Source organism: Bradyrhizobium sp. 132 (assembly GCF_023074185.1).
Lineage (GTDB): Bacteria > Pseudomonadota > Alphaproteobacteria > Rhizobiales > Xanthobacteraceae > Bradyrhizobium.
Map to the genome: position 1 here is coordinate 1 of NZ_JADPKY010000112.1, position 55,989 is coordinate 55,989.

A 55,989-nucleotide genomic window follows, 5' to 3' on the forward strand; every position below is an offset into this window, starting at 1 on the left:
GGTGGGGGTACCTCCGCGGAGGGGGCACTCGTTATCACAGGCAGTGTCCCCAAGAGGAGAAAACCCTCACCCGCGCTTCGCGCGACCTCTCCCGCAAGCGGGAGAGGTACTGGAGCCCGGAGCAATCCCCCGATCACCAAAACGGCAGTGTTTCAAGCGCTTTACCATCACATAAAGGGCGTATTCGCACCCGAAGAGTTCAGTGGAGTTCGGAAGCGGACATGCCCGGACACATTGCTTGCCGTGGTATTTGGCTTAAGTAACAACCGTTCGCGCTCCGATTGGATTGTTTCGTGTTCACAACGCCTCATCATGCGCCCGGCCTGCGCTCAACGGAGCGGCGCGCAAGCGATCCGCGCTCCGCCGGCCGGCTGGCCATGGCGGCCCTGTGCGGGCTGGTTTTGGCGTGGGCGGCGGAGCCCGCGGCGGCGCAGGGCAAGCTCGAGGCGCAATATGAGGCCTCGCTGGCCGGCATTCCCGTCGGGCGAGGCGCCTGGAACATCGATATCGGAGACGACGTGTTCGCCGCAGCCGCCTCGGGCGGCACCACGGGGCTGCTGAAGTCGTTCGCGGGCGGGTCCGGCACCGGCGCCAGCCAAGGGCGGGTGATCAACGGCGCTCTGGTCGCGACCGGCTACCAAGCCTCCACCACCACCTCGAAAAAGACCGAGGAAATCCGCATCACGCTCGACAAGGGCAATGTGAAGGATTTTGCCATCGTACCGGAGCCCCCGGTCGATGCAGACCGCATCGTCGTCACCGATGCGCATCGCCGTGGCGTCTGGGATCCGATGACGGCCTCGCTGGTGCGCGTGCCCGGCACCGGCGACGTGCTGTCGCCGGACGCCTGCCACGGCAGCGCCGCCGTGTTCGACGGCCGCATGCGCTACGAACTCAAGCTGGATTTCAAGCGCATGGAGACCGTGAAGGCGGAGAAGGGCTATCACGGCCCGGTCGTGGTCTGCTCGCTGTTCTTCGTGCCTGTGGCGGGCTACATCCCCGACCGCCCCGTGATCAAATACCTCGCCGCCCAGCGCAACATCGAGATCGCCTTCGCGCCGGTGGCGGGCACGCGCGTCCTGGTCCCGTTCTGGCTGAAAGTGCCGACGCCGCTCGGCCCCGCGATGCTGGAAGCCACCAGCTTCATCACATCAGCCCAGCCGCCGCGGGTCGCGAAGACGCAGTAGGCCTGGCGCCTCGCCCTTTTTTGCGAAAGCAGACACGAGCGATTTCAACGACTTACCTACTGTGCATGGGGTTGTTTTCGCGGTTTTGTTTTGGAGGGGGCCTTGAGCAGGGAATCCATTTGACTCCTCGCCGATTCTGATTCGACTCCGCGCCATCCCCAATTTTAAGGAACGCGCCACCGAAACGTCGCTTGTGCGGCAGCCCGAAACTCCATCTAGTGCACAACCAGTAAGTCTCCCGCGACATGTTGCGTGAACGGAACAGGACTCATGGGGAGTCTGCGATTCGGCCGCGATTCGTTCTCAACTCGTTCCGAAGCTTAAAGACACAGGGAAAAGCGTCGCAAAGTGAGACAGTTGCGCGGGGTTTGGGGAGCGTCACCATATTCTCCGCTGCTTGATCCCCTCACCCTGAGGAGGCCGCGTAAGCGGCCGTCTCGAAGGGCGAGGGGCCCGGCACCATCCGGGGCCTTCGTCCTTCGAGACGCGCTGACGCGCTCCTCAGGATGAGGAGCAAGGCCCAGCCTCCGGCCCGCCCCAAAACAGCACTGACATTCGCCCCAATCGCCATTACCTAATCTCTGAGATGCCCTTTTCCTCCTCCCCCTTCGCTTCCGAGCGGCTTCCCGGCGCCGGCGTCACTGCGGTGCTCGGGCCGACCAACACCGGCAAGACCCATCTCGCCATCGAGCGGATGCTCGCGCATCCCTCGGGCATGATCGGGCTGCCGCTGCGCCTGCTCGCACGCGAGGTCTATAACAAGATCGCCGCGCGGGTCGGCCCCGATGCCGTCGCGCTTGTGACAGGCGAGGAGAAGATCAAGCCGAAATCGCCGCGCTACTGGGTCTCCACCGTTGAGGCGATGCCGCGGGATCTCGACGTCTCCTTCCTCGCCGTCGACGAGGTGCAGATCGCCTCTGATCTCGAGCGCGGCCACGTCTTCACCGACCGCATCCTCAACCGCCGCGGCCGCGACGAGACGCTGCTGCTGGGCGCGGCGACGATGCGCCCGATCATCGAGCGGCTGCTGCCGGGCGTCTCCATGATCACGCGGCCGCGCCTGTCGCAGCTGGAATTCGCCGGCGACCGCAAGATCACGCGCCAGCCGCGCCGCACCGCCATCGTCGCCTTCTCGGCCGACGAGGTCTACGCCATCGCCGAGCTGATCCGCCGCCAGCATGGCGGCGCCGCCGTGGTGCTGGGATCGCTGTCCCCGCGCACCCGCAACGCGCAGGTGGCGATGTTCCAGAACGGCGAGGTCGATTATCTCGTCGCCACCGACGCCGTCGGCATGGGCCTCAATCTCGACGTCGACCACGTCGCCTTCGCCTCCGACCGCAAGTTCGACGGCTACCAGTTCCGCCGCCTGACGCCGTCCGAATTCGCCCAGATCGCCGGCCGTGCCGGCCGCGCCACCCGCAACGGCACTTTCGGCACCACCGGCCGCTGCGGGCCGTTCGAGCCCGAGCTGGTGAACGCGCTGCAGAACCACACCTTCGACCCGGTCAAGGTTTTGCAATGGCGCAATTCGAAGCTGGATTTCGCCTCGCTCGGCGCGCTCCAGGTGTCCCTGAACCTGGGCCCCGGCCATGAGGCGCTGACGCGCGCGCCGATCGCCGAGGACATGCGCGTGCTCGACCATGCCGCCCGCGACGCCGAGGTGCGCGATGTCGCGCATGGCAAGGAGGCCGTGGAACGGCTGTGGGAGGCCTGCCAGATCCCGGACTACCGAAAATTGTCGCCGGCCGCCCATGCCGAGCTGGTCACCACGCTGTACGGCTTCCTGATGCAGAAGGGCTGCATCCCCGATTCCTGGTTCAGGACCCAGATCGACCAGGCCGACCGCGTCGACGGTGATATCGACACCCTCTCGGCCCGGATTGCGCAGATTCGCACCTGGACCTTCGTCGCCAACCGCCCGGACTGGCTGAAAGACCCCGAACGCTGGCAGGGAATCGCCCGCGAGGTCGAAAATAAATTATCGGATGCGCTCCATGAACGCTTGACTGAGCGTTTCGTTGATCGCCGGACCAGTGTATTGATGCGCCGCCTGCGGGAGAACACGAGCTTGAATACTGAAATCGGCAAGACCGGCGAAGTCATCGTCGAAGGCCATGTCATCGGCCGCCTCGATGGCTTCACCTTTGCACCGGATGCGGCGGAAGCCGGCTCCGATGCGAAAGCGTTGCAGGCGGCAGCGCAGGCCGTGCTCGCCGGCGAGATCAACGCGCGCGCCGAAAAACTGGGCAACGCGCCGGACGAGCAGTTCGTGCTGACCTCGGAAGGCATGATCCGCTGGACCGGCGACGCTGTGGCGCGGCTGTCTGCCGCAGAGGACGCGCTGCATCCGCGCATCCGCATCATCTCCGACGAACGCCTGACCGGCGGCCCCCGCGACAAGGTGCAGGCCCGGCTCGACCTCTGGCTCAAGACGCACATCGAAAAGCTGCTCGGGCCGATGTTCGAGCTGTCGAAGGCCGAGGACGTCACCGGCATCGCCCGCGGCATCGCCTACCAGCTCGTCGAGGCGCTCGGCGTGCTGGAGCGCCAGAAGATCGCCAACGAGCTGAAGGACCTCGACCAGCCCTCGCGCGCCGTCCTGCGCAAATATGGCGTCCGCTTCGGCGCCTATCACATCTATTTCCCCGGCCTGCTGAAGCCGGCCGGGCGTGCGCTGGCCGCCCTGCTCTGGGCGCTGAAGCAGGACAACGTCGATCCCTCCGCGCTGTCGGGCGCGCAGCATCTGGCAAGTTCGGGCCGCACCTCGTTCCCGGTCGACAAGCAGCTGCCGCGCGATGCCTATCGCGTGCTCGGCTACAAGCAGGCCGGCGAGCGTGCCGTGCGCGTCGATATCCTGGAGCGCCTTGCCGATCTGATCCGCCCGGCGCTGGCCTGGCGCGAGAACGCGTCGGGCGAGAAGCCCGCCGGCGCGTTCGACGGCCGCAGTTTTGTCGTGACGCAGGCGATGACGTCGCTCACCGGCTCGGCCGGCGAGGACTTTGCGTCCGTGCTGCGCGCGCTCGGCTACCGCATGGATAAGCGCCCACCGCTGCCGGCAAAGCCGGTTGTCGTGGAGACGCCGGCTGCTGAAGCAAGCACCGAAGCTCCGGCCGAGACGCCCGAGACGGAAACGCCGGTCGAAGACGCTGCCGTGTCTGCGGATGCCGCAATCGAAGCCGCCGCCGAGCCTGTGACCGTCGAAGACGCGCCCGGCATGGAGCAGCACGACGAGCCCGTGCACGAAGAACCGGCTCTCGAAGCTTCCCCTGAAGCCCCCGTCACGCCGGAAGACGCTCCCGGCATCGCGCCGCCTGTGGAAGAGGTTGCTGCACCCATCGAGGCTGCCGAAGCTGCTCCCGCCGAAACCGCTCCCGCAGAGACCGCTGCAGCCGAAGCCGCTGCGTCGGCCGATGCCGCTGCGCCTGTGGAGGCCGCGGCCACGCCCGCCGAGCCCGAGCTCATCGAGGTCTGGCGTCCGAGCGGCCGTCACGACGATCGCAAGCCGCGCCACGAGCGCCATCGTAACCAGCGCCACCACAACCAGCCGCGCCCGCAGGCGGGTGCTGAAGCAGGCGCCGCGCCTGCCGAAGGCGAAGCAGCGCAGGCCGCCGACGGCGAGAAGCGCGGCGAGCGTCATCGCCATGGCGGTGGTCATCGCAGAGATTCCGGTCGCGATGGCGGCAGAGACTTCCGCAAGCCGCGCGAAGGCGGTGGCGAAGCTGCGCCGCGTCCGGAGGGACAGGGGCGCGGCGACAAGAACCGCAGCCTCCAAGGTCGAGATCAAGGCAAGGACCGCGACAACAAGGATCGCGATCGCAACAAGGGCAAGTTCGGCGGCGATCGCGACAAGGGCCGCGACAACCGTGGCCGCGACCGCGACAAGGGCCGCGACCGCCAGGGCGGCCCGTCGCTGCGTCCCTACGCCTCGAGCGCCACCCCGCGCGAGCGCGATCGTCCTGCCGATCCGAACTCGCCGTTCGCAAAGCTCGCCGCGCTGAAAGAGCAGCTGTCCGGGCGTAAGGAGTAGCACAGCGTTTTCAAGCGAAGTGCGGAGCGGTTCGCGTGAAGAAAACGCGTCAGAAGGAATAGAGTCACGACCGAGCGGCAGCGCATCGACAAATGGCTGTGGCATGCGCGGGTGGTGAAGGCGCGGACCTCGGCTGCTGAACTCGTCGAGTCCGGCCATGTCCGCGTCAACGGCGTGCGCGAAAAATCGCCGGGGCATGCGGTCAAGATCGGCGACGTGCTCACCGTCGCGCTCGATCGCACCGTGCGCGTCTTGAAAGTCGCAGCCTTCAACGAGCGCCGCGGCGATGCCGCATCGGCCCGTGTGCTCTACGAAGAGGTCAGTGAAGGCCCTCCAAATTCTCAGCGCAATTAATTGCGCTTTGAATTCATTTCTTGGTCGATCGGACACATAAAGCCGTCATGATCGGCCGTTGCCGACCTTGCAGCGCCGGGCCATCCGCGCTACGCAAGCCGCGAGTTTTAAAAGAGCTTTTCGGAGCGTTGGATGACTTACGTCGTCACTGAAGACTGCATCAAGTGCAAGTACACCGACTGCGTCGAGGTCTGCCCGGTCGACTGTTTCTACGAGGGCGAGAACATGCTCGTCATCCATCCTGACGAGTGCATAGACTGCGGCGTGTGCGAGCCGGAATGCCCCGCCGACGCCATCAAGCCGGACACGGAACCGGGCCTGGAAAAGTGGCTCACCGTCAACGCCGACTACGCCAAGAGCTGGCCGAACATCACCCAGAAGAAAGAATCACCTGCCGACGCCAAGGAATTCGACGGCGTGGAGGGCAAGTTCGACAAGTATTTTTCTCCGAACCCAGGCTCCGGCGACTAATTCGGGCCCAAACTTAACCCTAATAGCGGCGCTACCGCCGAAAACCAGCCCTCAAGACCCCTAAATCATTGATTTTTGCGGGAAATGTGCTATATTGGGCACATTAAACCGAACCCTTCGTCAGCCCCGTCGGCCCGTTGGGTTCCCGTGAAACCAGATGTCGAACAGGGGCGTGGCAGTTTCCGCGCACAGGCTGTGTCACAGAAAACGCGTAAAAAGAGTACTTCTGCGAAGGCTTCCCACAAGGTGGCCAAGAAAGTCGCCGCGGCCAGCCGTAGCGCATCCAAGGGTCGGACCGCGACGAAGGCGCCGGCTGCAAAGTCCTCGAAGAACAAAAGAAGCGCAATGCCTAACAAGACTGCCAAGCCGGCCGCGAAAGCGACCGTGGCCAAGCCTGTTGCTGCCAAGCCCCCTGTTGCCAAGCCTGCTACCAAACCTGCTGTTGCCAAGGCTCCCGCTGCCAAGCCGGCCGCGGCGAAGGTTGCTGCTGCTCCTGCCAAGGCCGCCCCTGTCGCTGCCGCCAAGCCGGTCGTGAAGCCCGCGGCTGTTGCGCCGAAGGTCGAGGAAAAGAAGGTCGTGACCCAGCGTCAGGGTTTCAAGGCCAACGAATTCGTCGTCTATCCCGCTCACGGCGTCGGCCAGATCCTGGCCATCGAGGAGCAGGAGATCGCCGGCGCGAAGCTCGAGCTGTTCGTCATCAACTTCATCAAGGACAAGATGACGCTGCGCGTGCCGACCGCCAAGGTCGCCAATGTCGGCATGCGCAAGCTGTCCGATCCTGCGCTGGTGAAGCGTGCGCTCGAGACACTCAAGGGCCGCGCCCGCGTCAAGCGCACCATGTGGTCGCGCCGCGCCCAGGAATACGAAGCCAAGATCAATTCGGGCGACATCGTCGCGATCGCGGAAGTCGTGCGCGACCTCTACCGTTCCGAGTCGCAGCCCGAGCAGTCCTACAGCGAACGCCAGCTCTATGAAGCAGCGCTCGACCGTCTGTCCCGCGAGATCGCGGTGGTGCAGCACTCGACCGAGACCGAAGCGGTCAAGGAGATCGAGGCCCAGCTCGCCAAGAGCCCGCGCCGCACCGGCGCCAAGTCGGAAGCCGCCGAAGGCGAGGCCGATACGGACGCCGAGGGCGAAAGCGACGAGACCGAGGGCGGCGGCGGCACCACGGTCGCCGACGAGGCGGCGTAGCGTCTCGCGTTCATCGCAACAGTTCAAAAGCCCGGCCGTTTGGCCGGGCTTTTTGTTCGGAGTTCGTGGTTTCGTAGGGTGGGTTATCCTCGCGGCTGCGCGTTGCGCAGTCCGCTAGGCGTAACCGACCGCTTCTCTTTCCACGCGAAAAACAAAGAGGTGGGTTACGCGACGCTAACCCACCCTAGGTTCGCACTGGTCGGGGCGCTGGCTCACTTCACCGGCCGCTTCTCTAGCTTTCGTGCCAGCGTGCGCCGGTGCATCCCCAGCCTTCTCGCCGCTTCCGAAATATTAAAGTCGGTCTCGATCAGGGTCTGGTGGATGCGCTCCCATTCGAGTGTCTTGATCGATGTCGGCCGCGCGTCGAGCGCGACCTCGGCATTGCCTTCGGCCTTGCTGAAGGCGGCTTCGATGTCGTCGGTGTTCGACGGCTTTGCCAGATAGTGGCATGCGCCGAGCTTGATGGCCTCGACGGCGGTGGAGATGCTGGCAAAGCCTGTCAGCACCACGATCAGCATCTCCGGGTCGTGCGTATGCAAAAGCTCGACGCAGGCGAGGCCCGAGGCACCGCCGAGCTTGAGGTCGACGACGGCATAGCCGAACGATCGTTGCTCCAGAGCTTTCCGCACGTCCTCGATCGAGGCGGCGAGCACGACCTCGTAGCCGCGGCGCTCGAACGAACGCTTCAGCGTGCGCGCGAACCCGGCATCGTCCTCGACGACGATGAGCGAGCGGTCAGGCGTCAAAGCTGCCTCCGATCGCGAGCGTTGCGAGCGGCAGCGTGAGGCGGACGGTGGCGCCGCGCTTCCTGTGGTTCTCGGCGGTCACGCTGCCGCCGAGCTTGCGCACGACGTTCACAACCAGGAACAGGCCGAGCCCGCCGCCGGCGCGGCCCTTGCTCGATTGATAGGGCTTTCCGAGCTGTGCCAGCATCTCCGGCGCAAAGCCCGCGCCGCGGTCGCTGATAGACAGCACGAGATTATCGCCCTCGCGCTCGGCCACGAGCTCGACCCAGTCGCGCGAGACCTCGTAGGCGTTGTCGAGCACATTGAAGATGACTTGCTTCAGCGCGATGTCGGACACGATCGCGACGTCCTCGCCGAAGGTGTTGACGAAATACAGCGTGTGCGCCGAGCGCGCGTCGCGCCACTCTTCCACCAGCGCCGTGACGAAGGCCGTCACCGTCGTCGGAGACGAGCCTTCGCCGCGGGCCTCGCCGGCCGACACCAGGATGCCGGTCACGATGGTCTTGCAACGTTGCAGCGAAGTCTCCATCTCCGCGAGATCCTCGGCCAGCTCCTGATCGGCGGCGAGGTCGGGCATGCGCCGCCAGTCGCTGAGGATGACCGAGAGCGAGGCGAGCGGCGTGCCGAGCTCGTGCGCCGCGCCGGAGGCGAGCAGGCCCATGCGCACGATGTGATCCTGCTCGGCGGCATGCTGGCGCAGCGCCGCCAGATGTGCGTCGCGCTGGCGCAAATTCCTGTTGATGCGGGTGACGAACACCACGAGCAGCACGGCGTTGAGCACGAAGCCCAGCAGCATGCCGGCGACGGTGAGCGTGTAGGTCTCGCTCAGCGGGTTCGGTGGCAAGTCGAGCGGCCGGTACGCGACCGTCAGCCAGACGAAGCTCGCGCAGGTCAACGCGACCAGCGACCATGTCGAGCGGCCATCGAGCAGCACCGCGCCCAGCGTCACCTGGAGCAGGAACAGCGAGGTGAAGGGATTGGTGGCGCCGCCGCTGAGATAAAGCTGCGCGGTCAGCGCGGCGACGTCCAGCATCAAGGCGACCAGCAGCTCGTTGTTGGTGATCGCGGCGCGATGGCGCACCCAGACGAGGCTGGAGACGTTGAGAAACACCAGCGCGCCGATCACCGCGCCCATGCGGGTGAGGGGCAGGGGAATGCCAAGCCAGACATGCACGCCGCCGATGGTCACGATCTGGCCGACCACCGCAGTCCAGCGCAGCTGGATCAGCAGCGCCATGTTCTTGCGGTTGGTCTCGTCGTCGGTCGGCGCAGCCCCGATCAGCTCGCTGCGCGCGTCCGCCTGCGATTGCAGCGTGACAGCGCCATGCGTTCTTCCGTCGTCAGGTTGGCTCGACGATCGTTCCAGCATCTGATCCCGTCCTGCGGGCGACGGCATCGGAGCCGCCGGCCGCTTCGTGGACGAAGCCGCTCCAGGGCTTCTTGCGGCGGAACAGCCCGCCGCCGAATGTGACAAAAAGTCTGCCGGCCAGCATGAAAGCCAGGGCAAACCACGTCAGCGCATAGATCAGGTGGTTATTGGGAAAGCGGACCACGGTCAATCCGCCGATCGGACCGCTGCTGGATTGTGATCCGGCGTCGGCATCGACGAAGAACGGCGCGACCTCGCCGAGCCCGCGTGCCGCCGCAATCGCGGCGACATCCCGTGAATACCAGCGATTGTGTTGGGGCACGTTGTTCCTGAGGAATCCGCCCTTCGGCTCCGTGATGCGCAACAAGCCGGTGATTTCGACTTGGCCGTCCGGATTGCCGTCCCGGCGCATCGACGCGTCGCGCCGCTCGGACCGCACGAAGCCGCGGTTGACCAGGACCATCGTGCCGTCGCTGCGCTGAAGCGGCGTCAGCACCCAATAGCCCGGGCCTTCTTCGGTGACGGCCTGAACCAGCGTCTCGCGGTCATGCAGGAAGCGGCCGGTGACGCTAACATGCCTGTATTCGTCATTTGCGGTGGACACCGCGGGCCATGACGCGATCGAGGGGATCGGCTGGGCCGGGGCATGAACGCGCTGCTCGACGCGATCGATCAGCGCCAGCTTCCAGGCGCGGCGCTCGATCTGCCAGACGCCGAGCGCGATCAGAAGTGCAAAGGCCGTGAGCGAGAGGACCGTGAGCCACAAGGACGGACGCGCAGCTTTTCCGCGAGCCCCGTCTGCTTTGCTTATCACAGTCCCAGTCTCGTTCATTTCATTCCAGTCATCTGGTGGATCGGCATCATGTTGCTGTTGAGGTGGTTCATCACCCACAGCGAACCCGACAGCGCGATCGCCACCATGACGATGGTGAAGATCAGCGCCATCATGCTCCAGCCGTTCTCGGATTTGGGGCTCATGTGCAGGAAGTAGATCATGTGCACGACGATCTGCACGACCGCGAAGGCCATGATCACCAGCGCGGTGATCTGCTTGCTCGGAAGCGCGCCGCTCATCACCAGCCAGAACGGGGTCGCGGTGAGCACGACCGAGAGCACGAAGCCGAGCATGTAAGTCGAGAACGAGCCGTGGGCGTGGCTGTCGCCCTGGTGATGATCGTCCGCGTGGGCAGCGTGAGTATCGGTGTTCATCGCAGAACTCCCAGGAGATAGACGAAGGTGAAGACGCCGATCCAGACCACGTCGAGGAAGTGCCAGAACATCGACAGGCACATCAGGCGGCGGCGGTTGGCCTCGATCAGGCCGAACTTCCAGACCTGCACCATCAGGGTCACCAGCCAGATCAGGCCGCAGGTGACGTGCAGGCCGTGGGTACCGACCAGGGTGAAGAAGGCGGACAGGAAGGCGCTGCGCTGCGGCGTCGCGCCTTCATGGATCATGTGGGCGAACTCGGAGAGCTCGATGCCGATGAAGGCGGCGCCGAACAGGCCGGTGATGGCCAGCCACATCTGGGTCTGGCCGATCTTGTTCTGCTGCATGGTCAGCATGGCAAAGCCATACGTGATCGACGACAGCAGCAGCATCGAGGTGTTGACCGCGACCAAAGGCAGCTCGAACAGGTCCTTCGGCGCGGGACCGGCGGCGTAATTGCCGCCGAGCACGCCGAAGGTGGCGAACAGGATCGCGAAGATGAGGCAGTCGCTCATCAGATAGATCCAGAAGCCCAGCGAGGTGCTGTAGCCTTCTGGATGCGGGTGTTCGTCGGCGAGGTAGAAGACCGGTTCGCCGGTTTGCGCGGGATTGACAGTGACAGTCATTACTTGGCTCCGGCGAGTAGTTTGGTGCGCGCGTCCTCGGCCCGGATGACATCGTCAGCCGGAATGTCGAAGTCGCGGTGATAGTTGAAGGTGTGGCCGATCCCGACGACGAGCATCGCAGCGAAGCTCGCGGCGGCAAGCCACCAGATGTACCAGATCAGGCCGAAACCCATCGCGGTGGCAAGACCGGCGAGGATGATGCCGGTGCCGGTGCTGCTGGGCATGTGGATCGGCTTGAACCCGGTGAGCGGACGCTGGTAGCCGCGGCGCTTCATATCCCACCACGCGTCATTGTCGTGGACGACGGGGGTGAAGGCGAAGTTATAGGCCGGCGGCGGCGACGAGGTCGCCCATTCCAGCGTGCGCGCATCCCAGGGATCGCCGGTGACGTCCTTGAGCTGCTCGCGCCTGAGGAAGCTGACGGCGAACTGCATCAGCATCGAGAGGATGCCGAGGAAGACCAGGAAGGCGCCAATGCCGGCGATGATGAACCAGATCTGCAAGCTGGGATCGTCAAACACGCGCAAGCGCCGGGTCACGCCCATCAGGCCGAGCACATAGAGCGGCATGAAGGCGAGGTAGAAGCCGGTGACCCAGAACCAGAACGACAGCTTGCCCCAGAACGGATCGAGCTTGAAGCCGAACGCCTTCGGGAACCAGTAGCCGATACCGGCGAACGCGCCGAACACAACGCCGCCGATGATCACGTTGTGGAAATGCGCGATCAGGAACAGGCTGTTGTGCAGGACGAAGTCGGCCGGCGGCACCGCCAGCAGCACGCCGGTCATGCCGCCGAGCACGAAGGTCAGCATGAACGCGATCGTCCACATCATCGGCAGCTCGAAGCGGATGCGGCCGCGATACATCGTGAACAGCCAGTTGAACATCTTCGCGCCCGTCGGGATCGAGATGATCATCGTGGTGATGCCGAAGAACGAGTTGACGCTGGCGCCCGACCCCATCGTGAAGAAGTGGTGCAGCCAGACCAGGTACGACAGGATGGTGATGACGACAGTGGCGTAGACCATCGAGGTGTAGCCGAACAGCCGCTTGCCGGAGAAGGTCGAGGTCACCTCGGAGAAGATGCCGAAGGCGGGGAGAACCAGGATGTAGACCTCGGGATGACCCCAGATCCAGATCAGGTTCACGTACATCATCGGGCTGCCGCCGAAATCGTTCGTGAAGAAGTTGGTGCCGACGTAGCGGTCGAGCGAAAGCAGCGCGAGCACGACGGTCAGAACCGGGAAGGAAGCGACGATCAGGACGTTGGTGCAGAGCGCGGTCCAGGTGAACACCGGCATCCGCATCATGGTCATGCCGGGGCAGCGCAGCTTGACGATGGTGCAGATCAGGTTGATGCCGGACAGCGTCGTTCCGATGCCTGCAACCTGCAACCCCCATATATAATAATCGACGCCGACGTCCGGGCTGTAGCCGATGTTCGACAGCGGCGGATAAGCGAGCCAGCCGGTGCGGGCGAATTCGCCGATGAACAGCGAGGCCATCACCAGCACCGCGCCGCCGACCGTCATCCAGAAGCTGAAATTGTTCAGGAACGGAAACGACACGTCGCGCGCGCCGATCTGGAGCGGCACGACGAAGTTCATCAGGCCGGTGACCAGCGGCATCGCCACGAAGAAGATCATGATCACGCCGTGGGCGGTGAAGACCTGGTCGTAGTGATGGGAGTTGAGATAGCCCTCCGAGCCGCCAAAGGCGAGCGCCTGCTGCAACCGCATCATCAGCGCATCGGCGAAGCCGCGCAGCAGCATCACGATGCCGAGGATCATGTACATGATGCCGATGCGCTTGTGGTCGACGCTGGTGAACCACTCGCTCCAGAGATAGCCCCAGAGGCGGAAATAGGTCAGACCGGCGAACATGATGAGGCCGCCGGTCGCCACCACCGCAAAGGTGCCGACGACGATCGGCTCGTGCAGCGGCAGAGATTCAAAGGTGAGCCGGCCAAAGATGAGCTTGAGAAGATCAGGAGACATGCGGGATCTCTTTACGAATCTGACTTCGGACGTTGTCCGAGGAAGAAGGACGAGGACTTCAGCGGCGTGAAAGTCGGCCGCTTCAGGCCGGCGCCGAGTAGCGGCGCGGTGTCGAGCGGTGCCGTGATGGAGGCGGTGGTCCTGCCCTGCGGCGCATCGGGCGTGCAGGTGCCGGCGACGAAGCTGGGCTCCGGCCCAAGCGCGGTGCCGCGGCGCGCGTATTTGTCGTAGGCCAGCGGCAGCGTGTTGTTCAGACCCTCATGGCCGAGGCCGCCCTTGGCGTCGATCGCCATCATCTCGCTCTGGCACATCTTGCCGATCTCGACGCACATGTTGAGGATCAGGCGGTAGAGATCGGAATCGACGGTGCCGTAGCGCCGCACCGGCTCGTTCTGGCTGGGCTTCTCGAGCTGGAGATATTCGGCGCGGCCGAGCGAGCCGCCGCCGGATTTGGCGCTGGCGATCCAGGCGTCGAAGCCCTTGTCGTCGAACCCGTGGAAGTTGAAGTGCATGCCGGAGAAACCGGCGCCGCTATAGTTCGCTGAGAAACCCTTATACGTACCGGCGTGGTTGATCACGGCGTGGAGCGACGTCTCCATGCCCGGCATCGCATAGATCTGTCCGGCGAGCGCGGGGATGTAGAAAGAGTTCATCACCGAAGACGCGGTGATATGGAAATTGATCGGACGATCGACCGGCGCCGCGAGCTCATTGACGGTGGCGATGCCGTAGTCCGGATAGATGAAGAGCCACTTCCAGTCGAGCGCGACGACGTCGACCACGAGAGGGACCTTGCTTTGGTCCACGGAGCGCTCCGCGGAGATGCGGCCGATGTTGCGATAGGGATCGAGCAGATGCGTGCCCATCCAGGTCAGCGCGCCCAGGCAAACGATGATCAAAAGCGGCGCCGACCAGATCACCAGCTCAAGGCTGGTCGAGTGGTCCCATTCGGGCTCGTAGCGGGCGTCGGTGTTGGACTGGCGGTAGCGCCAGGCGAACAGCACCGTCAGCGCCATCACGGGAACGACGATCAGGAGCATCAGGACGGTGGACATGATGACGAGGTCGCGCTGTTGCGCTGCGATATCGCCGGCTGGTGCCAGCACGACGTAGTTGCAGCCGCTGAGTGCAACCGCCAGGGGTAGCAGCGCCAGGATCTTGAGACGGGACACGGGCCGACCTTATGAGAATGAGTTTCTTTCGTGAGACCAAGGGGTAGCTGCGACGCAGCAATCCGGACATTGGACAATTTGTCCAATGTTGCAGTGCGAAATGTTGCGCCAAACAGAACCGGATCGCCTGGCGCCCCGCCGGGCGGTCGGCTTTGGTTTTCAGGACGTTAAGGGCGCACCAATGGCGACGGCACAGACCCCCGCAATGGCAGACCTCCACTCGGGCGAGCACGGCCACGACCAGGCCCGTCCCGGCGAGATTGCCATCGGCGTCATCATCGGCCGCACCTCGGAATTCTTCGACTTCTTCGTCTTCGCGATCGCCTCGGTGATCGTCTTTCCGCGCCTGGTGTTCCCGTTCACGAGCGAACTGACCGGCACCCTCTATTCCTTCATGATCTTCGCGCTGGCCTTCGTGGCCCGGCCGATCGGCACCGTCATTTTCATGACGGTCGACCGCGAATACGGCAAGACGGCCAAGCTGATCTCGGCGCTGTTCCTGCTCGGCACCGCCACCGTCGCGATCGCGTTCCTGCCCGGCTATCACGAGATCGGCGTTGCGGCGATCTGGCTGCTGGCGCTGGCGCGCATCGCGCAGGGTCTGGCCTGGGGGGGCGCCTGGGACGGGATGGCCTCGCTGCTTGCGCTGAATGCGCCGCCGTCAAAGCGCGGCTGGTACGCGATGGTGCCGCAGCTTGGCGCGCCGCTCGGGCTGATCGTGGCGAGCGCGCTGTTCGCCTATTTCGCGGGGAATCTCTCGGCCGACGATTTCTTCGATTGGGGCTGGCGCTACCCGTTCTTCGTCGCCTTCGCCATCAACGTCGTGGCGCTGTTCGCGCGCCTGCGCATGGTGACGACGGAAGAATATGCCTCGCTGTTCGAGACCCGCGAATTGCAGCCCTCGCGCATCTCCGAGACTGTGGCGCGCGAAGGCCAGAACATCATGCTCGGCGCATTCGCGCCGCTGGCGAGCTTTGCGCTGTTCCACATGGTTACGGTGTTTCCGCTGTCCTGGGTGTTCCTGTTCACCCGCGAAAGCCCGGTGCGCTTCCTGATCATCGAGATCGTCGCCGCCGTGTTCGGCGTCGGCGCGATCGTGCTCTCCGGCGTCATCGCCGACCGCGTCGGCCGCAAGTCGCTGCTGATGGGATCGGCGATCGCGATCGCGATCTACAGCGGCTTTGCTCCGCAGCTGCTCGATGCCGGCGCGTTCGGCGAGACCATCTACATGGTGATCGGCTTCATCCTGCTCGGCCTGTCGTTCGGCCAGTCGTCGGGCGCGATCGCCTCGAACTTCAAGCAGGCGTATCGCTACACGGCCTCGGCACTGACCTCGGACATGGCCTGGCTGTTCGGCGCCGGCTTCGCGCCGCTGGTCGCTCTGTTGCTTGCGACCAATCTCGGCGTCATCGCCTCGGGAGCGTATCTGCTGTCAGGCGCGTTCTGGACCCTGCTCGCGCTCTGGCTCAGCGGCCAGCGCGAGGCCGGAGACATGGACGCGGGCGGTTAGGGCGCAAGCGGCTTGTAGGGCGGGCAAAGGCGCGTAGCGCCGTGTCCACCATCCGCAAACATCGCGTCGAGAATGGTGGGCACGCTTCGCTTTGCCCATCCTACTGCAGCCTCAATCCGCCACGACCTTCACGCGATCCCGCACCTTCACCTGAGCGTTGCGATCGAGGCCGTTGAGCACGCGGAAACGTTCGGCCGGGTGATCGACGCCGGCCATGCGGTGGGAGAGCGATTCCACGGTGTCGCCGGGCTGCACGGTGATGACCTTGATGCGCAGGGGGCGCGCGGCCTGGATCTCGTCGAGCGTCAGGCGGCGGAATGAACTGACGGTCTCGCGCGCATTGCGCTCGCTCTCGGTCGACTTCTGCCGTGCCGCAAAGATGAAGCGGTAGACGTCGCTGCCGAAGCGCAGCGCATAGACCTTGAACTGCCACTGGTCGCCCTTGGCGGTCGCGGACGCCGCCGGGAAACCGTTGATGGTGATGTCCTCCGTGGACGCCTTCTCGACGCCTTCCATCCAGCCGGAATTCAGGTAATCGCCGAGCGACTGCTCGGCCGGCACCCGGACGACGTCGAAACGCATCGCCTGCGAGCCGCCGTCGCGCACGCCGATCACGGCCTGCGCGGTGTTGTCGAGCGTAAAATTGTCCGGCGCCTGGAAGGTGAAGCCGAGCTTCGGATGCAGGAAGCGCCGGCCGCGGACAAAACCTTCGCTGGGGTCTTCGCCGTAGACAAGGTTATCGATCGCGGCGAGATAGGTTTCGCGGTCGCGCTCGGCGCCTTCTGGCGCTGAGTACTGCCGCGCGATAGTCTGCGCGTTCTGCACGCGCTCCGGCGTTGCCGGATGCGATGAGGTGAAATCCTGCGCGCGCGGATCGAGCGAAGTCTTTCCGACTTTCAACTCCGCATTGCGCTCCATCGCCGAGAGAAAACGTGCGGCACCATAAGGGTCGAAATGGGCCTTGGCGGAGAGGCCGACGCCGATGCCGTCGGCCTCGAACTCCTGATTACGCGAAAAGCTCGCCATGGTCAGCTTGGTCTTGGCGAGCGCGAGCGCGGTGAGATCGGGATCGTTGCTCATGTCGGTGACGACGCGGGTGACGATCGCGGCCTGGCGCGCCTGGTCCTCGCGCATCGCGGCGTGCTTGGACAGCACATGCGCCATCTCGTGGCTCAGCACGGAGGACAATTCCGAGGTGTCGCTGGCGAGCGCAAGCAGGCCGCGGGTGACATAGAGCTGGCCGTTCGGCAGCGCGAAGGCGTTCACCGCGCCGGAATTGAGGATCGTGACCCGGTACCCCTGGTCGGGGCGGTCGGACGCCGCGACCAGCCGGTCGACCGTTTTGGTCACGAGCGATTCGAGCCTGGGATCGTCGTAAGTGCCGCCATAGCTCGCCAGGATGCGCTCGTGCTCCTTCTCGGTGGCGGGGGTCTGCGCGACGGCCGGCTTCGGCTTGGGCATCGCCACGATCGGCGGTGCCGCGGCGGTCTGGAACCGGTTCATGTCACCGCAGCCGGCAAGGGCTGAACCCAGAACAAGGCATAGCACGGCCGGCGCTGCCCGCAGGCGGCGGCGTTCGCCTCGTCCGTGCCGTTCTAGCACCCCATTCACGTTGCTTAACCCGTGCCTGGCCCTTTTAGGGCCCTACCCCTGTCGGCTCGTTTGCGCCGAGCAACTCGACCTGTCCCGCGAGGCGTACATCGATACGCGGCCCCGTATTCCCCTCGACCCAGCCCCGGACGCGAATACGTCTATTCTCCAGAGACTTAAGAGCGGTCCCGGCGCTTTCGAATGCCGGTAGTGTCCGCTTTGAAATAGTCACGGCAAAGCCGCGCGTCCAGTTCCGTCCGAAGTTGAGGTAGGTTATTGCCCCAGCTTGCCGGACCGACAGGACTTTGCCCTCGACCACCACAAAACGCCCGATCTCCGCCAAAATATCGTCCGGACTTTCCGCGTTTTTTATGGCCGACGGGTCAGCCCAGTTGCCCTTTTTTTGGCGCCGCGCTTCGGCCTCCGATTCCATCAGGGCGGTCGCGCAATCCTTGTCGGTGATCTCGGCGGAGACGATGGCGTCGCCCTGAGCGAGCAGCACCGCCTGCACGGAGATGTCGCTCTCGCCGACAAAGACCAGCGCGCCTTGCCGGCCATAGCGGTCGGGCGTGTCGTCAGCGCTGCGCAGAATCACGTCGCGGCCGACGAGCAGCGCGGTCAGCGCCTGCTTCGTCGTCGCGGTCGGCTCAATGCCGTTCAGGCGGATGTCGCGGCCGTCGTCAAGACGGACGCTGCGCGCATCGATCGCGACGACGCGGCCTTCGCCTTGGGACTCGAACCGGCACGGGCTCGCGAATGCGCTGCGACCCGCGACGAGAAGGATTGCGACGATGAGGTGAAGCCGTTGCGTCACGTGACCCGGAGAGGTTGCGTTGCCCGCCAGTCTTAACTCAAGCGCGGCGTGTCGCGAAGAGGCTTCGTTACACTCCGTCATTGCGGGCGCAGCGAGACAAGGACGGCGTGGAAGCATCTTGCCGCACACGGCCATTCCGTTTTGCGGAAAACGTACGCGCCAATCGTGTCCCCGTAGCGCACCTTCGCTTGCTGCGCTCTCGTGCATGCGGCATGATTGCGGCAACAGCTTTAGCCAAGAGCAAGAACCAAGAGCAATAACCAAGCCGCCATCAGAGTACGGCGCGATAAGGGAGGTCTTTTTCGATGAAGCATGTTTTGTCGGGCATTTTTGCCGCCGCATTGGCGCTGAGTGCGAGCGCCGTGCAGGCGCAGGACAAGCCGCCGCTGAAGATCGGCGGCATCCTCGACATGTCGAGCCTGTATGCCGACATCACCGGCCCCGGCAGCGAGACCGCCGCCAAGATGGCCGTGGAGGACTTTGGCGGTGAGGTGCTCGGACGCAAGATCCAGGTGCTGGCCGCCGACCATCAGAACAAGGCCGATCTCTCCGCCAACATCGCCCGCGATATGCTCGACAACCAGGGCGTCGAGATGATCTACGACGTCGCGGCCTCCGCGACCGCGCTTGCCGCCGGCGAGATCGCGAAAGCGCGCAACAAGATCATCATGTTCAACGGCCCGGGCTCCATCCGCCTCAGCAACGAGGCCTGCGGTCCCTATACCATTCACTACGTGTTCGACACCTACGGCCAGGCCAACGTGACCGGCCTCGCGGCCGTGAGGTCGGGCCTCGACACCTGGTTCTTCCTGACCGCCGACTACGCCTTCGGTCAGGATCTGGAGAAGGACACCAGCGCCGTCGTGACCAAGACCGGCGGCAAGGTGCTTGGCAGCGTGCGCCATCCGCTCAACACGTCGGATTTTTCGTCGTTCCTGCTTCAGGCCCAGGCCTCCAAGGCCAAGGTGATTGGCCTTGCCAACGCCGGCGGCGACACCGTCAACGCCATCAAGCAGGCGGCCGAGTTCGGCATCACCAAGGGCGGTCAGAAAGTCTCGCCGCTGCTCGCCTTCGTGACCGATATCGACTCGATCGGGCTCGAGACCGCGCAGGGCCTGTTGCTTGCGGAAGCCTTCTACTGGGATCTCAACGACGACACCCGTGCGTTTTCGAAGCGCTTCCAGGAGCGCATGAAGCGGCCGCCGACCTCGGCGCAAGCCGGCGTCTACTCTTCCGTGACGCACTATCTGAAAGCGGTGAAGGCGGCCGGCACGACCGACGCTGCGACGGTGATCAAGGTGATGAAGGAGACACCGATCAACGACTTCTTCGCCAAAAATGGCAAGATCCGCGAGGACGGCCGCATGATCCACGACATGTACCTGTTCGAGGTCAAGAAGCCGTCGGAGTCCAAGGGCCGCTGGGACGACTACAAGCTGCTCGCCACCGTGCCCGGCAGCGAGGCGTTCCAGTCGCTGGAGCAGTCGCGCTGCCCGCTGGTGAAGAAATAAGGCTCGTCATTGCGAGCGAAGCAATCCAGAGATGTTTCCGCAGAGACGGTCTGGATTGCTTCGTCGCTTCGCTCCTCGCAATGACGGGTGTGGCCAAAGCTCTATCAAACAACAACAAGGGAGACGTCCCATGAGCAACGACATGGTCCTGCAGAAGCTCGAAGGCGGGCTGCTCACCATCACCATGAACCGGCCCGAACGGAAGAACGCGCTCAACCCGGACATGGTCGCCGGGCTGGTCGTGGCGGCGCGGCGCGCGGCGGACGATCCGGAGGTGCGTGCGGTGCTGTTCAAAGGCGCGGGCGGCAGCTTCTGCGTCGGCGGCGACGTCAAGTCGATGGCGGAGGGACGCGCGCCGCCGCCGTTCGAAGTGAAGATGGCGAACCTGCGCCGCGGCATGGAGGTGTCGCGCATCCTGCACCAGATGCCGAAACCCGTGGTGGCGCAGCTCGATGGCGCCGCGGCCGGCGCGGGTCTGTCGATGGCGCTGTCGTGTGACCTCCGCATCGTCTCCGAATCCTGCAAGATCACCACCGCCTTTGCAAAAGTCGGCTTCTCCGGCGATTACGGCGGTACCTATTTCCTCACCCAGCTGCTCGGCAGTGCGCGGGCGCGCGAGCTCTATTTGCTGTCGCCGGTCCTGACCGCGAGGGAGGCTCATGCGATCGGCATGGTGACGAAGGTCGTCCCCGATGCCGAGATCGACACGGCCGCGCACGAGCTGGCGCTGTCGCTGGCGCAGGGCCCTTCCATTGCGCTGGGCTTCATCAAGCGCAACATCAACAATGCCGAGCATCTCGCGCTCGAAGATTGCTTCGACGGCGAGGCGATCCATCACACCCGCTGCAGCGACACCGAGGACCACAAGGAGGCTGCAAAGGCGTTCGTCGAGAAGCGCAAGCCGACCTTCAAGGGCGCATGACGATGGCGCCCTATATGCGGCTGCGGCAGATTTGCCTGGTCGCGCCGCAGCTCGCGCCTGTCATCTCCGACATCGCGGAAATCATGGGCCTCGCCGTCTGCTATCGCGACGGCAATGTCGCAAAATACGGCCTGGAGAACGCGCTGCTTCCGGTCGACACGATTCTGCTGGAGGTCGTCGCACCGTTCAAGGACGGCACCACCGCCGGTCGCTTCATCGAAAAGAGCGGCGGGCGCGGCGGCTACATGGCGATCTTCTGCTGCAACGATCCCGACGAGCGCGGCTGTAACGCCAACGCGCTTGGCGTGCGCACGGCCAACGTCATAGACCACGCGCCCTATCACGGCGTGCAGCTCCATCCCCGCGACTGCCGCGCCGCCTTCATCGAGTTCAACCACACCGAGGGCAGCGACGACATTTTGGGGCCGTATCCGCCGGCGGGGCCGGACTGGCAGAAATTTATCCGCAAGGACGTGACGCAGACGTTGACGAGCGTGGAGATGCAGAGCCCGGATCCAACAGGGCTGGCCGAGCATTGGGGCAAGATCATCGGCGTTGCGCCGAGTGGCGATACCGAATTGAAGCTGCCCAATGCGACCTTCCGCTTCGTCAAAGGCGCCGGCGAGATCATGAGCGGGCTGGAGTTTCGGGTTGCGGACAAAGCACAGGTGCTGCATGCGGCCAAGGCAAAGGGGCTTGCGGTTGCAGGCGACGAGTTTTTGCTCGGCGGGGTGACGTTCCGCGTCAGTTGATCCCTTGATCGTTATCCGTCACCCCGAGGTGCTCGCCGCTTCGGTGAGCCTCGAAGGGCGACGGCTACCGGCGAGTAAGGAACGTCACATGCCGCATCCGCTCGACAGCTTCTTCGCACCAGCAAGCATCGCGTTGATCGGCGCCTCGCGCGATCACGAGAAGATTCCCGGCCGGCTGTTGTCGATGTTGCGCAAGAACGAGTATCCCGGAAAAATCTACCCGGTGAACCCGAACTACGCCGAGATCGACGGGCTCATTTGCTACAAATCGATCACGGAGATCCGCGCGCCGATCGATCTCGCCGTCATCATCATTCCCGCACGCGCCGTGCTTGCCGCGCTCGAACAATGCGCCGCCGCCGGCGTCAGGAACGCAGTGATCATCTCCTCCGGATTTGCCGAGGAAGGTGGCGACAGCGCGGCGATGCAGGACGCGATCGCGGCGCTGGCCGGGCGCACCGGCATGCGGATTTCCGGTCCGAACGCCGAGGGCTTTTTCAGCCAGATGCAGCGTGTGGCGGCAACGTTCAGTCCCGCCGTGGACGTCAAGCCGGGCGTGGCGCCGCTGGTCGCGACGACGAAACGGATCGGCATTGTCGCGCAGAGCGGCGGCATCGGCTTTGCCTATTATCACCGCGCCAAGGCGATCGGCATTGCCGTGAGCTATGTCGTCAGTGCGGGCAACGAATCCGATCTGGGGGCCGGTGAATTTTTGGATTACATGGTGCAGGACGCCGCGACCGACGTGATCCTGCTGTTCATCGAAGGCATTCGCGACGTCGACAAGTTTCTCGCGGCAGCGCGCCGGGCAGCCGAGCTGAAGAAGCCTGTCATCGTGACAAAAGTCGGCCGCTCCGGCGCCGGGATGCGCGCGGCCGCCTCGCACACCGCGAGCATGGCCGGGTGGTCGGCGGCCTACGACGCCGTGTTTGCCAAATATGGCTTCATCGTCTCCAACGATCTCGACGAGGCGCTGACGATCGCAGCAGTGCTTGCGAGCAATCCGTTGCCGAAAGGCGATCGCGTCGCCGTGGTCACCGTCTCCGGCGGTGCCGGCATCTGGGGCGCCGATGCCGTGGCGCGGCAAGGCTTGCAAGTGCCGGAGCTCTCCGGAAAAATCCAGGCGGAGATCAAGACGCTGATGCCGTCCTACGGCACCGCGCGCAATCCGATCGACGTCACAGCGCAAGGCGTGACGTCGGGGGGCTTGCAAAAGAGCGTTGATCTGCTGACTGCTTCGGACGAGGTCGATGCAATTCTGGTCTTGCTGTCGCTGTCGAGCGAGGTGCGCAAGCCCTTCAGGGAAGCGGAGCTGAAGCCGGTATTGGCCGCGCAGCACAAGCCCGTGGTGTTTTACTCCTATACGGTGCCGTCGGACTTCGCCCGGCACGAGCTTGCCAAATCCGGCGTCGTTGTGCTGTCCGGTCTGACTCATGTCGGTGTGGCGATGCGGCAGCTGGTCGACTACGCCAATTTCAAACTGCAGAAGCCGGCGGATGGGGCGGAGCTGCCCGCGCGCGATCTCTCGGCGCATCTGACTTCATCGGTTCTGTCCGAGGCCGACAGCAAGGAATTGCTTCGCGCCGCCGGCGTTGTGCTGCCGGCCGAAGTGCTGGTGAAAGAGAAGGACGAGTTGGACGCGGCCGTCGCGGGCGTCGGTTTCCCGCTGGTGATGAAAATCCAGTCGCCGGACATTGCGCACAAGAGCGAGGTCGGCGGCGTGCGCGTCAATATCACCACCAAGGGCGAGGTGTTTCTTGGGTTCGAAGCGCTGCTCAACAATGCGCGCAAGCACCGGCCGGATGCCGTAATTCAAGGCGTGCTGGTCGCGCCGATGGCGAAGAAAGGCGTCGAGATCATCATCGGCACGATGACGGACAAGACCTTCGGGCCGATGGTGATGGTCGGCCTCGGCGGTATCACCACGGAGCTGTTCCGCGACGTCGTCTACCGCCCGGCGCCCGTGAGCGCGAAAGAAGCCGGCGCGATGCTGGCGAGCCTGAAGGCCGCGCCGTTGTTGAATGGTTTTCGGGGAGCGGCGAAGGCGGATGTCGCGGCGGCGTCGCAACTGATTGCCGACATCTCCGTGCTTGCGTCACGGCATGCAGAGGAAATCGCGGAGATCGAGCTCAACCCGGTGCACGTGCACCCGGAGGGGCAGGGCGTCACGATCGTCGATGCGCTGGTGGTGGGGCGGGGTTAATCCCTCTCCCACAAGGGGAGAAGGAAGAGCGCAATCACCGCCCCTTGAAATTCGCCACACGCCGTTCTTCCGTGGCCTTCACGCCTTCCTTGAAATCCTCCGTCGCGCGCAGCCGGGTCTGCTCCTCGAGCTCGTGATTGGTCGCGGCCATGACGCGGTCGGCCAAGTCGGCGCGCATCGTCGCGCGGGTGGAGACGAGGCCGAGCGGGGAGCATTCGGCGATCTCGCCGGCGAGCTTCAGTGCGGCCGCCTTGACCTGGTCCTGCGGCACCAGCTCGTTGGCGAGGCCCCATTTGACCGCTTCCTGGCCGGTGACGCGGCGGCTGGTGTAGAACATCAGCTCGGCGTTGTTCTTGCCGATCAGCTCGGGCAGCGTCACGGTCAGGCCGAAGCCGGGATGGAAGCCGAGTTTTGTAAAGTTCGCGGAGAAGCGTGCTTCGGGGCAGGTGACGCGGAAGTCCGCGGACACCGCGAGCCCGAGCCCGCCGCCGATGGCGGCGCCCTGCACGGCTGCAACGATCGGTTTCTTGGCGCGGAAGATGCGCACCGCCTGGATGTAGAGATGGTTGATCGCGCCGAGGCTGTCGGCCGGATCGCCCTTGGCGGTTTTCTCGGCTTCGCGCGCCTCCTGCGCCTGTCGCGCCGGGTCCTTGAAATTGGCGCCGGCGCAGAACGCCTTGCCTTGCGCGGACAGCACCGAGCTGCGGATCTCGATGTCGCGATCGAATTCGTCGAGCGCATCCGCGATCTGGTTGATCAACGAGATGTCGAAGAAGTTCAGCGGCGGGCGACGAATCTCGATGGTGCCGACATGCCCGACCTTCTCGACGCCGATATCTTTATAGGTGCTCATGATGTCCTCGAAGAGTTAGCGCAAACCAGGTCCGCGCGCCTAGCGCAAACCAAGTCCGCGGGCGATGATGCCGCGCAGCACCTCGGTGGTGCCGCCCTGGATGGTGAGTTTCGGTGCGGTCTTGATGGCGAAGTCGAGCTGCCGCTCCAGCGTCTCGCGGTTGGTCGCGGTCTCCTCGACGAAGGCGGCGAGATCGCGCACGCGGTGCGGCAGCTGCTGCTCCCACACCGTGCCGATGTCCTTGACGATGGACGCTTCCACCACCGGCTCCTTGCCGGCCTGCAACATGCCGGCAACCGAGACCGACATCCGCCGCATGGTGTGGAGCTGCGCCACCAGCCGGCCGATGCCTTCGGCACTGCGCGTGTCCGGATTGGGGCCGACCGCGCGAACCAGCTCGGTCAGCACGTAATAGGTCTCCAGAAAACGCTCGGGGCCCGAGCGTTCATAGGCTAGCTCGCTCGTCGCCTGCTTCCAGGCGCCGTCGACTTCGCCGAGCACGTGATCGTCAGGCACGAAGAAATCGGTGAAGACGACCTCGTTGAACTCGTACTGGCCGGTGATCTGGCCGATCGGGTTCACCTGGATGCCCGGCTGCTTCATCTTGACCAGAAACTGCGTCAGGCCGTGACGGCGGTTTTCCTTGGTCGGTTGCGACGTCCGGAAGATCGCGATCATGTAGTCGGCGATGTGCGCCGACGAGGTCCAGATCTTGGTGCCGTTGATGAGATAGCCGCCGTCGGTCTTGGTCGCGCGCGTCTTCGCGGCGAACAGGTCCGAGCCGGAGTTCGGCTCGCTCATGCCGATCGCAAAGCAGATCTCGCCGCGGCAAATGCGCGGCAGGATGTCCATCTTGATATTTTCCGGGGCGTATTTCAGCAGCACCGGCCCGCTCTGGCGATCGGCGACGAAGAAGCGCCGTGTCGGCGCATTGGCCACGCGCATTTCCTCGGTCACCACGTAACGTTCGAGGAACGAGCGCTCCTGGCCGCCATATTTCTTCGGCCAGGTCATGCCCAGCCAGCCCTTGGCGCCGACCCGGCGGGAAAATTCCGGCGCGTCGGTGTCTTCGCGGTTCGGCTTATGCGGATCGAAAGTGCCGGCGGCGATTTCCTCCGCGAGGAAGGCGCGCACTTCCTTGCGCAATTGCTCGCATTTTTCAGGCAGGCGGATCGGATCGAAACGGAGGGCAGCGGTCATTGTTGTCTCGTCCCTGATCAGCGCGAAGCCACGAGCGGCCACAATTCATCGGCACCGCGGTTTGCGACCAGCTTGCCGAGCTCGACGGCCCAATGGCTCTCCGAACCGAAATCGTCGCGCCAGGCCAGCGCCCGCAGCGAATAGCGATGCAGGATGTGCTCCAGGGTGAAGCCGATCGCGCCATGCACCTGATGCGCGATGGCGCCGCCCTTTTCCGCAGCTTCCGCGCAGCGGATTTTTGCCGAGGCGGCTTCGAGGTAGACCGCGTCGTCGAACGACTTTGCATTGGCGATGGCGTCGGCCGCGGAGGTCGCAGCCGCAAGCGCAGCAGCCGACTCGCCGGCGAGGCGGGCGAGGTTGTGCTGCACCGCCTGGAATTTGGAGATCTTCTTCTCGAAGGCGACGCGCTCGTTGGAATAGCGCACCGAGATGTCGAGCATCGCTTCCAGCGCGCCCGCAATCTGAAGGCTGCGCGCGACGCCGCCCATCAGCATCAGGGTGGTTTGGTCAAAGCCCTTCGGGGCGGGCTTGATGGTGACGGGCTGCACCTTGTCGAGCGTGACGGTGTCGCTGTGGTCATAGCCGACATTGAGCCCGGTCTCGATCCGCCCCTTGCTGGCGTCGACCAGCGCGATCGCAGCGCCGTCCTTGCCGTGTGCCAGCACTGCGAAGTGCTTTGCCGCTTTCGCAAACGGAACGCCGCGGGCGCGGCCGGAGAGCGCGCCGTCGGCGTCGCGCGTGATCCGGTCCTTCGGCGAGGCCGGCAGCAGCGTCATCTCTCCCTCTGGGGAAGGAATCTTCGCCTGCGCCAGCAGCCAGCCGGCCAGCATGGTCTCGGCCAGGGGAACCGCGACTGCGAAACGGCCGGCGGCGTTCAGCAGCGCAAAGCCGTCGGCAAGGCTCGCGCCGGAGCCGCCGAGATCGTCGGGCACCCAGGACAGCGGCAGGCCGGCTTCGCTCAGCGCGTGCCACAGCGGCGCCTGCCACGAATCCTTCTTGTCGTTGTTGACGGTCTGCGGATCGGCGAGATCGGCGAAGATCTTCTCCGCGGTCTCGACGACGATATTGTAACTCTCCGCCACAGCGTTCCCCGTGTTTTGCCATTGGCGCATCCGGCCCGAAAGGGCAGGGCGCGCAGGTTCTTCTTGCGCCGGATGATCGGAAAAAGCCATGGCCCTGACAAGCGTTGATCGCAGGTCAACCTGCGGCGCGGGCATGGGCGATAAGCTAATTCCGCTTAGCGGAGTTTGCTGATTTGCAGGGCGCGGCAAACTCGCTAAACAAGACCAGCTACCTCAGGCTTGCATCAAAGACATTGGAAGGAAATCAGGATGGCAAAGGACAGTTTGTGCGCAATCGTGACGGGGTCCGCCTCCGGCCTGGGCGCTGCGACCGCGGAAATTCTCGCACGGAGCGGGGCGCGGCTCATCATCAACTATTCCTCGAGCCAGAAGGAAGCGGAGGCGACCGCGGAGCTTTGCCGCAAGGCGGGCTCGCCGGAAGTTCTGGTCGCGCAGGGCGACGTTTCGAAAGATGACGATTGCCGCAAGATCGTCGCGGCAGCCAGCGGCTGGGGCCGGCTCGACGTGCTCGTCAACAACGCCGGCACCACCAAGCATGTCGCCCATGCCGATCTCGATGGATTGTCGGCGGAAGATTTCCAGCGCCTCTACGGCGTCAATACCATCGGCCCGTTCCAGATGGTACGTGCGGCACGCAGCCTGCTCGAGGCCGGCGCGAAAGCCTCGGAGCGGCCGTCCGCCGTGGTCAACGTGTCCTCGGTCGCCGGCATCAGCGGCGTCGGCTCGTCGATCGCCTATGCCGCGAGCAAGGGCGCGCTCAACACCATGACGCTGTCGCTGTCACGCGCGCTGGCGCCGCTGATCCGCGTCAACACGGTGTGTCCCGGTTATATCGACACGCCCTGGTTCACCAAGGGCCGCGGCGAGGCGGGTGCCAAGCAGGTGCGCGACAGCGTCGTGGCGAAGGTGCCGCTGAAGGTCGCGTCATCAGCGGAAGACATCGCCCAGCTCGTCTGCTTCCTGGCGATGCCTGCCTCCAGCAACATGACCGGCGAGGTCGTGCGCATGGATGCGGGGATGCATTTGATTACGTGAGCTCGCTCCGCTAGCGCGGCAAACACAACCGTCGTCCCGGCGCAGGCCGGGACCCATAACCACAGGCCGTGGTTGTCGTTCGAAATCGACAACTACCGATCTTCGCCAAACCAAATTCGGTGGCTATGGGTCCCGGCCTTCGCCGGGACGACACTGAATTTCTTGGCAGGCCACGCTGCAAAGCGACGGCGGGCTACCCCTTGATCACGCCACTCGCGACCAGTCGGTGCCAGATGAACAGCACCACCACCGCGCCGATGGTGGCCATGATGAATCCGGCGCCCTGGTCGGGACTGTAGTGTCCGATCGCCTGGCCGACGAAGGTCGCGAGAAATGCGCCGACGATGCCGAGGATGGTGGTGAGGATGAAGCCGCTCGGGTTGTTCGGTCCCGGCGCCAGCCAGCGCGCGATGAGGCCGGCGATGAAGCCGACGACGATGATCCACAACAAGCCACCCATGCTCATGTCCGTGCTCCCCTCGTTTGACTCAAATCAGATTCTGCCCGAGATCTCGTTTTCGGTCGGCAGCCGTCCGTCCGGCGTCAGATGGTCGATCACCTTCGGCAGATACTGGCTGAGGCCGGAGAGCAACTCGTCGCGCGACAGGCCGCTCTGGGCGGACAGGCTCTCGATCTGGTCGGCGCCGAGCGCGTTGGCGAGATCGCCGGGCGCGATCGCCTTGTTCTCGCCCTTGCCGACCCAGGTATTGGCGGCCTCGCCGTGGCCGCCCTGCTGAAGCTGGTTGAGGAGATCGCCGAGACCGCCGCTGAGCACGCTGCCGGCCGCGCCACCCGCGAGCAGGCCGCCAAGGCCGCCCTTGAGCAGGTCACCGAGGCCGCCGCCTCCGCCAAGTGCGCCTCCAAGACCACCTCCAAGTCCGCCGCCAGCACCCGCATTCACCGGCGGGGGCAGGTGCGTCGGCGTCGGGGACTGCTGCGGTGCCGCGCCGGGCTGGCCCGCGGTCACGTGCTTGAACGCCTTCCAGGCGAGCAGGCCAAGGAGCGCCATGGTCATCGGCGACATGCCGCCCGAGGACTTCTCAGAGCTTGGCGTGCTGGGGCCGCGCGGGCCGTTCTGCATGCCGTTGAGGACATCGAGTAGACCCATGGTGCTCTCCTTTGGCGTTCTCGTCGGCGAGCTCTCGCCGCTGATCGGCCCCCGGGCAAAAACATATGAGGCTCTCATGACGGTTACAAGGCGGATGCGGCGCGATGGGCAGCAGGCCTCGCCTCTGCTATCGAAGGCCGGCCATTCGGGGAGCAAGGCGAGGTGATGACGGATCGACCGATCGTGGTGGCCGGCGCGGGCGCCATCGGATGTTTCGTCGGCGGCATGCTGACGGCTGGCGGCCGCCGCGTCGCGCTGCTGGTGCGGCCGCGGGTGAAGGCCGAGATCGAACGGTTCGGCCTGCTTCTGACCGATTTCGACGGCTCCGAGAAGAAGCTCGACCCCGGCCAACTTGCGCTGTCGGAAGATCCCGCGATCTTCCACAGCGCCGGTATCGTGCTGGTCACGGTGAAGAGCGCCGACACGGCCGGTGTCGCGGAGCAGATCGCGCAGCATGCGCCGCAGGATGCCGTCATCGTCTCGCTGCAAAACGGCGTCGGCAATGTCGCGGTGCTGCGCGAGCGCCTCGGCGGCCGCCGCGTAATCGCCGGCATGGTGCCTTTCAACGTGATCGGGATGGGCGAGGGCCACTTCCACCGCTCGACCTCCGGCGACATTCATGTTGGCGAAGACGAGGCGAACACGGCCGCAGCGCTGTCGGCGCCGGGGCTCGTCATGCACGCGAGCCGCGACATCACAGGCGTGCAATGGGGCAAGCTGATCATCAATTTGAATAATGCGCTCAGCGCCTTGTCCGATGTGCCGCTCGCCGCGCAACTGGCGAACCGCGGCTGGCGAAGGCTGTTCGCCGATCAGATGGCGGAGGGGCTGACCGCGATGAAAGCCGCCGGCATCACTCCGGTCTCGGCGACGCCGATCCCGTCGTCCTGGATGCCGACCTTGCTGAGACTGCCTGATCCGATCTTCAACCTGATCCTGGGAAGGACGATGAAGATCGATCCCGAGGCGCGTTCCTCGATGTGGCAGGATTTGAAGCAGGGCCGCAAGACCGAGATCGACTATCTCCAGGGCGCGATCATCGCGCTCGCCGAACAGAACAGCATCGACGTGCCGCTGTCGCGCCGCATTGTTGCGCTGATCAACGAGGCTGAGGCCGCGGGCAAGGGCCCGCCGCGGCTGACGCCGCAGCAGATCCACGGCGTTGCATGAGCTCACGCCGGCCGACGGGAGAATTGCGATGAAACGCTATTTGACGATCGGGGTCGCATTGGCCGCCCTCTGCGCAGGTTCCACGTTTGCCCAGGCAAGGCCGCCGACCGTCACGAATTCGCCCGGCTATGACGCACGCCTGAAGGAAAGCCGCTCACAGTTGGGTAGCTCACCCGCAGCAACCGCACCGGTGGTCAAGCCGAAGCGCAGCAAGACGAAGCGGACGAACTGAGGCTGGGAGACGGATCTCCATCCAATGACGGCTGTGGCTAGCTCAGCCCTTCTTCGCGGGCTTGCTCGGCGTCGGGCTGAACAGCTTCTTCAGATCATTCAATCCATCCGACAGCCGCGGCCATTCGCAGGAGAACGAGCCCTTGGTGCAGGGCGCGCCCTTCGGCCGCGGCCGTGCGTCGCCGATGGCGGCCTGCTGCACTTTCGGCCGCTCGACCGGCACAGGCACACGCTCGACCTCGGTTTGCAGCGCGACCCGCTGGAGCTGTTGCGCCTGTTGTTCCTGCTGCTCGCGCTGCTGGCGCGCGACCGCCTGGGCGGCTTCATTGCTGCGGCGCTGAACGGCGAGATAGGCGGTGTAGGATTCGTCGATCTTCTTCTGCTCCTCCGGCGTCGGATTGGGGCCGGCGATGTCAAAGCTGCGGTCCTGGAGGAAGTCGTAATAGGAGTAGCCGCCGCCGGCCTTGCGCCGGCCGGCGAATTTCGCGTTGCAGTCGGCGAGCGCGGAGGTTTTCTCGGTCTTGGTCGCGGCTTTCTCGGCGGCGTCGGCGCATGCCTCGAAGTCAACAGGCGCGCGTTTCCACCATTGTGCCTGGGCATGCGACGGCGCCAGCAGGAAAAATCCTGCTGCCGCCAAGACAAGCGCCGCACGACGCGATGCAACTACGTCCGACATTCTACGAGAGCATTCCTTGCAAAACTCAACCCGAACTGAGTCGGGTCGGATTTTTGCCCCTTTATGGCCGGCTTGTCACCCATGGAACCCGGGAAATTCATGGCTGCGATGCTGACATTTTTTGCTTGACGTGGCGCAGGAGTCACAGCGTCACTTCATCCTGCGGTTGCCTCGTTGGCGACGCCAAGAAGACGAAGTGGAAACGCCTGATGCTGCTGCCCTTGTCCGATGTGCCGCGCTGGTACGCCGAGCGCAAACCTCAAGGCACGATCGCCGTCCGTCACGGGCAGGACACGCTGACATGGGACGCGCTTGAGCGCGGCGCCAACCGGCGCGCACGGGCGTTTGCGGCCAAGGGCGTCAAGCCCGGTGATTTCGTCGCGATCGGATTGCCCAACGGCAATTCATTCTTCGAGACTTCTTTTGCGGTGTGGAAATGCGGCGCGACGCCGACCTCGCTGTCATGGCGCCTGCCGCGCGGCGAAGCCGCCGCGGTGCTCGACATCCTGAAGCCGGCGCTGGTGGTCGGCGGCGAAACCGACTGGAATGCGCCGAACCGTCTGCCCGCGGATTTCGTACCGGAAGGATTTTCCGACGAGCCGCTCACCGCACCGGTGGCGCGCTATTGGAAAGCCATGACCAGCGGTGGCTCGACCGGCCGGCCGAAGGTGATCCTCGATCACCAGCCGGCGGTGACCGACACGGCCGCCGCGCCGCCGCTCAACATCCCCTTCGGGGTCTCGCTGCTCAATCCCGGTCCGCTCTACCACAATGCGCCGTTCATCGTGTCGCACTACGCGCTGTTTACCGGCGGCCAGCTCACCGGCCTCGTCAAGTTCGACGCCGAGGAGGCGCTGCGACAGATCGCGCGCGAGCGCGTGCAATGGGTCAATTTCGTGCCGACCATGATGCACCGGATCTGGGCGCTGCCGGAGCACGTGCGCAATGCCTACGATGTGTCGAGCCTGCAGACCGTCTTCCACATGGCCGCTCCGATGCCGCCCTGGCTGAAGGAAAACTGGATCGCCTGGCTCGGGCCTGAGCGGATCTGGGAGCTCTATGGCGGCACCGAGCGGCAAGGCTCATGCATCATCTCCGGCACGGAATGGCTGACGCACAAGGGCTCGGTCGGCAAGATCGGCGAGATGGCGCGCCTGCGCATCGTCGGCGAGGACGGCAACGACGTGGCGCCGGGCGAGAGCGGCGAGATTTATTTCCTCAACAATGACGGCAAGGACGCGACCTATCACTATCTCGGCGCCGAGCCGAAGCGCCGCGCGGATGGCTGGGAGTCGCTCGGCGACATCGGCAGGCTGGATGCGGAAGGCTATCTCTATCTCGGTGACCGCCTTGCCGACATGGTGTTGCGCGGAGGTGCCAACATCTATCCGGCCGAGATCGAGGCCGCGGTCTCTGAGTGTCCCGGCGTGCGCTCCTGCGTGGTGGTGGGATTGCCCGATCCGGAACTGGGCCAGCGCGTGCACGCCATCATCGAGCCGGAGGGCGACGCGGACGGTCAGGTGATCGCCGACGGCATGGCGGATTTCCTGAAGGAACGGCTGAGCCGCTACAAGCATCCCGAGAGCTTTGAGATCGTCAGCGCCCCGCCGCGCGATGATTCCGGTAAAGTTCGCCGCACGCTGTTGCGCGATGAGCGCGCGGCGTGGATGAAGGAGGGGCGCGCCTTCCGGATCCTGCCGGCGCAGGCGCAGGCGCGGGCGCGCGCCGAGTAAGACAATTCACGGGAAGGACTGACGATCATGACCATCACCATCGCTGCGAACTCTGTGCCGAAGCCGCCGGCCGAGATCATCGAGGGTTTTCGCGGTGCGCCGACCTCGGTCATTTCGGACAATCTCGCCCGGCTGCCGGGTGCCGTCGGGCTAAAGCCCTATCATCGCGGCGGCAAGCTGGTGGGCACGGCCTTCACGATCCGCACCCGGCCCGGCGACAATCTCGCCATCCACCGCGCGCTCGAACTGGTCGGTCCGGGCGACGTCATCGTGGTCGATGGCGGCGGCGACGAGACGCGGGCGCTGGTCGGCGAGATCATGAAGACTATCGCGCAGTGGCGCAAAGCCGAAGGCTATGTGATCGACGGCGCGATCCGCGACGTTGCGGCGTTCGCGGCCGACGACTTTCCCTGCTACGCCCGCGCGGTGATCCACCGCGGTCCCTATAAGAACGGCCCCGGCGAGATCAATTTGCCTGTTTCGATCGGCGGCAGCGTGATCTCGCCCGGCGACATCGTGGTCGGCGACGAGGACGGCGTGGTGTCGTTTCCCGCCGCCGGTGCCGCGGCGCTGCTGGAAGCGGTGCGGGCCCAGGTCGCGCGCGAGGAGGAGACGCTGAAGGCGATCCGCGAGGGCCGCTATCAGGGCTCGTATGGAAAATCCTGATCAGAAAAAAAGAAGGGGAGGATGGCGTGAGCCAGAAAGAGGAATTCCACAATCTCGACGATACCGGCGACGGGCTGCTTCGCGAACTCGCGGCAGGGGTGACCACGCGCATCTTCTCCGGCGAGCAGGCGATGCTGTCGGTGGTGACGCTGGCGCCGCATGCGGAGGGCACGCTGCACCATCATCCCGAGGAGCAATGGGGCGTGCTGCTCGACGGCTCCGCGATCCGCGTCCAGGGCGACGAAGAGATTCCCGTGAAGAAGGGCGATTTCTGGCGCACGCCCGGTAATGTGCCGCATACCATGCGCGCCGGCCCCGACGGCGCCCGCGTGCTGGACATCTTTAGTCCACCGCGGCCAGAATACAGAAAAGCGGGGTCCGGTTTCGGAACGGCTTAAAGCGCTCACAAACAAAAAAGCAAAGCGCGAAGGCAAAACAGGGAGGACAACATGACGATCACACGACGGGCGCTGCTGGCTGCGCCCGCCATCCTCGCGATGGCACCGGCAAGCGCACAGGCCTCAAAAATCACGCTGGTGGTGCCGTTTCCGCCGGGCGGATCGACCGATGCGATGGCGCGGCTGCTCCAGAGCCATCTGCAAACCAAGCTCAATCGCATCGTCATTGTCGAGAACAAGTCGGGCGCCGCCGGCGCGCTCGGCGCGGCGCAGGTCGCCAAGAGCCCGCCTGACGGCTCCACGTTCCTGGTCACCTTCGATTCTCACGCGGTGATCCCGTCCATCCTCGACAAGCCGCCCGTTGATGTCGAGCGCGAGCTGATACCGGTGTTGCTGGTCGGCACCGCGCCCTACGTGATCGCGGCCGGTGCGGGCCGTCCCTATAAGAGCTTTGCCGACGTGGTGGCGGCCTGCAAGGCGACGCCCGGCGCAGTGAAATATGCCTCCGTCGGCATCGGCACGCTCGGCCATCTCGCCATGACCGTGCTCGGCAACAAGGCCGGCGTCGAGATCATGCACGTGCCCTATCGCGGCGGCGGTCCCGCGATGAACGACGTGCTCGGCGGCCATGTCGATCTGATCGCGGGATCGGCGGCGCTGGTCGCAGCGCAGCTCGGCACCAACATGCTGCGTCCGATCCTGCAACTCGGCCGCGAGCGGCTGCCGGGCCTGCCGGATACGCCGACCGCGATCGAGGCGGGCTTTCCGGATTTCGAGACGCTGGCATGGTGGGGCATCTTCGCGCCCACGGGTACGCCGCCTGACATCGTCGCAGCCCTCGCGACGGCGTCCAGGGAGATCCTGAGCGAGCCCGCGACCGCGGCGCAGCTCAAGGAGACCCAGCAGATGACGCTGCTGCTCGAGGACGGCCTCGCCTTCAAAACCTTCTTCGACAAGCAGGTCGCCACTTGGGGCAAGGTGGTGAAGGACAATAATATCAGGGCGTGAGAGGCCCCTTCCCGGGATTGCCATCCCAGGTCCGGTGCGCTGGCGCGGGCTTGAACGTCAGAGCATCTTGCCAACGATCTTTGTCATATCTGCTGCCGAAAACGCGCGCAGCGTTTCGGTGCGGACATTGCCAAGCGCGCTGAGACTAAGGCTGAGCGACATTGCGGCAGCCTCATCTGGAGCCTCGAGAACGGTCACAACGTCATATCGTCCCTGCGTCCAGACGATCTCTTTCACGGTCACGCCGAACGTTTTGGCCATTTCCTTGAAAGCGTCGACCCGCTTCGGCGAGTCCTTGACGTTGCGGACTCCCTGATCAGTGAAGTTCCCCAGCACGACATAGGTTACCATGGTCGTCCTCCCTGGTTAGAACCCAGATACAATTCTCGCTTGAGGAAACTGCGCCGAGTTTGCCACGGCGGCTGAGACGGCGCTACTCGCGAGTTGGGAACGTCAGCGGATGTGACTTATGCGGTCCGGACAACGGTCGCGCGAAACTGAGCTCATGGCCGTCGGGGTCGGTGAGATGGAAGTAGCGCTCACCCCATTCTGCATCGCGCGGCGCGGTCGACGGCTGCCATCCGGCGCCGCGTGCGCGCGCGTAGACCCCGTCGACATCGGCGACGTAGAAGATGACGCGGCCCCACCAGGACCAGCGCTTGTCTTCCGGCTGCGCAGTCAAGTTGAGATAGCCGGTGCCGGCGCGAAAGCTTGTGAATGCAGCGGCCTCGCCGCCATATAGCAGTTCGAACCCCAGCGAACGATAGAACTGCACGGCGCGCCCCATGTCATGCGTGCCGAGCGTGATGGCGCTGATGCTTTCGATCATGTGGGCTACTCCGCCGAGTGGGATCTGGAGGCGATCGTACAGCCGTCCCGTTCAGGTTGACGATGATCTGGCCCGCCTTGCGGCTGGCGAACCGCATCCTGCTCTGCTATGAGGGGGCCGAACCCGTCCCGCGGGTTCCGCGGTCCCGTAGCTCAGCCGGATAGAGCGACGGTTTCCTAAACCGTAGGTCGGAAGTTCGAGTCTTCCCGGGATCGCCAGTCTCTCAATGAGCAATCGCTGCGTTTGCCACGCTCGTCGGCGCAAAAATTGCTAGAAGCGCGAAGCTTCCTTCCTTGCCCGGGGCTGACTTGCCGGTCCCGCCTCACTGCCATATCTGGAGATACGATGTCTTTCGATTTGATCCTGCGCGGCGGACGCGTCGTTGACCCCTCGCAAAAGCTCGACGCCGTGATGGACGTGGCCTTTGCGGGCGGCAAGGTGGCGGCGGTCGGCAGCGCCCTCAAGGCGGATCCGGGCACGGATGTGCGCGACGTCTCTCGCTACATCGTGACCCCGGGGCTGATCGATCTCCACACCCATGTCTATTGGGGCGGCACTTCGCTTGGCATCGACGCCGAGGAATTCTGCCGCCTCTCCGGCGTCACCACCGCGGTCGATACCGGCAGCGCGGGGCCCGGCAATTTCGCCGGCTTCCGCAAGCACGTGATCGAGCCGAGCCAGGTTCGCATTCTCGCTTATCTGCACGTCTCGCATGCCGGCATTTTCGGCTTCTCGCACCGGATCATGGTCGGCGAGAGCGAAGAACTGCGGCTGATGAATCCGATCGAGGCGGCCAAGGTGGCTAACGAAAATCGCGATCTCATCGTCGGCATCAAGGTGCGCGTGGGCTTGCACTCCTCGGGCACGTCGGGCGTCGTGCCGCTCGATATCGCGCTCGAGGTCGCGAACGAGGTCGGCATGCCCCTGATGGCGCATATCGACCATCCGCCGCCGAGCTACGAGGAGGTACTGGCGCGCCTGCGCCCCGGCGACGTGCTCACCCATGCGTTCCGGCCCTTCCCCAACACGCCCGCGACCGCGCAGGGCACGGTGAAGCGGGCGGTGCTCGACGCCCGCGAGCGCGGCGTGCTGTTCGACATCGGCCACGGCAAGGGCTCGTTCGCGTTCAAGACCGCGCGCGCCATGCTCGCCAACGGCTTCTATCCGGACACCATCTCCTCCGACATCCATCAGCTCTGCATCGACGGCCCGGCCTTCGACCAGGTGACGACCCTGTCGAAATTCTTGTGCATGGGCATGCCGCTGTCCGACGTCATCGCAACCTCCACCGTCAACGCTGCGATGGCGCTGCGGCGTCCCGAGCTCGGCAGCCTCAAGCCGGGCAGCGTCGGCGACGCCACGCTGATCTCGGTCAAGGAAGGCCAGTTCGACTATGAGGACGTCGTCGGCGAGCACCTGATTGGCGATCGCAAGATCGTGTCCGAAGGCGTCGTCATCGGCGGCCGCTGGTGGCATCCGAACTAGAGCTTCGTGGGGCCGTCAGCCTACTCGTTCTTTTCCACATTCCAGAACATTGGCGTTGCCGGGCCGTCGATCACGCTGGTCAGTGATTTGCGCCATGCGCTCGGCGCCTGGAACTGGCCGAGCGGGATGTAGATCACCTGATCATAAGCTTCCTTCTGCACCTCGAGCGCGATCTTCTTGCGCTCCTCGGGCGAGGTCGCGCGGGCAAAGGAATCGCGCAACTCCTCGAGCTTGGGGTCCTCGGACCAGCCGTACCAGCCACCACTCGTGCCCTTGCCGCCCATCGGGACGTTGACCAGCGGGTTCAAGGAGTCGGCGGCGCCCTGGTAGGTGAAGAACATGTTCCAGCCGCCTTCCTTCGGCGACTTCTGGTTGGCGCGGCGGGTGACCAAGGTCTGCCAGTCCATCGCCTGAAGGTCGACCTTGAAGCCGGCCTCGCGCAGCAGCTGTGCGACCACGATCGGCTGCGCTTTCAGCAGGATCTGGTCGCCTGGCGCCAAGATCACCACGGGCGTGCCGTCATAGCCGGACTCGGCCAACGCCTTCTTCGCGTCCGCCATGCCGTTGCCCTTGATCAGGGTCTCGCCGCCGGCGTCGCTGGCCAGCGGCGTATCGCAGATGAAGAATGCGCCGCAGAACTTATAGTATTTGGGATTGCCGATCTGGGCGTCGAGCACGTCCTTCTGGTTGATCGCGAGCAGCGCGGCGCGGCGGATCTTCACATTGTCGAACGGCGGATGCAGGAAGTTCATCCGGCCGAACGACTGGAAGCCAAATTTGTTCAGGATGGAAACAGTGATGTCCGGATTGGACTCGAGCGTGGGCAGCATGTCGAACGGCGGCGTTTCGACGAAATCGACATCGCCGGACTGCAGCGCGTTGAGCGCGGTCTGCGCATCCGGCATCGTGATCCACTCGACGCGGTCGACCTTGACCACCTTGCCGCCCGATGTCCATTCGGCCGGCTCCTTGCGCGGCACATAGTCGGTATTCTTTTCGTAGATGGCTTTCACGCCAGGCTGGAATTCGCTCGCGACGAACTTGAATGGGCCGGAGCCGATCTGCTCCGGAATCTGCTTGGTGATCGGGGTCTCGGCCAACCGCTTCGGCATCATGAAGGCGACGACGGCCGACGGCTTGGCGATCGTCTCCAGTACCAGGCCATAGGGCTCCTTCAGCTTGAGCACGATCGTCTTGGCGTCCGTTGCCTCGATACCCGAAGTGAAGTCCATCAACTTGCGTGCCATGCCGTCGACGCTCGTGCCCCAACGCTTCAGCGAGGCGACGCAATCCTCCGCCGTCACCGGCGCTCCGTCATGCCATTTCAGGCCGTCGCGCAAGGTGAAGGTATAGGTCAGCTTGTCCGCGGACACCGTCCAGTCGGCCATCTGCGGCCGCACCTTGAAGCTGGGATCGATGCCGAGCAGCGTGTCGTAGACCATATAGCCATGGTCGCGGGTAATGATGGCTGTCGTGAAGCCGGGATCGGTGACGCGAAGGTCCGATTGCATCACCGCAATGAGGGTCTTGGGGCCGGCAGCGGCTGGTGCCGGTGACATCCATGCGGTGGAAAGGGCAGACGATGCAACAGCAGCAAGCTGGAGGAGTTTCCGGCGCGAGACGTGAACCATTCGCTTGTCTCCTGACGGGACGAAAACGAAACCAGATGGTTGTTGCCCGTCACACGCAGCGTAAGGTCTGGTGCCGCATCTTGCAATGACGGGTTGTCTCGTAAATTTGAACTCGTTGCGATCGAGCGGGATACGTTATGTCCGGGCAGGTCATTTTCGAGGGCAAGCTGTTCGCGGTTTATCCGAGCCGCAAATATCTCTCCGCGAAGGTGCGGACTTCGTCGTGGCCGACGAGCGGATCAAGTAGCCGCTCACAGCGACCTGATTACAGCGACCGACTACAACGATCTGGCGATCAATAGCTTCATGATCTCGTTGGTGCCGCCATAGATCTTCTGGATGCGGGAATCGATGAAGATGCGCGAGATCGGGTATTCCTGCATGTAGCCGTAGCCGCCGAACAGCTGCAGGCATTCGTCGGCAGTCTCGACCTGCTTCTCCGAACACCAGTATTTCGCCATCGACGCCGTGACAGTGTCGAGATCCTTTGCGACCAGGCGCTCGATGCACCAGTCGACAAAGACGCGCGCTATCATCGCTTCGGTCTTGCGCTCGGCGAGCTTGAAGGCGGTGTTCTGGAACTCCATCAGCGGCTTGCCGAACGCTTTCCGCTCCTTGGTGTAATCGACGGTGAGTTTTATCGCACGCTCCATCGCGGCGACTGCGCCGACCGCGAGTGCGAGGCGTTCCTGCGGCAATTGCTGCATCAACTGGACAAAGCCCTGGCCTTCTTCGCCGCCGAGCAGGTTTTCCGGCGGCACGGTGACGTTGTCGAAGAACAGCTCGGACGTGTCGGAGGCATGCAGGCCGATCTTGTCGAGGTTGCGCCCGCGCTTGTAACCATCCGCGCCCGCGGTCTCGACCACGATCAGCGAGATGCCCTTGGCGCCGACATCGCCGGTGCGCGCGACCACGACGACGAGATCGGCGGCCTGGCCGTTGGTAATAAAAGTCTTTTGGCCGTTGATGACGTAGGAATTGCCCTGCTTCCTGGCGGTGGTCTTCACGGCTTGCAAATCCGAGCCGGTGCCGGGCTCGGTCATGGCGATGGCGCCGATCATCTCGCCGGAAGCCATCTTCGGCAGCCAGCGCTTCTTCTGCTCCTCGGATCCGTAATTGAGGATGTAGTGCGCGACGATGGCGCTATGCACGGAGACGCCGGTCGTCAGCTCCGGCACCGTGCTTTCGAGGTCGTCGAGCACGGCGGCATCATAGGCGAAGGTGGCACCCAGGCCGCCATATTCCTCCGGCACGCTCGCCAGCAGCGCGCCCATCTCGCCGAGCCCGCGCCAGGCAAAGCGGTCGACCATCTTCTGCTCGCGCCATTTTTCGGCATGCGGGGCCAGGTCCTTGGCCAGATATTTCCGGAACTGGTCGCGGAAGATTTCGAGCTCTTCGGTCATCCAGGAGGAGCGGTAGGACATGGTCACCTCGGTCAATGCGGCTTTCCGGCTTGGTAGGCCGGGCGGCCGTGGCAATTATTGTGTTTTCAGGCTGCGCCGGTGACGCTACCAAGGCGGCCGGATTAGCGTCTGTCGGGATGTCTGATTGTGGCTGTCAAAACTCAAGAGCTCAAGCTCGACATCGAGCGCATCGGCACGGTCTCGGCGATCCTGACGCAGCCGGACAATGCGCGCGCCTGTTACGTGCTGGCCCATGGTGCGGGCGCGGATATGCGGCATTCCTTCATGGAGAAAGTCGCCGCCGGCCTTGCCGACCGCGGCATTGCGACGTTCCGCTTCAATTTTCCTTACATGGAGAAGAAACAGGGGCGTCCCGACCAGCCGGCGGTCGCGCACGCCACCGTCCGCGCGGCGGTCGAGCAGGCGGCGGGGCTGTGCCCCGGCGTGACGCTCGTCGCGGGTGGAAAATCGTTCGGCGGGCGCATGACGTCGCAGGCGCAATCGAAGGCTCCATTGCCTGATGTCAAAGGGCTCGCCTTCCTCGGCTTCCCCCTGCACCCCGACGGCAAGCCGTCAACCGAGCGTGCCGACCATCTCGCCGGCATCGCAATTCCCATGCTGTTCCTGCAAGGCACGCGCGACAAGCTTGCCGATCCTGGCCATCTCAAGCCCGTCATCAAGGCGCTCAGCCCAAACGCGACGCTGCATGAGGTCGAAGGCGGCGATCACTCCTTCGCGATGCTGAAAAAGTCCGGCCGCAGCAACGATGAGGCGCTTGCAGAGGTGCTTGATACACTCGCGGCCTGGATCGACGAGCTCGCCTGAAGCTCACGCCGAATAAAGTCCCTTGTCGCGCGCCTTCTGGATCGCGAGCGCAGCGATCAGGTCAAGCGTCGGCGTCGACAGGCCGGCGGTGCGTGCGAAGGCGGCGGGCGCTTTCACCAGGACGTCGATCTCCATGGCGCGGCCGAGCTCGTAATCCTGCAGCAGCGACGGCTTGTGATTGGGTGCGGGGCCGCTGCGGCTCACGCGCTTGACCTCGGGAATGAAGTGTTGCGCGATATCGTTGGCCTCGTTCAGCATCCGCGGAATGACCTCGGCGAACGCAGGATCGTCGCGCACGCCGCGCGCAGTCTGACCGGTGAGGAGGCACAGCACCGACAGCGACATATTGGTCAGCAGCTTTGACCAGATCGCCTCGCGAATATCGGCGACCGCCGGCGATTCCAGCCGTGCGTCGCTGAAGACGCCGCGGAGCGTCGTGATGCGCTCGCAATTGCGGTCGTCGCATTCGCCGATCAGCAGGCGGTTGCGGTCCGGGGTGAGGTTGTGCACCACGCCGGGCGCGGTCACCTCGTTGGAGGAGAAGACGACGCCGCCGACGATCCGCTCTTTCGGAATGCAGGCGCGCAAGCGCCCGCCGGGGTCAAGAAAGGAAATGTCGGGCGGTGTCGGATGCCGCGGCGGAAGGCCGATCCCGTACCACCAGGGAATGCCGTTCTGCGCAAAAACGATCGCGGTGTCGTCCTGAAGCAGCGGCTTGATGCTGGCGACCAGCCCCTGGAGCGCGGTTGCCTTGAGCGTCGAGATCACGACGTCCTGGGGGCCGAGCTGGGCCGGATCGCCAGAGGCGTTCACCTTGGCGGAGACCTCGGAATCGCCGACGCGCAGCTTGAGGCCATTGGCGCGGACCGCCTCCAGATGGGCGCCGCGCATCACGCACGAGACCTCATGGCCAGCGCGCGCCAGCCTGACCGCGATATGGCTGCCGACGGCGCCCGCGCCGAAAATGCAGATGCGCATGGTGTGATGTCCCGTCCCTGGTCCCTTGAATGCCGCCCGGCGGCAGCATGACACAAGCCGCCATGCGATGGACGCGGCTGCCCTACGCCGGAAAGATATGGATCGGAACGAGCGGCGTCGGTCATAGTGCAGGGCAAACAAACGACCGGAGGGATCGCCAATGACTGACAGCCCCGTCCTGTGGACCCTGGATACGCGTGGGGTTGCGACCGTCACGTTGAACCGGCCCGAGGTGAACAATGCCTATGACGGCGCATTGATCGCAGGTGTGCTTGCGGCCATGGACGATCTCGGCAGCAAGCCCAACCTTCGCGTCGTGGTGCTCCGGGGCAATGGCAAGCATTTCCAGGCCGGCGCCGATCTCAAATGGATCAACGGCGTGCGGCCGCAATCGACTGATGCGAACAAGGCGGCGTCGCGTGCGACTTTCGAGGCTGTGCAGCGGCTCAACACGCTGCCGATCCCGACGGTCGCGCTGGTGCAGGGCGGCTGCTTTGGCGGCGGTACTGGCGTGATCGCAGCTTGCGACGTCGTGATCGCGGCGGACAACGCCTTGTTCTCGATCACCGAGGTGCGCTGGGGCCTGACCGCGGCCATCATCATCCCACAGCTCTGCGATGCCATTGGTGTACGGCAAGTCCGCCGCTACGCATTGACAGGCGAACGCTTCGGCGCCGAGGACGCCCGCCGCATCGGCCTCGTCCACGAGGTGGTGCCGCTCGCCGATCTCGACGCCGCCGGCGCAAGGGTGGTCGAGCAGTTGCTTGCCAATGGACCTGAAGCGATGGCCGAGACCAAGCGGCTGGCGCTCGAGAGCTCGTTCGGCGGCATGGCGGTGGACGACGCGGCCTACACGCGGCTCGTGCACCTGCATTCGCTGAAGCGACAGAGCGCGGAAGCCGCGGAGGGACTGGCCTCGTTCGCGGAGAAGCGGGCGGGGAATTGGGGCGGCGGAACGAGGTGAGCTCAGCAGCCACGGCAGATGCTGTGGATGTGGGATGTAGGCCTGATGAGCGAAGCGACATCCGGGAATGCCAAAAGGGACCCGCATATCGCTCATACGCGCTACGGCCTCGCGCACTTGGCGCAACTTCTCATAACGACGTCGCGAGGGACGTTTTTAGCAGTGTGAGCAGCGCCTGCACCGCGGCCGCATTGCGCCGCCGCTCGGGGATTGCGGCCTTCACCCACAATTCCGGGATCGGAAAGTCGCGCAGCACCGGTTTGAGCGTGCCGTCGCGTAACGCGTCCGCGACGAGATAATGCGACATCAACGCGATGCCGTTGCCCGCGATCGCGCTGCGCGCCAGCACATGGCCCTCGTTGGAGGAGAGCAGCGGGCTGACCTGGATGCTGATGCGGCCGCGCGGGCCGTCAAAAATCCACTCCGGCCCCGTCGGCAGAAAGCTGAGGCAGCGATGCTCGACGAGATCGCGCGGATGCTTTGGCGTTCCGTGTTTCTTCAGATAGGCAGGTGAAGCACAGAGCAGCCGCTTCAGTGCACACAAGGGCTCGTCCACTACGCCGCCGAAGGAGTGCGGGAAGGCGCCGATGGCGATATCGAAGCCTTCCGTCACCGGATCGACGGGACGGTCGATCAGGACGATTTCGAGTTTCAGCTTCGGGTTTTGGGTCTGGAACGCGCTGAACACATCGGCAAGCCGGGCGATGGTCAGCGATGTCGGTGCCTTGATACGCAAATGATCGATAAGATCATGGCCCTTCTCGCCCATGCGCGACAGGAGATCGCCGACATCGGCGACCACGCTGCGCGCCCGGTGGACATATTCTTGGCCGGCCGCGGTCAGGCGCAATTGACGCGTCGAGCGATGAAACAGCGGCGTGCCGATCCGCGTCTCCAATTGGGTGACCCGCTTCGCGACCACCGAAGTCGCGACATTGAGCTTTCTTGCCGCGGCGGAAAATCCGGCCGCGTCCGCGGTGGCGAGGAACGCCTGAAGGTTTACCAGGATGTCCATCTCCGGCCTTTCGCGATTCGAGAAGGGTGATCGCTTATTTTGGTAGATTGTAGCCCGGCCCGCGTTAATTCATAGTCCGGCCCAAGCAAGAGATTTTGGGAGCAGGATGCGCCATGCAGGTCATGACGATCGAAGAACCGGCACGCCAGGTGCCGCTCTACGGCGAATATGAAGTGGTCGTGCTCGGCGGCGGTCCGGCCGGCATCGTCGCGGCGGCATCAGCGGCGCGCGTGGGGCGGAAGACGCTCTTGATCGAGCGCTACGGCTTCCTTGGCGGCATGGGCACCGCCGCAGGCGTCACCAACTTTTGTGGTTTGCACGGCAATGTCTACGGCCAGGCCCACAGGCTGGTGCAGGGCATGGCGTCCGAGCTGCTGGCGCGGATCGATCATTTGAACGGCCTCAACGCGCCGCATCTCATTCTCGGCAAGGTCTTCGCCCAGGCCTATGACACCGCCGCCTACAAGATCGCGGCCGACCAACTGCTCGCCAGCCACAAGGTGCACATCCTCTTCCACGCGCTTGGCGCCGGCGTGGTGATGGGCGATAACAGCCGCATCGACGCGCTGATGGTCGAGACCAAGGCGGGCCGGCAGGCGGTGCGATCAGAGATTTTCATTGATTGCTCGGGGGACGGCGATCTCGCGGTCTGGGCCGGCGCGCCGTTCGAATTCGGCGACGAGCACGGCCATCCGATGTACCCCTCGATGATGCTCCGTCTCAACGGCATCGATCCAGAGAAGGCGGGCGAGGCATGGCGGACCATCCCGCAATTGATGGAGAAGGCCACCGCCGCCGGCACGCACACATTCCCGCGCAAAAGCGCGATCGTGCGGCCGCAAAAATCCGGCATCGAATGGCGGGTGAACTTTACGCAAGTGGCGCGGGAGGACGGCCACGCCATCAACGGCATCGAGCCTGATGACCTTACCCGCGGCGAGATCGAAGGCCGCAAGCAGGCGCTCGCCGCCTTCGAATTCCTGCGCACCGTGCCGGGCTTTGAAAAATCCTATATCGTCGATTTGCCGCCGCAGCTCGGCATCCGCGAGACCCGCCGCATCACCGGCGGCTACCAGCTCAGCGGCGAGGACGTGCTCGGCTGCGCCTCGTTCGAGGATTCCATCGGCGTCAACGGCTGGCCGATCGAGGCCCATGTTCCCGGCGACGTCGTCTTCACCTTCCCGCCAATCCCGGAATCGCGCGGCTATAACGAGTTACCTTACCGCATGCTGGTGCCCGAAGGTGTCGACAATCTGCTGGTCGCCGGCCGCTGCGCCTCGATGACCCATGAGGGCCAGTCCGCGGCCCGCGTCTCCGGTGCCTGTTTCGTGATGGGGGAGGCAGCCGGTTCCGCCGCGGCGCTGGCGCTGTCCGGAAACCGGATCCCGCGTGACATCCCGGTTGAAAAGCTGCAGGAAACGTTGAAACAACAGGGCGCCTTCATCGGCCGGGACCAGCCCGTGCCCGAAGGGCTCTGACGGGCTGCAAAAACGACCAAGAGAACCACCAAAAGAACCACTGGAGGAAACGGGATGATCGGGATTGTGCGGCTCGCGCTAGCTAGCCTGGTGGCGATCACAGCGATGGGCACGGTCCGGGCCGAGGACGCGCTTAAGGCCAGAATCGGCGTGCTCCGCCTGTCGTCCTCCGCGCCCGTCTTCATCGCGCAGGACAAGGGCTATTTCCGCGAAGCCGGCCTCGACGTCGAGCTGAAATTCTTCGATGCGGCGCAGCCGATCGCGGTGGCCACCACCTCCGGCGACATCGATTTCGGCGTCACCGCCTTCACGGCTGGTCTCTACAATCTCGCCGGCAAGGGCGTGGTGAAGGTGATCGGCGGCATGAGCCGCGAGAAGGCCGGCTATCCCCTCATCGGCTATTTCGCCAGCAACAACGCCTATGCCGCCGGGCTGAAGACGCCGAAGGATCTCGCGGGCAAGCGCGTGGCGATGACGCAGGTCGGCTCGAGCTTTCACTATTCGCTCGGCCTGCTCGCTGACAAATATGGTTTCAAGCTCGCGGAGGTGAAGATCGTGCCGCTGCAATCGCTCTCGAATGCCGCGGCCGCGCTGAAGGGCGAGACTGTGGATGCAGCACTGCTGCCGATCTCCACCGCGCGAAAGCTGATGGACGAAGGCGGCGCGAAGTTTCTCGGCTGGGTCGGCGACGAGACACCCTGGCAATTGGGCGCGGTGTTCGCTTCGCCGAAGACGCTGACCAACAAGGTGCTGGTGACGAAGCTGCTCGGCGCTTTGGCAAAGGCCGATCGCGAATATCACGACGTCATTCTTGCCGCGATGAAGGACGGCGTCGCGCCGATCAACGAGCAGACAAAGCCGCTGCTGGAGATCATCGCAAAGTACACCAATTTGCCGGTGGAGCAGGTGGTCGGCAATTGCGCCTTTATCGATCCCGACGGCAAGCTCGACGTCAAGAACGTCGACAACCAGATCAAATGGCTCCAGGAGCGGGGCTTTGCCGACAAGGGCTTTGATGCGAATTCGATCATCGCCAAGGACTTTGTGAAGGCGGATTGATTGATGCGCGCGCTGTTCCAAACCCGTCATCCTGAGGTGCTCGCGAAGCGAGCCTCGAAGGATGCACGGCCCGGATGCAGCCGGGCCGTCGCCCTTCGAGGCCTCCGCTTCGCTCCGGCACCTCAGGGTGGTGAAGGAACGAGGACGGGGAGTTTCCCATGGACCTGATCGCCAACCACATCACCCATCGCTTCGCCGATCTCGCCGTGCTCGACGACGTCTCGTTCACCGTCAGCGCCGGAGAGGTGGTGGCGATCGTGGGGCCCTCGGGCTGCGGCAAGAGCACGCTACTGTCGATCCTCGGTGGGCTGTTGCTGCCGACCTCCGGCGCGCCCGAGCTGCGCGGCGCGCCGCCGGCGGACAGTCTCAATCCGCTCACCTTCGTATTCCAGGATTTCGCGCTGCTCCCCTGGGCCAATGTGGAGGAGAACGTCGAATTTCCGCTGCTGCACACCCAGGTCTCGGCCGCACAGCGCCGCGCGCTGGTCGACGATGCCTTGCGCCGCACCGGCCTGACCGATTTTCGCAAGGCCTATCCAAAACAGCTTTCAGGCGGCATGCGCCAGCGCGTCGGCATCTCGCGTGCGCTTGCGGTCAGGCCTGCCATTCTCCTGATGGACGAGCCGTTGTCGGCGCTGGATTCGCAGACCCGTGAACTGCTGATGGAGGATTTCGTCCGGCTGCTCGCCGATGGCGGCATGGGCGCGGTCTATGTCACCCATAATCTCGAAGAGGCGGCGCGGCTTGCCGACCGCATCGTGGTGCTGTCGCGGCGTCCCGGCCGCATTCGCGAGGTCGTGAGCGTGCCGATGACGCGCGCCGAACGCGGCGAAATTGCAGCCCGTGAAAAGCTGCTCGCGCTTCAGAACCAGATCTGGTCGCTGATCCGCAACGAGGCGATCGATGCCGAGCGCGAGGTCCAGCATGCTTGATCGCGCTCCGGCGGGAACATCTGCGAAGGATGAACTGGTCCGACGCGTCCGCTTTCGCGGCGCCGGCTTCGTGCCGGCGAGCAGCCGTTTCGGCGGCTGGATCGCGCTCGCGCTGGTCATTGCGATCTGGCAGGCTGCCGGCAGCACCGGTCTCGTCAATCCGCTGTTCCTGCCGGCGCCGTCGGCGATCGCGCGGGCGATCTACCAGCTCGCGATCTCGGGCGCGCTGTGGCAGCATCTGTCCGCCTCGCTGCTGCGCATCGGTGTCGGCTGGCTGCTCGGCACGGCGGCCGGTGTCGCCGTCGGCTTTGCCATCGGTCTGTCGCGGCTGGCGCGCAGCGTCGGCATTACTTTCATCTCGGCGCTGTTTCCGATCCCGAAGATCGCGCTGTTGCCGCTGTTGATTCTCTGGCTCGGCATCGGCGAAGAGCCGAAGATCGCGACCATTGCGCTCGGCGTGTTCTTCTCGACTGCAATCTCGGTCTATAGCGGCGTCGATGCAGTGCCGCGCAACCTCATCCGCATGGCGCAGAGCTTCAACGTGCCGTTCGCGACCATCGTGCGCAAGGTGGTGTGGCCCGGTGCACTGCCCGCGATCCTCGCCGGCTTCCGCATCACGTCGTCGGTGGCGCTGCTGCTCGTCGTCAGCGCCGAGATGATCGGCGCACAGTACGGCATCGGCGCGTTCGTGTTGCAGGCCGGCAATCTGATGCAGACGGATCAGCTCTTGGCGGGTGTGGTGATCCTGTCGGTGTTTGGGTTGATGGTGGGCAGGGTGATCAACTGGCTGGAGACGCGGCTGCTGCACTGGCGGTAGCTGCAATGGCCGCAGCCCTACGAGGACCTCACGCGTTCCCGCGATCCTCGCGAAACAAGTCCAGCTTCTGCTGCACGGGTCGATCCGAGAAGCTGAACAGCACCGCATCCATGTCAGCTTCGTGCGTGACCCACTGCCAGCTCGGCACCACGAACAAATCGCGCGGGCCCCATTCGAAGATCGCATCGCCGATGCGCGTGCGGCCATGGCCTTCGATCGGACAGAACACCGTCGCGTCGGTCGAGCGATAGCGCGCGGACTTGAAACCCTTCGGCAGCAGCTGGATGAACGTGCCGATGGTCGGCATCGCGAAATCGCCGGTTTCGGGGTTGCTGAACTTCAGCTTCAGCCCGTGACATGCGTCCCACTCCTGGCTCGTGCGAGCCTTTTCCAGTGCCTCCCGCGTGTAGGCGTAGGGGTAACTGAAGATCGGCGAGGTCTTCGAGCTCCGTTTCACGTCGACCGGCAGCAGATTGTGGCCGTAGCGCGCAAAGCTGTCGCCGGCGGGCCGCGTGATCTTCTGCTGATCCTCCTTGGAGCCTTCCGCGAAAGAGCAATCGAAGAACTGCACCAGGGGAATATCGAGGCCGTCGAGCCAGAACATCGGCTCGTCCGTCTCGTTGGAATGATCGTGCCAGGTCATCGACGGCGTGATGATGAAGTCGCCGGGCTCCATCGCAGTGCGCTCGCCGTCGACCGCAGTGTGGGCGCCCTTGCCTTCGAGCACGAAGCGCAGCGCCGACTGGCTGTGCCGGTGCGCGGGCGCGACGTCGCCGGGCACCACCATCTGCACGCCGGCATAGAGCGACGTCGTGATTTTCGATTGCCCGCGCAGGCCGGGGTTCTCCAGCACCAGCACACGCCGCTCGGCCTCTTTTGCGGTGATCAGCTTGCCGGCTTCGGTCATGTAGTCGCGGATGATGTCGAACTTCCACAGATGCGGCCGGCAGGGGCTCTTCGGCTCCGGCGTGATCAAATCGCTCATCACCGTCCACAACGCGGTGAGATTCTCGCCGTCGATCTTTTTGTAGAACGCCTCGCGTTCCGGCGTCTTGGTCACGGCTTCCATGGTGCGGCTCCCGTTCGTTTTGTTGATTGACAGTATACTTACGGTCTAGGTAGCGTCAACTTGACGAAAAGGAACGAGAGGGAGGTCTCGATGAAGCTGCACGGATATTTTCGCTCCAGCGCCGCCTACCGGGTGCGGATCGCGCTGAACCTCAAGGGTCTCGGTGCCGAGCACCTGCCGCATCACCTTCGCAAAGGCGAGCAATGTGCGCCGGCCTATCTCGCGATCAATCCGCAGGGCCTGGTGCCCGCGTTGGAGAATGATGCGGGTGCAGTGCTGACCCAATCGGTCGCCATCATCGAATGGCTCGACGAAACCCATCCTCATCCGCCGCTGCTGCCGAAGGATATTTTGCAGCGCGCCAAGGTAAGGGCATTCGCGCTGGCCATCGCCTGCGACACTCATCCGGTGCAGAATTTGAAGGTGCTGGCGCGGCTGCGCGAGCTTGGGCTGCCGGAGGAGAAGGTTCAGGACTGGGCGGCGTGGATCAACCGCGAGGGGCTCTCGGCCTGCGAAACGCTGATCAGGGCCGAGCCGGGGCCGTTCTGCTTCGGCGATGTGCCGACGCTCGCCGATCTCTGCCTCGTGCCGCAGCTTGCCAACGCCCGCCGCTTCGGTGTCGATGTCACAGCCTATCCGCGTTTGCTCGAGGCGGAAGCCGCCGCAAAGGCGCTGCCGGCGTTCGCGAACGCCGCGCCTGAGAAGCAGCCCGATGCCGAGTAAGCCGCCTCCGATCACGATAGACGCAGTCTATGCCGCGCCGGGCTATCTGTTCCGGCGCATGCAGCAGATCGCGGTCTCGATCTTTATGGAGGAGTGCAAGGCGTTCGACCTCACGCCGGTGCAATATGCGGCGCTGATCGCGATCCACACCCACCCCGGTATCGACGCGACGCGGCTGTCTGCGGTGATCGCCTTCGACCGCTCGACGCTCGGCAGCGTGATCGAGCGGCTTCAGGCCAAGGATTTTGTCGAGCGCAGGCCGGCGCTGGAAGACAAGCGGATCAAGCTGCTCTATTTGACCAAATCAGGCGCGGCGATCCTGCGCGAGATCTTCCCCGCCGTGGAGCGTGCGCAGGCGCGCATGCTCGAGCCGCTCAAGCCGGCCGACCGCAAGGCGCTGATGGGGCTCCTGGTGCAGCTCGTCGATCTCAACAACGAGGCGTCGCGGGTGCCGCTACGGGCGGAGGATGCGCTGGAGCATCTGGGGAAGGCGGGGTGAGGAGAGTGGTTGGGCGATACTCGTGCATCACTCACTGCCTTCGCCGGGATGACAATGAGGGAGCGGCTGCGCCGTCCCCTCACATCCGCAACAACGCCTGCCGATCGATCTTCCCCGTGCCCGTCTTCGGCAGCTCGTCGATGAAGATCACCTCGCGCGGATATTTGTAAGGCAGCAGCTTACCCTTCACATAATCCTGGAGCCGCCGTGTCGTCTCGCGCTGATCGGCGGCGCGGCTGTTCATCACCACGACCGCCTTCAGCGTCATGCGCCGGTCCGGCAGCTCGGCCGCGAACACAGCGCATTCGCGGATGTCGGGGTGATCGGCGAGGCACAGCTCGACCTCGAGCGGATAGACCCACTGGCCGGAGATCTTGATGAGATCATCGGCGCGGCCGCGGAAGAAGTGGAAGCCATCGGCATCGCGGACGAAGCGGTCGCCGGTGTAGATCCAGCCGCCCTGCCGAATCGTCTCGGCTGATTTGTCCGGCCGGTTCCAGTACAGCGGCGTGTTGGAATCGCCGCGCACCCACAAAATGCCTTCCTCGTCGTCGGCGACGTCGCGGCCGTCCTTGTCGCGCAGCGCGACCTCGTAGCCGGGCACGCGCAGGCCCGCGGCGCCGAGTTTCTTCCGCTCGGGGCGGTTGGAGAGATAGATGTGCAGCACCTCGGTCGAGCCGAGGCCTTCGAGGATATCGAGACCGGTGAGCGTCTTCCAGCCGTTGAAGACTTCGGCCGAGAGCACCTCGGCGGCTGAGAGCGCCATGCGCAGCGACGAGAAGTCGGACTTGTCGGCACCGTCGGCCTTGGTCAGCGAGGTATAGAGCGTCGGCAGGCCGAAGAAGACCGTCGGCCTGTACTGCTCGATCGCCGAAAAGATCGCCGCAGGCTTCGGCTGGCCCGGCAGCAGCAGCGTCGTCGCGCCTGCCGTGAACGGGAAGGTGATCGCGTTGCCAAAGCCATAGGCGAAGAAGATTTTTGGCACCGAGAAGCAGATGTCATCCGGCATCAGCTTCAAGACGTTCTGCGCAAAGGCGGCATCGCTATAGGCCATGTCGTGCTGGAGATGCACGATGCCCTTGGGCCGGCCGGTGGATCCGGATGAGTACATCCACAACGCCATCTCGTTGCGATGCGTGTCGGCTTCCGCGAGTTCGGCCGGAAATTGCGCGAGCCAGCCGGCGGCAGAAACGGCGTTCGGCGCGGCGTGATCGCCTACCGCGCCATTGACGACGACCAGGGTGTGCAGGGCCGTGTCCTTGCAGGCCTCGGCGTTGAAACGTGCACCGAACTCGGCATCCGCCACCGCGACAGCCGCGCCGGAATCGGCGAGATAGAATTGCAGCAGATCCGGCGGCGTCAGCGTGTTGATCAGCAGCGGAACGAAGCCGGCGCGCACTGCTCCGAAGAATGCGGCGGGATAGGCCGGAGTGTCATCGAGGAACAGCAGCACGCGATCGCCGCGCTTGAGGCCCAGCGAGGCAAAGCCGTTGCCCCAGCGGCAAGCCTCCGTGCAGAGCTCGGCATAAGTGCGCGTACCCGCGGGACCGATGAGTGCGACCTTGTCGCCGCATCCTCTCGCGAGATTGTCGAACAGCACGCGGCTGGCATTGTAGACTTGCGGAATGGCGAAGCCGATCTCGCGGGCGCCCGCGCCGTCCGCGGGCACCTGGTCGCGAATCTCGTTACTCATGCCTCATCCCCACCGTTCCTGGCGGCTTCGTAGCGCGCCATGAAGCCCGGCGACATCGCGCGCAGGCGGGAGTCGTCGATGCGGCCCGAACGGGTGATGTAGCTGTAGGCAAAGTCCATCAGGCCCTGCTGCATGTGCTGGGCAAAGTGCTCATACCAGAACGAGCTCGTCCGCGCGGCGTTGACGAGCTTCTGCACCACCGGCTTTCGCGCGGCCTGGTAGCGATGCAGGGCGGTGGACAGATGCGCGTCCGATTCCAGCGCCTTGACCAGCGCAATGGCGTCCTCGATCGCGAGCCGCGTGCCCGAGCCGATCGAGAAATGCGCCGAGTGCAGCGCGTCGCCGAGCAGCACCATGTTCTTGAACGACCAGTGTTCGTTCCAGACCCAGGGGAAATTGCGCCACACCGATTTGTTGGAGACCAGCGAGCGGCCGCCCAGGGTGTCTGCAAACACCTCCTCGCAGACGCCCTTGGACTGCTCGACGTCCCTGTAGGCGAAGCCGTAGGCCTGCCAGGTCGCGTGGTCGCATTCGACCAGGAAGGTGCTCATGGTCGGCGAGTAGCGGTAGTGGTGGGCGTTGAAGGCGCCGCGGTCGGTCTTGACGAAAGTCTGCGACAGCGTGTCGAAGCGCTTCGAGGTGCCGTACCAGACGAACTTGTTGGAGGAGTAGGACAGCGAGGTGCCGAAATCACCTTCGAAGGCACGCCGAACCAGCGAGTTCAGCCCGTCGGCGGCGACGATCAGATCGTGGCCGTTGAGCTGGTCGATCGCATGAATTGGTGTGTCGAAGCGCGGCGTGACGCCGGCATCGATCGCGCGCTGCTGGAGGAACTGCAGGAGTTCGAGCCGACCGATCGAGGAGAAGCCGACACCGTCGATGGCGACGCTGTCGCCATGCAAATTGAGCGTGATGTTCTCCCAGCTCTCCATGTGCGGCGCGATCGCGTCGACCGTCTCGGGGTCGTCGGCACGCAAAAATTCCAGCGCCTGGTCGGAGAACACGACGCCAAAGCCCCAGGTCGCGTCGGCCGGGTTCTGTTCGAACAGGTCGACCTGATCCTCGGGGTGACGCTTCTTCCAGAGATAGGCGAAGTAGAGCCCACCGGGCCCCCCGCCAATCACGGCGATCCGCAACGTCTGCCTCCCTGATTGACAGTATGCTTACTATCTAGGGGAACACTAATGTCCTCCGACGTCCTGCGCCAGCGGAATTATCGGCAAAATGCGAAGCCTATGCCCGGACACGCGCTTGGCGCGCGTCCGAAGCAGTACGTTGCGAAGCATAGCCAAACCGCGCCGGCTTGGCCATCCGCACCGTCAGACGCAGCGCTTTACGTAGACCCCGTTGACCAGCACCCTGGTGCAGCGGACCACCGGAACCGGCTTGCGGACCACGACGGCCGCATTCGGCCCGGCGCAGCCAGCGCGATAGACGCCGCGAGCGCACACCACTGCATTGGCATCGGTGGCTTCAAAGGTCATGGTCGCAGCGAAGGCGAGGAGCGCCGAGGCGGTGAGTAGGAATGAACGCATGTCTTCCTCCCGGTGTTGTCGTCATTGAAATCGGATATCGGCAATGGTCGCGAATGTCGTTGCAGGCGTGCGAGAACGGTGCACGCCGTCAGATGTTGATGGCACGCTTCTCTAGCGCGCCGCGAACGGCGCCAGCACATCCTTGCATCCGGGCGACAGCGACGCGGCGTTGCTGGCGATGCACTGTACGATGCGACCGCCGCCGGGCGCGACGCCGGCGCACAGCGTGCGGATGTCGGCGCCGCAGGCGGAGCGAACGATCAACAGCTCTTCGCGCGGCCGCAGCGGGCGCAGCACGATCACGGCTGGCGCGGCTGCCGGTGCTGCTGCCGCCGCAGGAGCTGCGCCGGCAGGCGCCGCCGTTGCCGCTGCGCCGCCACCGGCCGCAGCGGTCACGGCCTTCTCGCAGGCCGGCGAAACCTTTGCCTTGTTCTTCTCCAGGCATTCGAGCGCGGGCGCGCCGCCCGGCGGCACGCTGGCGCACACCTTGGGGTAATCGGCGCGGCATGCGCTCTTGACCGCCGCAACCTGAGCGCTGCTCGGCTGCTTGGCCGCAGCAGCCTTCGGCGCGGCTGCGGCGGCAGGCTTTTCAGCGGGGGCGGATTCAGCCTTCGTCGCGGAAGGCGCAGTTTCCGCCTTGGGCGCCGCTTCGGTCTTGGGCGCCGCAGCGGGCTCGACCGCGCGCACCGCAGTCTGGCATCCCGATGACAGGCCGGACATGTTCTTCTGGAGGCATTGATACGCCTCCACACCGCCGGGCGTGACGCTCGCGCAGTGCGCCATGAAGTCCGAGCGGCACGCGGACCGGATGGCGCTCTTCTGGGCGTCGGTCGGCGCCTGCGCAAATGCGCCTGTTGCAGTTGCGAAGAGCGCTACCGCCAACATCGCGCTACGCGTTGAGACATGTTTCAAAATGTTGAACATTTGGGTGAATTCCCGCCCTGCCGGTAACGCCGACGATTCTAAAATGTGATGCAAACGCAATCGCCGCGAGTGATGCCTCGCGACAGTATCCTTGACCGCTTTGGCCACTACCGCAAGTAGATATTACCTGCGCAAATTGCGACGTAACTACGTCGTCAGAGCTTGACCATGCGCTTGCCGCGGTTCTCGCCCGCAAGCAATCCGATCAGCGCCTTCGGCGTGTTCTCCAATCCGTCGATAATGTCTTCCTGCACCTTTAGCTTGCCGGATGCGACCCAGGCCTGGAGTTCGGCGAGCGCACGCTGGCTCTCCTTCATGTAGTCCATCACGATGAAGCCCTGCATGACGAGCCGCTTCACCACGATCAAGCCGGGCACGCCGCGCGGGCCGTGTGCGGAGGGCGCGCCGTCATATTGCGAGATCGCGCCGCAACAGGCGATGCGGCCGTAATTGTTCATCTGCGGCAGGCAGGCTTCGAGAATGTCGCCGCCGACATTGTCGAAATAGACGTCGATCCCCTTGGGCGCCGCCGCGCGCAACGCCTTGAACACCGCGCCGTCCTTGTAATCCACGGCGGCATCGAAGCCGAGTTCGGAGGTCAGCCAGTTGCACTTGTCGGCGCCGCCGGCGATGCCGACCACGCGGCATCCCCTGATCTTCGCGATCTGCCCGACGATCGAGCCCACCGAGCCTGCCGCCGCGGACACGACGACCGTCTCGCCTTGCTTCGGCTTGCCGATCTCCAGCAGGCCGAAATAGGCGGTGAGCCCGGCGATGCCGAACACGCTGAGCAGATGCGTCATAGGTTCGAGCTTCGGCATCTTGGTGAGGTGCTTCGCCGGCACGGCGGCAAACTCCTGCCAGCCGGTGTCGCCGAACACGATGTCGCCCGGCACGAGCCCGGGCGCCTTCGAGCTGACGACCTCGGCGATGCCGCCGCCGGCCATCACGCTGTTGGCCTCGACGGCGGATCGATAGGTCGCGCCGTGCATCCAGGCGCGGTTGGCGGCATCGAGCGAGATATAACGCACGCGCAGCAAAGCCTCGCCGTCCTTCGGCTCCGGCATTGCACCCTCGACCATCTTGAAATGTTCGGGACCGAGCTTGCCGCTGGGCTTTTCCACCAGAAGAATCTGGCGATTAACGCTGCCGCTCATGGTGTTTCCTCTTCGTTTGTTTGACGATTATTGATGCAGCCACCGCAAAGAAAACGTGCAGGCCGCATTCGTTGTGCGCTGCATGAAAGCTAGATCGCCGGCGCCAGTTCCGCAACGGGAAGATCCCGTCATTGCGAGCACACGCAAAGCGTGTTGCTTCGT

Annotated in this window: 53 protein-coding genes and 1 tRNA gene; 27 read left to right on the forward strand and 27 right to left on the reverse strand. The window is 64.5% G+C overall.

The window, feature by feature from the left end:
- Window positions 1–377: 377 nt before the first annotated feature.
- From IVA74_RS23360 to IVA74_RS23380, 5 genes are all read left to right on the forward strand, one after another.
- A complete protein-coding gene (locus IVA74_RS23360; RefSeq protein WP_247348714.1) occupies window positions 378–1,187 on the forward strand; it encodes a DUF3108 domain-containing protein in 810 nt (269 codons plus the stop codon).
- A gap of 586 nt (window positions 1,188–1,773) precedes the next feature.
- Entirely contained in the window at window positions 1,774–5,214 is a 3,441-nt protein-coding gene (locus IVA74_RS23365) for a helicase-related protein (RefSeq protein WP_247348507.1), read from the forward strand.
- Window positions 5,215–5,298: 84 nt separating this feature from the next.
- Entirely contained in the window at window positions 5,299–5,568 is a 270-nt protein-coding gene (locus IVA74_RS23370; protein WP_346730975.1) for an RNA-binding S4 domain-containing protein, read from the forward strand.
- A 132-nt stretch (window positions 5,569–5,700) separates the two neighbouring features.
- Window positions 5,701–6,039 (forward strand): ferredoxin FdxA, encoded by a 339-nt coding sequence (fdxA, locus tag IVA74_RS23375; protein WP_247348513.1) that lies wholly within the window; start codon window positions 5,701–5,703, stop codon window positions 6,037–6,039.
- A 345-nt stretch (window positions 6,040–6,384) separates the two neighbouring features.
- Window positions 6,385–7,230 carry a CarD family transcriptional regulator gene (locus tag IVA74_RS23380; RefSeq protein ID WP_247348515.1) on the forward strand — a complete coding sequence of 282 codons (846 nt, stop codon included), beginning with the start codon at window positions 6,385–6,387 and terminating at the stop codon, window positions 7,228–7,230.
- Between the two features lie 212 nt (window positions 7,231–7,442).
- Here the strand turns inward: IVA74_RS23380 and IVA74_RS23385 are convergent, their stop codons facing one another.
- The 7 genes from IVA74_RS23385 to cyoA are packed head-to-tail and all read right to left on the reverse strand — an operon-like array spanning window position 7,443 to window position 14,349.
- Window positions 7,443–7,976: a response regulator transcription factor gene (locus IVA74_RS23385; RefSeq protein ID WP_247348518.1), complete on the reverse strand. Its 534-nt coding sequence runs from the start codon at window positions 7,974–7,976 to the stop codon at window positions 7,443–7,445.
- The gene (locus IVA74_RS23390; protein WP_247348521.1) at window positions 7,966–9,345 is read right to left on the reverse strand and encodes an ATP-binding protein; all 1,380 of its coding nucleotides are present in this window, start codon (window positions 9,343–9,345) and stop codon (window positions 7,966–7,968) included. The genes IVA74_RS23385 and IVA74_RS23390 overlap by 11 nt, the downstream gene beginning before the upstream one ends.
- Window positions 9,317–10,177: an SURF1 family protein gene (locus IVA74_RS23395; protein ID WP_247348524.1), complete on the reverse strand. Its 861-nt coding sequence runs from the start codon at window positions 10,175–10,177 to the stop codon at window positions 9,317–9,319. Before IVA74_RS23395 ends, IVA74_RS23390 begins: the two co-directional genes overlap by 29 nt.
- On the reverse strand, window positions 10,174–10,554 hold the full coding sequence (gene cyoD, locus IVA74_RS23400; RefSeq protein ID WP_247348527.1) for a cytochrome o ubiquinol oxidase subunit IV: 381 nt from the start codon (window positions 10,552–10,554) through the stop codon (window positions 10,174–10,176). The genes IVA74_RS23395 and cyoD overlap by 4 nt, the downstream gene beginning before the upstream one ends.
- The gene (gene cyoC, locus IVA74_RS23405; protein WP_247348530.1) at window positions 10,551–11,180 is read right to left on the reverse strand and encodes a cytochrome o ubiquinol oxidase subunit III; all 630 of its coding nucleotides are present in this window, start codon (window positions 11,178–11,180) and stop codon (window positions 10,551–10,553) included. The genes cyoD and cyoC overlap by 4 nt, the downstream gene beginning before the upstream one ends.
- Window positions 11,180–13,177, reverse strand: a complete 1,998-nt coding sequence (cyoB, locus tag IVA74_RS23410) for a cytochrome o ubiquinol oxidase subunit I (RefSeq protein WP_247348534.1) — start codon at window positions 13,175–13,177, stop codon at window positions 11,180–11,182. Before cyoB ends, cyoC begins: the two co-directional genes overlap by 1 nt.
- An 11-nt stretch (window positions 13,178–13,188) precedes the next feature.
- Complete coding sequence (gene cyoA / locus IVA74_RS23415) at window positions 13,189–14,349, reverse strand: ubiquinol oxidase subunit II (RefSeq protein ID WP_247348536.1); 1,161 nt, start codon at window positions 14,347–14,349, stop codon at window positions 13,189–13,191.
- Window positions 14,350–14,530: 181 nt separating this feature from the next.
- Between cyoA and IVA74_RS23420 the strand changes: the two genes are divergently transcribed.
- Window positions 14,531–15,859, forward strand: a complete 1,329-nt coding sequence (locus tag IVA74_RS23420) for an MFS transporter (protein WP_247348539.1) — start codon at window positions 14,531–14,533, stop codon at window positions 15,857–15,859.
- 111 nt (window positions 15,860–15,970) lie between these two features.
- Here IVA74_RS23420 and IVA74_RS23425 read toward each other — a convergent pair whose 3' ends face one another.
- Together IVA74_RS23425 and IVA74_RS23430 are read right to left on the reverse strand one after the other, a co-directional pair.
- Window positions 15,971–17,362 carry a M48 family metalloprotease gene (locus IVA74_RS23425; protein ID WP_247348541.1) on the reverse strand — a complete coding sequence of 464 codons (1,392 nt, stop codon included), beginning with the start codon at window positions 17,360–17,362 and terminating at the stop codon, window positions 15,971–15,973.
- Window positions 17,363–17,495: 133 nt separating this feature from the next.
- Window positions 17,496–18,344, reverse strand: a complete 849-nt coding sequence (locus IVA74_RS23430) for a thermonuclease family protein (protein WP_247348715.1) — start codon at window positions 18,342–18,344, stop codon at window positions 17,496–17,498.
- 224 nt (window positions 18,345–18,568) lie between these two features.
- Between IVA74_RS23430 and IVA74_RS23435 the strand changes: the two genes are divergently transcribed.
- The 4 genes from IVA74_RS23435 (at window position 18,569) to IVA74_RS23450 (ending at window position 23,651) form a co-directional block, all read left to right on the forward strand.
- Window positions 18,569–19,774, forward strand: coding sequence for an ABC transporter substrate-binding protein (locus tag IVA74_RS23435; protein ID WP_247348544.1), 1,206 nt, complete (start codon window positions 18,569–18,571; stop codon window positions 19,772–19,774).
- Between the two features lie 130 nt (window positions 19,775–19,904).
- Window positions 19,905–20,696, forward strand: coding sequence for an enoyl-CoA hydratase (locus IVA74_RS23440; protein WP_247348547.1), 792 nt, complete (start codon window positions 19,905–19,907; stop codon window positions 20,694–20,696).
- Window positions 20,697–20,698: 2 nt separating this feature from the next.
- Window positions 20,699–21,448 (forward strand): hypothetical protein, encoded by a 750-nt coding sequence (locus IVA74_RS23445; RefSeq protein WP_247348549.1) that lies wholly within the window; start codon window positions 20,699–20,701, stop codon window positions 21,446–21,448.
- A gap of 88 nt (window positions 21,449–21,536) precedes the next feature.
- Complete coding sequence (locus tag IVA74_RS23450; protein ID WP_247348552.1) at window positions 21,537–23,651, forward strand: acetate--CoA ligase family protein; 2,115 nt, start codon at window positions 21,537–21,539, stop codon at window positions 23,649–23,651.
- Window positions 23,652–23,685: 34 nt separating this feature from the next.
- On the opposite strand, the gene IVA74_RS23455 is transcribed toward IVA74_RS23450, so the two are convergent.
- From IVA74_RS23455 to IVA74_RS23465, 3 genes are read right to left on the reverse strand one after another with little or no spacing between them, the layout of a single operon-like run.
- On the reverse strand, window positions 23,686–24,504 hold the full coding sequence (locus tag IVA74_RS23455) for an enoyl-CoA hydratase/isomerase family protein (RefSeq protein WP_247348555.1): 819 nt from the start codon (window positions 24,502–24,504) through the stop codon (window positions 23,686–23,688).
- A 39-nt stretch (window positions 24,505–24,543) separates the two neighbouring features.
- A complete protein-coding gene (locus IVA74_RS23460) occupies window positions 24,544–25,704 on the reverse strand; it encodes an acyl-CoA dehydrogenase family protein (protein ID WP_211400069.1) in 1,161 nt (386 codons plus the stop codon).
- Between the two features lie 17 nt (window positions 25,705–25,721).
- Window positions 25,722–26,786, reverse strand: a complete 1,065-nt coding sequence (locus IVA74_RS23465) for an acyl-CoA dehydrogenase family protein (RefSeq protein ID WP_247348557.1) — start codon at window positions 26,784–26,786, stop codon at window positions 25,722–25,724.
- A 249-nt stretch (window positions 26,787–27,035) separates the two neighbouring features.
- On the opposite strand from IVA74_RS23465, the gene IVA74_RS23470 reads away from it, so the two are divergent.
- The gene (locus IVA74_RS23470; RefSeq protein WP_247348560.1) at window positions 27,036–27,821 is read left to right on the forward strand and encodes an SDR family oxidoreductase; all 786 of its coding nucleotides are present in this window, start codon (window positions 27,036–27,038) and stop codon (window positions 27,819–27,821) included.
- Window positions 27,822–28,014: 193 nt separating this feature from the next.
- On the opposite strand, the gene IVA74_RS23475 is transcribed toward IVA74_RS23470, so the two are convergent.
- Window positions 28,015–28,287: a GlsB/YeaQ/YmgE family stress response membrane protein gene (locus IVA74_RS23475; RefSeq protein ID WP_247348566.1), complete on the reverse strand. Its 273-nt coding sequence runs from the start codon at window positions 28,285–28,287 to the stop codon at window positions 28,015–28,017.
- 27 nt (window positions 28,288–28,314) lie between these two features.
- On the reverse strand, window positions 28,315–28,929 hold the full coding sequence (locus IVA74_RS23480) for a YidB family protein (protein ID WP_247348569.1): 615 nt from the start codon (window positions 28,927–28,929) through the stop codon (window positions 28,315–28,317).
- Window positions 28,930–29,091: 162 nt separating this feature from the next.
- Between IVA74_RS23480 and IVA74_RS23485 the strand changes: the two genes are divergently transcribed.
- On the forward strand, window positions 29,092–30,099 hold the full coding sequence (locus IVA74_RS23485) for a 2-dehydropantoate 2-reductase (protein ID WP_247348570.1): 1,008 nt from the start codon (window positions 29,092–29,094) through the stop codon (window positions 30,097–30,099).
- 28 nt (window positions 30,100–30,127) lie between these two features.
- Window positions 30,128–30,331: a hypothetical protein gene (locus IVA74_RS23490; RefSeq protein ID WP_247348572.1), complete on the forward strand. Its 204-nt coding sequence runs from the start codon at window positions 30,128–30,130 to the stop codon at window positions 30,329–30,331.
- Between the two features lie 42 nt (window positions 30,332–30,373).
- On the opposite strand, the gene IVA74_RS23495 is transcribed toward IVA74_RS23490, so the two are convergent.
- On the reverse strand, window positions 30,374–31,006 hold the full coding sequence (locus IVA74_RS23495; RefSeq protein WP_247348574.1) for a hypothetical protein: 633 nt from the start codon (window positions 31,004–31,006) through the stop codon (window positions 30,374–30,376).
- A gap of 209 nt (window positions 31,007–31,215) precedes the next feature.
- Here IVA74_RS23495 and IVA74_RS23500 point away from each other — a divergent pair, with 209 nt between their 5' ends.
- Genes IVA74_RS23500 through IVA74_RS23515 form a run of 4 tightly spaced genes read left to right on the forward strand, consistent with a single transcriptional unit; the run spans window position 31,216 to window position 34,811 of the window.
- Window positions 31,216–32,739: an AMP-binding protein gene (locus IVA74_RS23500; RefSeq protein ID WP_247348576.1), complete on the forward strand. Its 1,524-nt coding sequence runs from the start codon at window positions 31,216–31,218 to the stop codon at window positions 32,737–32,739.
- Between the two features lie 27 nt (window positions 32,740–32,766).
- The gene (locus IVA74_RS23505; protein WP_247348578.1) at window positions 32,767–33,405 is read left to right on the forward strand and encodes an RraA family protein; all 639 of its coding nucleotides are present in this window, start codon (window positions 32,767–32,769) and stop codon (window positions 33,403–33,405) included.
- Window positions 33,406–33,431: 26 nt separating this feature from the next.
- A complete protein-coding gene (locus tag IVA74_RS23510) occupies window positions 33,432–33,803 on the forward strand; it encodes a cupin domain-containing protein (RefSeq protein WP_247348580.1) in 372 nt (123 codons plus the stop codon).
- Window positions 33,804–33,854: 51 nt separating this feature from the next.
- Window positions 33,855–34,811, forward strand: a complete 957-nt coding sequence (locus IVA74_RS23515) for a tripartite tricarboxylate transporter substrate-binding protein (protein ID WP_247348582.1) — start codon at window positions 33,855–33,857, stop codon at window positions 34,809–34,811.
- Between the two features lie 57 nt (window positions 34,812–34,868).
- Here the strand turns inward: IVA74_RS23515 and IVA74_RS23520 are convergent, their stop codons facing one another.
- Window positions 34,869–35,162 (reverse strand): GYD domain-containing protein, encoded by a 294-nt coding sequence (locus IVA74_RS23520; protein WP_247348584.1) that lies wholly within the window; start codon window positions 35,160–35,162, stop codon window positions 34,869–34,871.
- Between the two features lie 82 nt (window positions 35,163–35,244).
- A complete protein-coding gene (locus tag IVA74_RS23525; RefSeq protein ID WP_247348586.1) occupies window positions 35,245–35,640 on the reverse strand; it encodes a VOC family protein in 396 nt (131 codons plus the stop codon).
- Window positions 35,641–35,781: 141 nt separating this feature from the next.
- On the opposite strand from IVA74_RS23525, the gene IVA74_RS23530 reads away from it, so the two are divergent.
- Together IVA74_RS23530 and IVA74_RS23535 are read left to right on the forward strand one after the other, a co-directional pair.
- Window positions 35,782–35,858 (forward strand) — tRNA-Arg (locus IVA74_RS23530).
- Between the two features lie 127 nt (window positions 35,859–35,985).
- A complete protein-coding gene (locus IVA74_RS23535; protein WP_247348588.1) occupies window positions 35,986–37,125 on the forward strand; it encodes an amidohydrolase/deacetylase family metallohydrolase in 1,140 nt (379 codons plus the stop codon).
- Between the two features lie 20 nt (window positions 37,126–37,145).
- Here the strand turns inward: IVA74_RS23535 and IVA74_RS23540 are convergent, their stop codons facing one another.
- The gene (locus tag IVA74_RS23540) at window positions 37,146–38,756 is read right to left on the reverse strand and encodes an ABC transporter substrate-binding protein (protein ID WP_247348590.1); all 1,611 of its coding nucleotides are present in this window, start codon (window positions 38,754–38,756) and stop codon (window positions 37,146–37,148) included.
- Between the two features lie 278 nt (window positions 38,757–39,034).
- A complete protein-coding gene (locus IVA74_RS23545) occupies window positions 39,035–40,180 on the reverse strand; it encodes an acyl-CoA dehydrogenase family protein (protein ID WP_247348717.1) in 1,146 nt (381 codons plus the stop codon).
- Between the two features lie 126 nt (window positions 40,181–40,306).
- On the opposite strand from IVA74_RS23545, the gene IVA74_RS23550 reads away from it, so the two are divergent.
- A complete protein-coding gene (locus IVA74_RS23550; RefSeq protein WP_247348592.1) occupies window positions 40,307–40,984 on the forward strand; it encodes an alpha/beta family hydrolase in 678 nt (225 codons plus the stop codon).
- Window positions 40,985–40,987: 3 nt separating this feature from the next.
- On the opposite strand, the gene IVA74_RS23555 is transcribed toward IVA74_RS23550, so the two are convergent.
- Window positions 40,988–41,962 carry a ketopantoate reductase family protein gene (locus IVA74_RS23555; protein WP_247348593.1) on the reverse strand — a complete coding sequence of 325 codons (975 nt, stop codon included), beginning with the start codon at window positions 41,960–41,962 and terminating at the stop codon, window positions 40,988–40,990.
- A gap of 160 nt (window positions 41,963–42,122) precedes the next feature.
- On the opposite strand from IVA74_RS23555, the gene IVA74_RS23560 reads away from it, so the two are divergent.
- Complete coding sequence (locus tag IVA74_RS23560; RefSeq protein WP_247348594.1) at window positions 42,123–42,926, forward strand: enoyl-CoA hydratase-related protein; 804 nt, start codon at window positions 42,123–42,125, stop codon at window positions 42,924–42,926.
- A 130-nt stretch (window positions 42,927–43,056) separates the two neighbouring features.
- On the opposite strand, the gene IVA74_RS23565 is transcribed toward IVA74_RS23560, so the two are convergent.
- The gene (locus IVA74_RS23565) at window positions 43,057–43,941 is read right to left on the reverse strand and encodes a LysR family transcriptional regulator (RefSeq protein WP_247348595.1); all 885 of its coding nucleotides are present in this window, start codon (window positions 43,939–43,941) and stop codon (window positions 43,057–43,059) included.
- Window positions 43,942–44,054: 113 nt separating this feature from the next.
- Between IVA74_RS23565 and IVA74_RS23570 the strand changes: the two genes are divergently transcribed.
- The 4 genes from IVA74_RS23570 to IVA74_RS23585 all read left to right on the forward strand — a co-directional run bounded on the left by IVA74_RS23570 (window position 44,055) and on the right by IVA74_RS23585 (window position 48,227).
- Complete coding sequence (locus IVA74_RS23570; RefSeq protein WP_247348596.1) at window positions 44,055–45,419, forward strand: FAD-dependent oxidoreductase; 1,365 nt, start codon at window positions 44,055–44,057, stop codon at window positions 45,417–45,419.
- 54 nt (window positions 45,420–45,473) lie between these two features.
- Window positions 45,474–46,478, forward strand: coding sequence for an ABC transporter substrate-binding protein (locus IVA74_RS23575; RefSeq protein WP_247348597.1), 1,005 nt, complete (start codon window positions 45,474–45,476; stop codon window positions 46,476–46,478).
- Between the two features lie 158 nt (window positions 46,479–46,636).
- A complete protein-coding gene (locus tag IVA74_RS23580) occupies window positions 46,637–47,410 on the forward strand; it encodes an ABC transporter ATP-binding protein (RefSeq protein WP_247348598.1) in 774 nt (257 codons plus the stop codon).
- On the forward strand, window positions 47,403–48,227 hold the full coding sequence (locus tag IVA74_RS23585) for an ABC transporter permease (RefSeq protein WP_247348599.1): 825 nt from the start codon (window positions 47,403–47,405) through the stop codon (window positions 48,225–48,227). Before IVA74_RS23580 ends, IVA74_RS23585 begins: the two co-directional genes overlap by 8 nt.
- A gap of 28 nt (window positions 48,228–48,255) precedes the next feature.
- On the opposite strand, the gene gtdA is transcribed toward IVA74_RS23585, so the two are convergent.
- On the reverse strand, window positions 48,256–49,296 hold the full coding sequence (gene gtdA, locus IVA74_RS23590) for a gentisate 1,2-dioxygenase (protein WP_247348600.1): 1,041 nt from the start codon (window positions 49,294–49,296) through the stop codon (window positions 48,256–48,258).
- Between the two features lie 90 nt (window positions 49,297–49,386).
- On the opposite strand from gtdA, the gene maiA reads away from it, so the two are divergent.
- Complete coding sequence (maiA, locus tag IVA74_RS23595) at window positions 49,387–50,019, forward strand: maleylacetoacetate isomerase (protein ID WP_247348601.1); 633 nt, start codon at window positions 49,387–49,389, stop codon at window positions 50,017–50,019.
- A complete protein-coding gene (locus IVA74_RS23600) occupies window positions 50,009–50,518 on the forward strand; it encodes a MarR family transcriptional regulator (RefSeq protein WP_247348603.1) in 510 nt (169 codons plus the stop codon). Before maiA ends, IVA74_RS23600 begins: the two co-directional genes overlap by 11 nt.
- Window positions 50,519–50,597: 79 nt before the next feature.
- On the opposite strand, the gene IVA74_RS23605 is transcribed toward IVA74_RS23600, so the two are convergent.
- From IVA74_RS23605 to IVA74_RS23625, 5 genes are all read right to left on the reverse strand, one after another.
- Complete coding sequence (locus IVA74_RS23605; RefSeq protein WP_247348605.1) at window positions 50,598–52,211, reverse strand: benzoate-CoA ligase family protein; 1,614 nt, start codon at window positions 52,209–52,211, stop codon at window positions 50,598–50,600.
- Window positions 52,208–53,347, reverse strand: coding sequence for an FAD-dependent monooxygenase (locus IVA74_RS23610; protein ID WP_247348608.1), 1,140 nt, complete (start codon window positions 53,345–53,347; stop codon window positions 52,208–52,210). Before IVA74_RS23610 ends, IVA74_RS23605 begins: the two co-directional genes overlap by 4 nt.
- A 183-nt stretch (window positions 53,348–53,530) precedes the next feature.
- Window positions 53,531–53,746, reverse strand: a complete 216-nt coding sequence (locus IVA74_RS23615) for a hypothetical protein (protein ID WP_247348611.1) — start codon at window positions 53,744–53,746, stop codon at window positions 53,531–53,533.
- Between the two features lie 111 nt (window positions 53,747–53,857).
- Complete coding sequence (locus IVA74_RS23620) at window positions 53,858–54,670, reverse strand: cysteine rich repeat-containing protein (protein WP_247348614.1); 813 nt, start codon at window positions 54,668–54,670, stop codon at window positions 53,858–53,860.
- 155 nt (window positions 54,671–54,825) lie between these two features.
- A complete protein-coding gene (locus IVA74_RS23625) occupies window positions 54,826–55,827 on the reverse strand; it encodes an NADP-dependent oxidoreductase (protein WP_247348618.1) in 1,002 nt (333 codons plus the stop codon).
- Window positions 55,828–55,989: the final 162 nt, after the last annotated feature.

Excerpts from the sequence above, each read along its gene's own strand:
- IVA74_RS23360 (WP_247348714.1), top strand. The coding sequence starts at position 378 with ATGGCGGCCCTGTGCGGGCTGGTTTTGGCGTGGGCGGCGGAGCCCGCG.
- IVA74_RS23365 (WP_247348507.1), top strand. The coding sequence starts at position 1,774 with ATGCCCTTTTCCTCCTCCCCCTTCGCTTCCGAGCGGCTTCCCGGCGCC.
- fdxA (WP_247348513.1), top strand. The coding sequence starts at position 5,701 with ATGACTTACGTCGTCACTGAAGACTGCATCAAGTGCAAGTACACCGAC.
- IVA74_RS23380 (WP_247348515.1), top strand. The coding sequence starts at position 6,385 with ATGCCTAACAAGACTGCCAAGCCGGCCGCGAAAGCGACCGTGGCCAAG.
- IVA74_RS23390 (WP_247348521.1), bottom strand. The coding sequence starts at position 9,345 with ATGCTGGAACGATCGTCGAGCCAACCTGACGACGGAAGAACGCATGGC.
- IVA74_RS23395 (WP_247348524.1), bottom strand. The coding sequence starts at position 10,177 with ATGAACGAGACTGGGACTGTGATAAGCAAAGCAGACGGGGCTCGCGGA.
- cyoD (WP_247348527.1), bottom strand. The coding sequence starts at position 10,554 with ATGAACACCGATACTCACGCTGCCCACGCGGACGATCATCACCAGGGC.
- cyoC (WP_247348530.1), bottom strand. The coding sequence starts at position 11,180 with ATGACTGTCACTGTCAATCCCGCGCAAACCGGCGAACCGGTCTTCTAC.
- cyoB (WP_247348534.1), bottom strand. The coding sequence starts at position 13,177 with ATGTCTCCTGATCTTCTCAAGCTCATCTTTGGCCGGCTCACCTTTGAA.
- IVA74_RS23420 (WP_247348539.1), top strand. The coding sequence starts at position 14,531 with ATGGCGACGGCACAGACCCCCGCAATGGCAGACCTCCACTCGGGCGAG.
- IVA74_RS23425 (WP_247348541.1), bottom strand. The coding sequence starts at position 17,362 with ATGAACCGGTTCCAGACCGCCGCGGCACCGCCGATCGTGGCGATGCCC.
- IVA74_RS23430 (WP_247348715.1), bottom strand. The coding sequence starts at position 18,344 with ATGACGGAGTGTAACGAAGCCTCTTCGCGACACGCCGCGCTTGAGTTA.
- IVA74_RS23435 (WP_247348544.1), top strand. The coding sequence starts at position 18,569 with ATGAAGCATGTTTTGTCGGGCATTTTTGCCGCCGCATTGGCGCTGAGT.
- IVA74_RS23440 (WP_247348547.1), top strand. The coding sequence starts at position 19,905 with ATGAGCAACGACATGGTCCTGCAGAAGCTCGAAGGCGGGCTGCTCACC.
- IVA74_RS23445 (WP_247348549.1), top strand. The coding sequence starts at position 20,699 with ATGGCGCCCTATATGCGGCTGCGGCAGATTTGCCTGGTCGCGCCGCAG.
- IVA74_RS23450 (WP_247348552.1), top strand. The coding sequence starts at position 21,537 with ATGCCGCATCCGCTCGACAGCTTCTTCGCACCAGCAAGCATCGCGTTG.
- IVA74_RS23455 (WP_247348555.1), bottom strand. The coding sequence starts at position 24,504 with ATGAGCACCTATAAAGATATCGGCGTCGAGAAGGTCGGGCATGTCGGC.
- IVA74_RS23460 (WP_211400069.1), bottom strand. The coding sequence starts at position 25,704 with ATGACCGCTGCCCTCCGTTTCGATCCGATCCGCCTGCCTGAAAAATGC.
- IVA74_RS23470 (WP_247348560.1), top strand. The coding sequence starts at position 27,036 with ATGGCAAAGGACAGTTTGTGCGCAATCGTGACGGGGTCCGCCTCCGGC.
- IVA74_RS23475 (WP_247348566.1), bottom strand. The coding sequence starts at position 28,287 with ATGAGCATGGGTGGCTTGTTGTGGATCATCGTCGTCGGCTTCATCGCC.
- IVA74_RS23480 (WP_247348569.1), bottom strand. The coding sequence starts at position 28,929 with ATGGGTCTACTCGATGTCCTCAACGGCATGCAGAACGGCCCGCGCGGC.
- IVA74_RS23490 (WP_247348572.1), top strand. The coding sequence starts at position 30,128 with ATGAAACGCTATTTGACGATCGGGGTCGCATTGGCCGCCCTCTGCGCA.
- IVA74_RS23495 (WP_247348574.1), bottom strand. The coding sequence starts at position 31,006 with ATGTCGGACGTAGTTGCATCGCGTCGTGCGGCGCTTGTCTTGGCGGCA.
- IVA74_RS23500 (WP_247348576.1), top strand. The coding sequence starts at position 31,216 with ATGCTGCTGCCCTTGTCCGATGTGCCGCGCTGGTACGCCGAGCGCAAA.
- IVA74_RS23505 (WP_247348578.1), top strand. The coding sequence starts at position 32,767 with ATGACCATCACCATCGCTGCGAACTCTGTGCCGAAGCCGCCGGCCGAG.
- IVA74_RS23515 (WP_247348582.1), top strand. The coding sequence starts at position 33,855 with ATGACGATCACACGACGGGCGCTGCTGGCTGCGCCCGCCATCCTCGCG.
- IVA74_RS23520 (WP_247348584.1), bottom strand. The coding sequence starts at position 35,162 with ATGGTAACCTATGTCGTGCTGGGGAACTTCACTGATCAGGGAGTCCGC.
- IVA74_RS23525 (WP_247348586.1), bottom strand. The coding sequence starts at position 35,640 with ATGATCGAAAGCATCAGCGCCATCACGCTCGGCACGCATGACATGGGG.
- IVA74_RS23535 (WP_247348588.1), top strand. The coding sequence starts at position 35,986 with ATGTCTTTCGATTTGATCCTGCGCGGCGGACGCGTCGTTGACCCCTCG.
- IVA74_RS23540 (WP_247348590.1), bottom strand. The coding sequence starts at position 38,756 with ATGGTTCACGTCTCGCGCCGGAAACTCCTCCAGCTTGCTGCTGTTGCA.
- IVA74_RS23545 (WP_247348717.1), bottom strand. The coding sequence starts at position 40,180 with ATGTCCTACCGCTCCTCCTGGATGACCGAAGAGCTCGAAATCTTCCGC.
- IVA74_RS23555 (WP_247348593.1), bottom strand. The coding sequence starts at position 41,962 with ATGCGCATCTGCATTTTCGGCGCGGGCGCCGTCGGCAGCCATATCGCG.
- IVA74_RS23560 (WP_247348594.1), top strand. The coding sequence starts at position 42,123 with ATGACTGACAGCCCCGTCCTGTGGACCCTGGATACGCGTGGGGTTGCG.
- IVA74_RS23565 (WP_247348595.1), bottom strand. The coding sequence starts at position 43,941 with ATGGACATCCTGGTAAACCTTCAGGCGTTCCTCGCCACCGCGGACGCG.
- IVA74_RS23570 (WP_247348596.1), top strand. The coding sequence starts at position 44,055 with ATGCAGGTCATGACGATCGAAGAACCGGCACGCCAGGTGCCGCTCTAC.
- IVA74_RS23575 (WP_247348597.1), top strand. The coding sequence starts at position 45,474 with ATGATCGGGATTGTGCGGCTCGCGCTAGCTAGCCTGGTGGCGATCACA.
- IVA74_RS23580 (WP_247348598.1), top strand. The coding sequence starts at position 46,637 with ATGGACCTGATCGCCAACCACATCACCCATCGCTTCGCCGATCTCGCC.
- IVA74_RS23585 (WP_247348599.1), top strand. The coding sequence starts at position 47,403 with ATGCTTGATCGCGCTCCGGCGGGAACATCTGCGAAGGATGAACTGGTC.
- gtdA (WP_247348600.1), bottom strand. The coding sequence starts at position 49,296 with ATGGAAGCCGTGACCAAGACGCCGGAACGCGAGGCGTTCTACAAAAAG.
- maiA (WP_247348601.1), top strand. The coding sequence starts at position 49,387 with ATGAAGCTGCACGGATATTTTCGCTCCAGCGCCGCCTACCGGGTGCGG.
- IVA74_RS23600 (WP_247348603.1), top strand. The coding sequence starts at position 50,009 with ATGCCGAGTAAGCCGCCTCCGATCACGATAGACGCAGTCTATGCCGCG.
- IVA74_RS23605 (WP_247348605.1), bottom strand. The coding sequence starts at position 52,211 with ATGAGTAACGAGATTCGCGACCAGGTGCCCGCGGACGGCGCGGGCGCC.
- IVA74_RS23615 (WP_247348611.1), bottom strand. The coding sequence starts at position 53,746 with ATGCGTTCATTCCTACTCACCGCCTCGGCGCTCCTCGCCTTCGCTGCG.
- IVA74_RS23620 (WP_247348614.1), bottom strand. The coding sequence starts at position 54,670 with ATGTTCAACATTTTGAAACATGTCTCAACGCGTAGCGCGATGTTGGCG.
- IVA74_RS23625 (WP_247348618.1), bottom strand. The coding sequence starts at position 55,827 with ATGAGCGGCAGCGTTAATCGCCAGATTCTTCTGGTGGAAAAGCCCAGC.